The 57,671-nt window shown below is 35.5% G+C and carries 56 protein-coding genes, 2 tRNA genes and 1 pseudogene (1 of these 59 running past the window's edge); 27 read left to right on the top strand and 32 right to left on the bottom strand.

Annotation, left to right across the window (positions count from 1 at the left end; translation table 11 throughout):
* Positions 1-62: 62 nt before the first annotated feature.
* The 5 genes from MUW56_RS10500 to MUW56_RS10480 are packed head-to-tail and all read right to left on the bottom strand — an operon-like array spanning position 63 to position 4,281.
* Positions 63-599 (bottom strand): GNAT family N-acetyltransferase, encoded by a 537-nt coding sequence (locus MUW56_RS10500; protein WP_292013146.1) that lies wholly within the window; start codon positions 597-599, stop codon positions 63-65.
* Entirely contained in the window at positions 565-1,230 is a 666-nt protein-coding gene (locus MUW56_RS10495; RefSeq protein WP_292013145.1) for a hypothetical protein, read from the bottom strand. Before MUW56_RS10495 ends, MUW56_RS10500 begins: the two co-directional genes overlap by 35 nt.
* A 33-nt stretch (positions 1,231-1,263) precedes the next feature.
* Positions 1,264-2,346 carry a mannose-1-phosphate guanylyltransferase gene (locus tag MUW56_RS10490; protein WP_292013144.1) on the bottom strand — a complete coding sequence of 361 codons (1,083 nt, stop codon included), beginning with the start codon at positions 2,344-2,346 and terminating at the stop codon, positions 1,264-1,266.
* Between the two features lie 2 nt (positions 2,347-2,348).
* Positions 2,349-2,939, bottom strand: a complete 591-nt coding sequence (locus MUW56_RS10485; RefSeq protein ID WP_292013143.1) for a SprT-like domain-containing protein — start codon at positions 2,937-2,939, stop codon at positions 2,349-2,351.
* Position 2,940: 1 nt separating this feature from the next.
* Positions 2,941-4,281 carry a TolC family protein gene (locus tag MUW56_RS10480; RefSeq protein ID WP_292013142.1) on the bottom strand — a complete coding sequence of 447 codons (1,341 nt, stop codon included), beginning with the start codon at positions 4,279-4,281 and terminating at the stop codon, positions 2,941-2,943.
* Between the two features lie 100 nt (positions 4,282-4,381).
* Here MUW56_RS10480 and MUW56_RS10475 point away from each other — a divergent pair, with 100 nt between their 5' ends.
* The 10 genes from MUW56_RS10475 to dcd all read left to right on the top strand — a co-directional run bounded on the left by MUW56_RS10475 (position 4,382) and on the right by dcd (position 14,024).
* Positions 4,382-5,626, top strand: a complete 1,245-nt coding sequence (locus MUW56_RS10475) for a folylpolyglutamate synthase/dihydrofolate synthase family protein (protein ID WP_292013141.1) — start codon at positions 4,382-4,384, stop codon at positions 5,624-5,626.
* A 42-nt stretch (positions 5,627-5,668) separates the two neighbouring features.
* Positions 5,669-5,743, top strand: a tRNA-Val gene (locus tag MUW56_RS10470).
* A 33-nt stretch (positions 5,744-5,776) separates the two neighbouring features.
* Positions 5,777-5,851, top strand: a tRNA-Val gene (locus MUW56_RS10465).
* Between the two features lie 304 nt (positions 5,852-6,155).
* Positions 6,156-7,352 carry a site-specific integrase gene (locus MUW56_RS10460; protein WP_367118508.1) on the top strand — a complete coding sequence of 399 codons (1,197 nt, stop codon included), beginning with the start codon at positions 6,156-6,158 and terminating at the stop codon, positions 7,350-7,352.
* Between the two features lie 62 nt (positions 7,353-7,414).
* Positions 7,415-9,688, top strand: coding sequence for a DEAD/DEAH box helicase family protein (locus tag MUW56_RS10455; RefSeq protein ID WP_292013140.1), 2,274 nt, complete (start codon positions 7,415-7,417; stop codon positions 9,686-9,688).
* A 124-nt stretch (positions 9,689-9,812) separates the two neighbouring features.
* Positions 9,813-10,736: an AAA family ATPase gene (locus MUW56_RS10450; protein WP_292013139.1), complete on the top strand. Its 924-nt coding sequence runs from the start codon at positions 9,813-9,815 to the stop codon at positions 10,734-10,736.
* On the top strand, positions 10,720-11,997 hold the full coding sequence (locus MUW56_RS10445; RefSeq protein WP_367118507.1) for a DUF3871 family protein: 1,278 nt from the start codon (positions 10,720-10,722) through the stop codon (positions 11,995-11,997). The genes MUW56_RS10450 and MUW56_RS10445 overlap by 17 nt, the downstream gene beginning before the upstream one ends.
* Before the next feature lie 71 nt (positions 11,998-12,068).
* Positions 12,069-12,356, top strand: coding sequence for a hypothetical protein (locus tag MUW56_RS10440; protein WP_292013137.1), 288 nt, complete (start codon positions 12,069-12,071; stop codon positions 12,354-12,356).
* A 5-nt stretch (positions 12,357-12,361) separates the two neighbouring features.
* On the top strand, positions 12,362-13,165 hold the full coding sequence (locus tag MUW56_RS10435; RefSeq protein ID WP_292013136.1) for a hypothetical protein: 804 nt from the start codon (positions 12,362-12,364) through the stop codon (positions 13,163-13,165).
* A 256-nt stretch (positions 13,166-13,421) separates the two neighbouring features.
* Positions 13,422-14,024: a dCTP deaminase gene (gene dcd / locus MUW56_RS10430; RefSeq protein ID WP_292013135.1), complete on the top strand. Its 603-nt coding sequence runs from the start codon at positions 13,422-13,424 to the stop codon at positions 14,022-14,024.
* Here dcd and MUW56_RS10425 read toward each other — a convergent pair whose 3' ends face one another.
* On the bottom strand, positions 14,025-15,155 hold the full coding sequence (locus MUW56_RS10425; protein WP_292013134.1) for a DUF3800 domain-containing protein: 1,131 nt from the start codon (positions 15,153-15,155) through the stop codon (positions 14,025-14,027).
* A gap of 94 nt (positions 15,156-15,249) precedes the next feature.
* Between MUW56_RS10425 and MUW56_RS10420 the strand changes: the two genes are divergently transcribed.
* On the top strand, positions 15,250-15,483 hold the full coding sequence (locus MUW56_RS10420) for a hypothetical protein (protein ID WP_292013133.1): 234 nt from the start codon (positions 15,250-15,252) through the stop codon (positions 15,481-15,483).
* Positions 15,484-15,747: 264 nt separating this feature from the next.
* Entirely contained in the window at positions 15,748-16,128 is a 381-nt protein-coding gene (locus MUW56_RS10415) for a hypothetical protein (protein ID WP_292013132.1), read from the top strand.
* Between the two features lie 236 nt (positions 16,129-16,364).
* Here MUW56_RS10415 and MUW56_RS10410 read toward each other — a convergent pair whose 3' ends face one another.
* Positions 16,365-16,601, bottom strand: coding sequence for a helix-turn-helix transcriptional regulator (locus MUW56_RS10410; RefSeq protein ID WP_292013131.1), 237 nt, complete (start codon positions 16,599-16,601; stop codon positions 16,365-16,367).
* A gap of 622 nt (positions 16,602-17,223) precedes the next feature.
* Here MUW56_RS10410 and MUW56_RS10405 point away from each other — a divergent pair.
* The gene (locus MUW56_RS10405; protein WP_292013130.1) at positions 17,224-17,646 is read left to right on the top strand and encodes a hypothetical protein; all 423 of its coding nucleotides are present in this window, start codon (positions 17,224-17,226) and stop codon (positions 17,644-17,646) included.
* Between the two features lie 240 nt (positions 17,647-17,886).
* On the opposite strand, the gene MUW56_RS10400 is transcribed toward MUW56_RS10405, so the two are convergent.
* The 4 genes from MUW56_RS10400 to MUW56_RS10385 form a co-directional block, all read right to left on the bottom strand.
* Positions 17,887-18,795, bottom strand: a complete 909-nt coding sequence (locus tag MUW56_RS10400; protein WP_292013129.1) for a glycosyltransferase family 2 protein — start codon at positions 18,793-18,795, stop codon at positions 17,887-17,889.
* A gap of 4 nt (positions 18,796-18,799) precedes the next feature.
* A complete protein-coding gene (locus MUW56_RS10395) occupies positions 18,800-19,765 on the bottom strand; it encodes a glycosyltransferase family 9 protein (RefSeq protein WP_292013128.1) in 966 nt (321 codons plus the stop codon).
* Between the two features lie 2 nt (positions 19,766-19,767).
* Complete coding sequence (locus tag MUW56_RS10390; protein ID WP_292013127.1) at positions 19,768-20,187, bottom strand: SufE family protein; 420 nt, start codon at positions 20,185-20,187, stop codon at positions 19,768-19,770.
* Positions 20,188-20,422: 235 nt separating this feature from the next.
* On the bottom strand, positions 20,423-21,739 hold the full coding sequence (locus MUW56_RS10385; RefSeq protein ID WP_292013126.1) for a glycosyltransferase family 4 protein: 1,317 nt from the start codon (positions 21,737-21,739) through the stop codon (positions 20,423-20,425).
* Between the two features lie 151 nt (positions 21,740-21,890).
* Here MUW56_RS10385 and MUW56_RS10380 point away from each other — a divergent pair, with 151 nt between their 5' ends.
* Positions 21,891-24,428 (top strand): ATP-dependent Clp protease ATP-binding subunit, encoded by a 2,538-nt coding sequence (locus MUW56_RS10380; RefSeq protein ID WP_292013125.1) that lies wholly within the window; start codon positions 21,891-21,893, stop codon positions 24,426-24,428.
* Positions 24,429-24,496: 68 nt separating this feature from the next.
* Here the strand turns inward: MUW56_RS10380 and MUW56_RS10375 are convergent, their stop codons facing one another.
* Entirely contained in the window at positions 24,497-25,024 is a 528-nt protein-coding gene (locus MUW56_RS10375; protein ID WP_292013124.1) for a hypothetical protein, read from the bottom strand.
* A gap of 193 nt (positions 25,025-25,217) precedes the next feature.
* Here MUW56_RS10375 and mnmA point away from each other — a divergent pair, with 193 nt between their 5' ends.
* Positions 25,218-26,405: a tRNA 2-thiouridine(34) synthase MnmA gene (gene mnmA / locus MUW56_RS10370; protein WP_292013123.1), complete on the top strand. Its 1,188-nt coding sequence runs from the start codon at positions 25,218-25,220 to the stop codon at positions 26,403-26,405.
* A 114-nt stretch (positions 26,406-26,519) separates the two neighbouring features.
* A complete protein-coding gene (locus tag MUW56_RS10365) occupies positions 26,520-26,702 on the top strand; it encodes a hypothetical protein (RefSeq protein WP_292013122.1) in 183 nt (60 codons plus the stop codon).
* 454 nt (positions 26,703-27,156) lie between these two features.
* Here MUW56_RS10365 and MUW56_RS10360 read toward each other — a convergent pair whose 3' ends face one another.
* Positions 27,157-27,873 carry a hypothetical protein gene (locus MUW56_RS10360; RefSeq protein ID WP_292013121.1) on the bottom strand — a complete coding sequence of 239 codons (717 nt, stop codon included), beginning with the start codon at positions 27,871-27,873 and terminating at the stop codon, positions 27,157-27,159.
* A 124-nt stretch (positions 27,874-27,997) separates the two neighbouring features.
* Between MUW56_RS10360 and MUW56_RS10355 the strand changes: the two genes are divergently transcribed.
* Entirely contained in the window at positions 27,998-28,894 is an 897-nt protein-coding gene (locus tag MUW56_RS10355; RefSeq protein WP_292013120.1) for a hypothetical protein, read from the top strand.
* 315 nt (positions 28,895-29,209) lie between these two features.
* Positions 29,210-30,436: a DUF6051 family protein gene (locus MUW56_RS10350; protein ID WP_292013119.1), complete on the top strand. Its 1,227-nt coding sequence runs from the start codon at positions 29,210-29,212 to the stop codon at positions 30,434-30,436.
* Between the two features lie 167 nt (positions 30,437-30,603).
* On the opposite strand, the gene MUW56_RS10345 is transcribed toward MUW56_RS10350, so the two are convergent.
* From MUW56_RS10345 to MUW56_RS10300, 10 genes are all read right to left on the bottom strand, one after another.
* Positions 30,604-31,347, bottom strand: coding sequence for a LytTR family DNA-binding domain-containing protein (locus MUW56_RS10345; RefSeq protein WP_292013118.1), 744 nt, complete (start codon positions 31,345-31,347; stop codon positions 30,604-30,606).
* A gap of 60 nt (positions 31,348-31,407) precedes the next feature.
* Positions 31,408-31,683, bottom strand: a complete 276-nt coding sequence (locus tag MUW56_RS10340) for a 2TM domain-containing protein (RefSeq protein WP_292013117.1) — start codon at positions 31,681-31,683, stop codon at positions 31,408-31,410.
* A gap of 26 nt (positions 31,684-31,709) precedes the next feature.
* Entirely contained in the window at positions 31,710-32,006 is a 297-nt protein-coding gene (locus MUW56_RS10335) for a 2TM domain-containing protein (protein WP_292013116.1), read from the bottom strand.
* Between the two features lie 302 nt (positions 32,007-32,308).
* Positions 32,309-32,878: an isoprenylcysteine carboxylmethyltransferase family protein gene (locus MUW56_RS10330; RefSeq protein WP_292013115.1), complete on the bottom strand. Its 570-nt coding sequence runs from the start codon at positions 32,876-32,878 to the stop codon at positions 32,309-32,311.
* Between the two features lie 81 nt (positions 32,879-32,959).
* Positions 32,960-33,274 (bottom strand): 2TM domain-containing protein, encoded by a 315-nt coding sequence (locus MUW56_RS10325; protein WP_292013114.1) that lies wholly within the window; start codon positions 33,272-33,274, stop codon positions 32,960-32,962.
* Positions 33,261-34,592: a 2TM domain-containing protein gene (locus tag MUW56_RS10320; RefSeq protein ID WP_292013113.1), complete on the bottom strand. Its 1,332-nt coding sequence runs from the start codon at positions 34,590-34,592 to the stop codon at positions 33,261-33,263. Before MUW56_RS10320 ends, MUW56_RS10325 begins: the two co-directional genes overlap by 14 nt.
* Before the next feature lie 177 nt (positions 34,593-34,769).
* Positions 34,770-35,429: a hypothetical protein gene (locus MUW56_RS10315; protein WP_292013112.1), complete on the bottom strand. Its 660-nt coding sequence runs from the start codon at positions 35,427-35,429 to the stop codon at positions 34,770-34,772.
* A 49-nt stretch (positions 35,430-35,478) separates the two neighbouring features.
* On the bottom strand, positions 35,479-37,725 hold the full coding sequence (locus tag MUW56_RS10310; RefSeq protein WP_292013111.1) for a TonB-dependent receptor: 2,247 nt from the start codon (positions 37,723-37,725) through the stop codon (positions 35,479-35,481).
* Between the two features lie 94 nt (positions 37,726-37,819).
* Positions 37,820-37,975, bottom strand: coding sequence for a GyrI-like domain-containing protein (locus MUW56_RS10305; protein WP_292013110.1), 156 nt, complete (start codon positions 37,973-37,975; stop codon positions 37,820-37,822).
* A gap of 103 nt (positions 37,976-38,078) precedes the next feature.
* Positions 38,079-38,720: a 4'-phosphopantetheinyl transferase superfamily protein gene (locus MUW56_RS10300; protein WP_292013109.1), complete on the bottom strand. Its 642-nt coding sequence runs from the start codon at positions 38,718-38,720 to the stop codon at positions 38,079-38,081.
* A 275-nt stretch (positions 38,721-38,995) separates the two neighbouring features.
* Here MUW56_RS10300 and MUW56_RS10295 point away from each other — a divergent pair, with 275 nt between their 5' ends.
* Complete coding sequence (locus MUW56_RS10295) at positions 38,996-39,499, top strand: superoxide dismutase family protein (RefSeq protein ID WP_292013108.1); 504 nt, start codon at positions 38,996-38,998, stop codon at positions 39,497-39,499.
* A gap of 53 nt (positions 39,500-39,552) precedes the next feature.
* On the opposite strand, the gene MUW56_RS10290 is transcribed toward MUW56_RS10295, so the two are convergent.
* On the bottom strand, positions 39,553-41,682 hold the full coding sequence (locus tag MUW56_RS10290) for a carboxy terminal-processing peptidase (RefSeq protein WP_292013107.1): 2,130 nt from the start codon (positions 41,680-41,682) through the stop codon (positions 39,553-39,555).
* 348 nt (positions 41,683-42,030) lie between these two features.
* Between MUW56_RS10290 and MUW56_RS10285 the strand changes: the two genes are divergently transcribed.
* Positions 42,031-42,201: a lmo0937 family membrane protein gene (locus tag MUW56_RS10285; RefSeq protein WP_292013106.1), complete on the top strand. Its 171-nt coding sequence runs from the start codon at positions 42,031-42,033 to the stop codon at positions 42,199-42,201.
* A 358-nt stretch (positions 42,202-42,559) separates the two neighbouring features.
* Positions 42,560-43,348, top strand: coding sequence for a 5'/3'-nucleotidase SurE (gene surE / locus MUW56_RS10280; protein WP_292013105.1), 789 nt, complete (start codon positions 42,560-42,562; stop codon positions 43,346-43,348).
* 123 nt (positions 43,349-43,471) lie between these two features.
* Here surE and MUW56_RS10275 read toward each other — a convergent pair whose 3' ends face one another.
* Genes MUW56_RS10275 through MUW56_RS10265 form a run of 3 tightly spaced genes read right to left on the bottom strand, consistent with a single transcriptional unit; the run spans position 43,472 to position 45,873 of the window.
* Positions 43,472-44,878, bottom strand: coding sequence for a radical SAM protein (locus tag MUW56_RS10275; RefSeq protein ID WP_292013104.1), 1,407 nt, complete (start codon positions 44,876-44,878; stop codon positions 43,472-43,474).
* A gap of 9 nt (positions 44,879-44,887) precedes the next feature.
* Positions 44,888-45,121 carry a hypothetical protein gene (locus MUW56_RS10270; protein ID WP_292013103.1) on the bottom strand — a complete coding sequence of 78 codons (234 nt, stop codon included), beginning with the start codon at positions 45,119-45,121 and terminating at the stop codon, positions 44,888-44,890.
* Positions 45,118-45,873: a prolipoprotein diacylglyceryl transferase gene (locus MUW56_RS10265; protein WP_292013102.1), complete on the bottom strand. Its 756-nt coding sequence runs from the start codon at positions 45,871-45,873 to the stop codon at positions 45,118-45,120. Before MUW56_RS10265 ends, MUW56_RS10270 begins: the two co-directional genes overlap by 4 nt.
* Positions 45,874-45,935: 62 nt before the next feature.
* On the opposite strand from MUW56_RS10265, the gene MUW56_RS10260 reads away from it, so the two are divergent.
* Positions 45,936-46,976: a GMP reductase gene (locus tag MUW56_RS10260; protein WP_292013101.1), complete on the top strand. Its 1,041-nt coding sequence runs from the start codon at positions 45,936-45,938 to the stop codon at positions 46,974-46,976.
* Positions 46,977-47,040: 64 nt separating this feature from the next.
* Here MUW56_RS10260 and fabG read toward each other — a convergent pair whose 3' ends face one another.
* The 5 genes from fabG to MUW56_RS10235 form a co-directional block, all read right to left on the bottom strand.
* A complete protein-coding gene (fabG, locus tag MUW56_RS10255; RefSeq protein WP_292013100.1) occupies positions 47,041-47,784 on the bottom strand; it encodes a 3-oxoacyl-[acyl-carrier-protein] reductase in 744 nt (247 codons plus the stop codon).
* 171 nt (positions 47,785-47,955) lie between these two features.
* Positions 47,956-49,188 (bottom strand): WG repeat-containing protein, encoded by a 1,233-nt coding sequence (locus MUW56_RS10250; protein ID WP_292013099.1) that lies wholly within the window; start codon positions 49,186-49,188, stop codon positions 47,956-47,958.
* Positions 49,172-49,468, bottom strand: coding sequence for a hypothetical protein (locus MUW56_RS10245; RefSeq protein ID WP_292013098.1), 297 nt, complete (start codon positions 49,466-49,468; stop codon positions 49,172-49,174). The genes MUW56_RS10250 and MUW56_RS10245 overlap by 17 nt, the downstream gene beginning before the upstream one ends.
* Positions 49,469-50,143, bottom strand: coding sequence for a 16S rRNA (cytidine(1402)-2'-O)-methyltransferase (rsmI, locus tag MUW56_RS10240; RefSeq protein WP_292013097.1), 675 nt, complete (start codon positions 50,141-50,143; stop codon positions 49,469-49,471). It abuts the gene before it with no gap.
* Positions 50,144-50,145: 2 nt separating this feature from the next.
* Entirely contained in the window at positions 50,146-51,630 is a 1,485-nt protein-coding gene (locus tag MUW56_RS10235) for a hypothetical protein (protein ID WP_292013096.1), read from the bottom strand.
* Between the two features lie 61 nt (positions 51,631-51,691).
* Between MUW56_RS10235 and MUW56_RS10230 the strand changes: the two genes are divergently transcribed.
* The 5 genes and pseudogenes from MUW56_RS10230 to mnmG all read left to right on the top strand — a co-directional run.
* A complete protein-coding gene (locus MUW56_RS10230) occupies positions 51,692-52,279 on the top strand; it encodes a thymidine kinase (protein WP_292013095.1) in 588 nt (195 codons plus the stop codon).
* Positions 52,280-52,492: 213 nt separating this feature from the next.
* Positions 52,493-54,940 (top strand): bifunctional UDP-N-acetylmuramoyl-tripeptide:D-alanyl-D-alanine ligase/alanine racemase, encoded by a 2,448-nt coding sequence (locus MUW56_RS10225; protein WP_292013094.1) that lies wholly within the window; start codon positions 52,493-52,495, stop codon positions 54,938-54,940.
* A 2-nt stretch (positions 54,941-54,942) separates the two neighbouring features.
* Positions 54,943-57,098 (top strand): annotated as a pseudogene (locus MUW56_RS10220) (patatin-like phospholipase family protein).
* A 4-nt stretch (positions 57,099-57,102) separates the two neighbouring features.
* Positions 57,103-57,528 (top strand): rRNA maturation RNase YbeY, encoded by a 426-nt coding sequence (gene ybeY / locus MUW56_RS10215; protein WP_292013093.1) that lies wholly within the window; start codon positions 57,103-57,105, stop codon positions 57,526-57,528.
* Between the two features lie 140 nt (positions 57,529-57,668).
* Positions 57,669-57,671, top strand: the 5' portion of a protein-coding gene (mnmG, locus tag MUW56_RS10210; protein WP_292013092.1) for a tRNA uridine-5-carboxymethylaminomethyl(34) synthesis enzyme MnmG. The gene runs 1,860 nt beyond the window's last position; the window shows 3 of its 1,863 coding nt (coding positions 1-3); it begins with the start codon at positions 57,669-57,671; its stop codon lies beyond the right edge, outside the window.

The following is a 57,671-nucleotide window of genomic DNA, read 5'->3' as shown; positions in this document are numbered from 1 at the left end:
TTTCACAAACAGCTCAATTGATCGGGTTACTTGTGACAATAGGAGTGCTATGGGAATTTATTTTATTCGGTTTCGTAATAGTTTAATTCTTCGTCCTCTCCGGGAAGAGTCACCTGTTTTTTAAACTTTAAACCTAGTTTTTCGATTAATTTCTGGGAAGAGGCATTATCTTTTGAAATAATGGCAGATATTTTTGTGAGCCCAAACTCGTCCATCCCAATGGATTTTACCTTTTGAGCGGCTTCATAAGCATATCCTTTTCCTTCATATTCTTCCAGTAAAGAATACCCAATATCCACAATATCGAGCCCTTCCCTTTCAAAGATTCCTACTCCGCCTATTTTTTCATTCCCCTCTTTGGTAACGACAAGGTAATTTCCAAAGCCTGATCGCTCAAACTGCGGAAGAAACCTGTTTTTTATATAATTTTCTGCATCAGCAGGTGTTTTTATACCGCGATCACCAATGTATTGGATAAATTTGGGGCTGTTGTAAAGCTTAAAAATAAAATCGCTGTCCTCCAAAGATATCGGACGGATTATTAATCGCTCTGTTTCGTAAACTTTATCTCCGTGGGGCTGTTTTCTTTTTTGACTCATCTTTTGGCTCTTCTTTTTTCTCGATTTTTAAAAGACGCGGATTATTGGTACATTTTTTATTGTAAAGCTCAATATAGGTTCCATTGTCTTTTACCTGAACGATTTCTCCCGTAGACTTACTGACAGTCAGGGTATAGTGGGTTTTTCGGTAAGGGCATTCATTGGAGGTCAGTTTTCCAAGTTCTAAATAGTAATTGGCCCGGTCTTCATGATAATTTCCGGCAAGATCTTTAAATTCTTCATCTACCATATAGCCTTCTGCGGTCAATATTATTGCTGCTTCCTGGGCATTATCAATTTTCCCCACAAATTTTTTAAGCTCTTCAAGATTCGTTACATAGCTGATCTTTCCACCTGTAGAATAGGCAATATAATAAAAGCTGTCTTCATTGGGGAAAAGATTAAAACCTGAAAACTGAGGAGTATATCTTACATCTCCGCCGTACGTTTTTATTTCTTCACCTTTTCCATAACTGTTGTAAACCAGCACCCATGAGTCTACTTTAGGATCGGGATCAATCTGCTGTAAAATATTGGGAATGCTTGAAAATTTTTTCTTCTCTTGAGAATATCCTAAGGTTCCCAACAGTAAAAACAGAAGAATTGTAAATCGTGCGGCAGCTTTTATCATAATTCAGAAATCAGCAGAGAATATACTATTTTTTTACATAAACTTATCTCCTTTCTTGAAGTTCTTCAGATCAAGAACATAATCTTTGATCAGCTGATCATTATCGCGAGGGCAAATAAGAAGGGCCTTATCGGTATCCACTACGATATAATTCTCAAGACCGTCAATAATGACCGCTTTATTGTTGTTTTTTAAACGGATAATATTTCCTTTTGAATTGTAGGTCAGCAAATGTTTCAGCTTGACAGCATTTCCATTTTGGTCCTTGTCTGTATTCTCATAGACTGATGTCCAGGTACCCAGATCACTCCAGCCCAGATTGGCAGGAATCACATATACATTTTTCGCTTTTTCTAAAATCCCGTTGTCTATAGAGATCTTCTGTACTTTCGGATAAATCGTTTCAATACAGCTGTTCTCTTTTTCAGAATTGTACTCACAGGCCATAAAATGCTGCATCATCTCAGGAAGATACAGCTCAAAGGCATGATGAATACTTTTTATGTTCCAGATAAATATGCCTGCATTCCAAAGGAAATCCCCACTTTCCAGAAAGCTTTGGGCTATTTCAAGAATAGGCTTTTCAGTAAAGGTTTTCACTTTAAAATATTCCGAACCCTTTTTTTCTACAAACTGGATATAGCCATATCCTGTATCAGGTCTTGTTGGAGTAATCCCTAAAGTAACCAGATAATCGTGTTTTGAAGCCAGTTCAAAAGCAAGCTCCACTTTTTCCAAAAATACGTCTTCCTTCAGAATCAGGTGGTCTGCCGGAAGAACAATCATGGTAGCATCGGGATTAATTTCAGCAATTTTATTTGCCATATACAAATTACAGGCAGCCGTATTCTTCATCAAAGGCTCACCTACAATGTTCTCTTCAGGAATTTCAGGAAGCTGCTGATGGGAAAGCGCTACATATTCTTTATTCGTAATCACGAATATATGCTCTTTAGGAATTATTTTGCTGATCCTGTCATAAGTCTGCTGAATCATGGTGCGCCCAACTCCTAAAATATCCTGAAACTGTTTTGGAAATTTCTGTGTACTCATCGGCCAGAACCGGCTACCGATCCCTCCCGCCATTATAACACAGTATCTATCTGATTTTAACATTCTTAGCTACATTTTTCTACCCTTGCTAAAGGCTTGAAAGAATACTTTCTCCCAGTAGCCAGGTTCTTACAAAGATAGTTTTTTTTAACCAGACCTTCTAATAAATACTTTTCGTTGCGATAGATAAAGAATTCTCCTTTTTTCAGCTGTTCGATAAACAGCAGCCTATCATCTTGTTTCTCAGTATGAAAATACCTCACCAGGTCAGGGCTCGCCATGAAATTGGCTTTTGGAGATTTTGAAAATTTTATAATGATCGGTTTCAGTTCATCATCATAAATATCAAGACTTTCGATAAGCATATTTCTAAATGTTTCTTTCCATTCATTACCATGGGGAGAAATTCTATGTCCATACTTTTCAAAAGCAATTAAATGCGCCAGCTCATGGGTCAGTACAAAGAAAAAAAGCTGTGGAGTAAGCGTAGAGTTTACTGTGATTTCATGAGAGTGATCCGGAAGTTTTCTATAATCTCCCAGTTTGGAATTCCTGTTCCTTGTAACCTTTATATGAATATAGTAATCTGAAAACCATACCCTTAAATACTTAAGTGTGTCTTGGGGTAAATATTTTTCTAATGATTGAATAGCCATTTTACAAACTTAATGGAATTCCTGCATAGAAATTCAACAGTTTAAGGCTGAAAAGATAATTATATTTTGCCTGTGCCACTGACCCCTGTGCATTTGCATAATTATTTCTTGCCACATTAACGTCATAAATGGTTGTTCTTCCCGCAGCATAGCTTTTGTCCGCAAAATCAAGCGCTAATTTGGAACTTTTCTCTGCTTCCACCGCGGCCAGATAGTTTTCATAATTGGCATCAGCATCAAACTGTGCTTTCTGTACATTCTGTCTTACAGTTTGTTTCTGCTGTTCCAGTGTATTCTTGGCAATACTTTCATTGATTTTAGACTGTTCTACCTGCAATTTTGTTATTCCTTTATTGAAAATAGGAATATTGACGGAGAGGCTGGCCTGCTGTCCAAAGTTGTCTTTATATTGCTGAAAAAATCCCTTTTCCTTAATATAAATAAGCTCATTTCCTACATTATCCGTATTTAAAAGGTTATTATAGAACGTTCCTATTCCGGCACTTGCTGTTACAGTAGGCCAAAAAGCAGTTTTTGAAACCTCTGTCTGGGCTTCCGCTGAATATATTCTTTTTTCCGCAGCTTTTATCTGGGGCTGAGAATCATACGCTATGGATAAAACTTCATCCACGGATCTGAGCTCAGGAGCTAACTGATCGGGAACAGAAACCTCTTCAACATCAAAATCTTTATATTCAGATAACTGTAAAAGCTGAACCAAAGCAAACAAGCTTCGCCTTACATTCACCTCCGCTGTTTTTAAGTTTTGTTTTTCTCTTGCCAATGCTGCTTCTGCTTCTGCCAGAACGGTTTGTGCCGTAGTTCCTACATTGGTCGTTATTTTTGCTCTGTCAAATTGTTTTTGAGCATTCAATACAGCACTCTCAGAAATTTTTACAATTTCTTTATTCAGCAATGTCGTTAAATATTGCTGTGCGATTTGTAATGAAATATCATTTTTGATGGTTTCTACATCATACAGGCTGGCCTCCAGATCGTACTGGCTTTTTCTGACGGTCTTATCCAGTCTGCCGTTGTTGTACACCAAGATATCTGCTCCAAGATTAGCACTGTTGCTGAACCTGTCATTCCTTAAACTTCCGGTTCCGAAAGAGGTCTGTCCAAAGCTGACCGTATTTCCCAAACTTGCTGAAACAGAAGGCAGATACCCTTTTTTGGCAATTTTAAGATTGGCGTCCTGTGATTGCTTGTTATATTGATTTTGGATAACCTGAAGATTATGCTCCACTGCATAGCTTACGCATTCTTTTAAGGACCATTTCTTTTGGGCGTTCAAACCCAAATAGCCTAATCCAAAAACGATAATCCAAACTTTTTTCATGTTAATTAAGATTTTTCCCTATTAGACGAACTAAATATAAAAAAGTTACAGATTGAAAAAAATTGTTTCATTTTAATAAAACTTTTGAGAATTTTGTATCATGACAAATGAACAATACCAGGAAGCTATAGACTGGCTTTTTGTACAAATGCCCAACTATCAGATAGATGGCCAGAAAGCTTATAAACCGGGGCTTGATAATATTACCAGGCTGTGTGCTTTTTTTGGAAATCCTCAGGAAAAAATCAGGTGCATCCATGTGGGAGGAACCAACGGAAAGGGTTCTTCAAGCAATATGCTGGCTTCGGTACTTCAGGAAGCCGGTTATACAACAGGTTTATACAATTCACCGCACCTGATCGACTTTACAGAGCGCATCAAGGTCAACGGAAAAAACTGTAATAAGGAATTTGTCTTTGATTTTATTCAGAAGCTTAAAAAAATACCTGAAGACATCCGTCCGTCCTTCTTTGAATTTACCACCATTATGGCTTTTGAATATTTTTACCAGCAGCAGGTAGATTTTGCCATTATAGAAGTAGGCCTGGGAGGAAGGCTGGACTCCACGAACATTATACAACCGCTGGTTTCAGCGATCACCAATGTACAGCTGGACCACCAGAACATTTTAGGAAATACAATTGAAGAGATTGCAGGCGAAAAAGCAGGCATTATCAAAAGGAATACGCCTATTATTTCAGGAGATGAGAATGAAGTGGTAAAAAACATCATCAGAGAAAAAGCGGTTAAAGAACAAGCTCCCTTTATAGATGCGACAACTATTCTTACCGGCCTGACTTCCGATCTTAAAGGAAACTACCAGCAGAAGAATATCCGCGTTGTTGTAGCAATAGTTGAAGAGTTAAGAAAACTGCAGATTCCTATTTCAGATGCAGATCTGGAAAAAGGCTTATTAAACGTTCATCAGAATACAGGATTTATCGGCCGCTGGTTTGAATTTTCAAAAAGCCCGCTTACCATTTGTGATACAGGACACAATCAGGCGGGTCTGGAGTATGTTTTTTCACAGTTGAACTCTATAAACAGACATAAGCATGTCATTTTGGGGTTTGTGAATGACAAAAAAATAGATGAAGTGATGGATTTACTTCCTGAAAATTCCGAGTTTTATTTTGCAAAACCATCTATCAATAGGGGAAGACAACCGGAAGATTACGAAAACCTTCTTCAGGAGGCAAAAATTTTCTATAAAATTTTTGATTCCGTACAGGAAGCGTATCTCTCTGCAAAAGAGCAGTGTACAAACGAAGAAATGATTTTTATCGGCGGAAGCAACTTTGTTGTGGGAGAATTTTTAGAAAAAAATTTGGAGATTCACGAATAAGTTGTATATTTGCACCACTCTAAACGAGGAAACAAGTAGAGAGGGTTCTTAGCTCAGTTGGTTCAGAGCATCTGGTTTACACCCAGAGGGTCGGGGGTTCGAATCCCTCAGGACCCACAGAAAAGGAAACGAAACCTTTCAAAAAAATTCGGGTTCTTAGCTCAGTTGGTTCAGAGCATCTGGTTTACACCCAGAGGGTCGGGGGTTCGAATCCCTCAGGACCCACAGAAATCTCTCAAGAAATTGGGAGATTTTTTTTTATTTTTATCACTTCCCTCCTATTCATGGGAGTTTACAGCAATTCTTACTTAAATCCTAAGTTTTTTAAATCTCAATATTTTTCAATTTTAAGGCATATTTTCAGGTTACCATAATTTCTCTCAGGTTACCATATCAAAAATTCATCCTTATTTTTTGTGAATTATCTTATTTCATTTACTCAATATTTCATCTTAATAAGTTATTCTCAGGTTACCAATTAGGTTACCAAAAAATTCTCAGGTTACCAACTTAAACCCTCATTAACACTATGAAACTCTCAATACTATTTTTAATCAGAAGAAACAGAATTAACACAAAAGGTGTCTGTGCAATTGAATGCAGAATCACTTTAGACAGTCAAAGAAAACCTTTTTCAACAGGTGTTTTTATTAATCCTGAAAGTTGGAATGCTTCAAAGCAAAAGGCATTTCCTCCTAATAAAATAAATAATCAAATCAACACTCAACTAAGCCTGATTAAACAAGATATTAATCAGGCTTTTTTATTCCTACAAGTTCAGGAAAAGGACTTTGATGTAGATGATATTTATAGACAGTACAAAGGAGAGAATATCAAGCAGGACAAGTCCATTAATGAAATGTTTCATCTACATATCTCCAAACAAGAAAAGCTGATAGGCATTTCTACCACTAGAGTATCTGTAGCTAAATTCTATCAGACACAAGCTCATGTAAAGTCTTTCATAAAGCATCAGTACAAAAAATCTGATTACCTTCTGAAAGACATGACAATGGCATTTATTACTGAATTTGAATTTTATCTCAAGGCTGAAAAACAGTTTAAACAAAATACAGTTCATAAGACCATACAGAGATTTAAGCAGATTGTGAAATTAGCTGTAGGACTGGATTATTTAGCTAAAGACCCTTTCCTACTCTACAAGAACAGGAAACCTAAGAAGCAAGTTGTATTCTTATCTAAACAGGAGTTGGAGGCATTGGAGAAACACCAGTTTGCTTCTGAAAGATTACAACAAATAGCAGATATGTTCATTTTCTGTTGTTATACTGGATTAGCTTATACAGAGATGGCAAATCTAAGGGCAGGTGATATTCAGACAGGCTATGATAGCAATAAGTGGATTCACATTCACAGACAGAAAACTAAAAGAGATTATGATATCCCTTTGTTATCTAAAGCTGAAAGTATTTTAGATAAGTATAGAACAGAAACACAGCTTCTTCCTGTTATTACTAATCAGAAGTTCAATTCTTATCTAAAGGAGATAGCTGAGATTGTAGGTATCAATAAGACTCTTACCCACCATATAGCAAGGAAAACCTTTGCTTCCACTATCCTACTTTACAATGATGTTCCTATGGAGATAGTATCTGAGCTTTTAGGTCATTCAGAGATTGGAATTACTCAACAACATTATGCTAAGGTTGTAAAGGAAAAAGTTGGTGAACAGATGAATAGGTTAAAAGATAAGCTTAATTTATAGTGAAATCTGAATAACAGTGTTATATTTATTAATTATTTATAACACTGTTAATTTTAATATTTATGAATGTTAATGGCCATTTTAATGATTTTCCAATAGATTATTTTAATCTTGAAGTTCTTAACTTTATTGATAATGCAGGTTTTAGAAACACTGAACAAGCTAATGCACATTTGGAAAGATCTCAACAATTAATAACAAAGGAAGACCCTCTAGAGCTTAATTCTAATGGATATATTAAAGATTCTCTTTCAGAAAAGTTAAATTTAAATGTAAGGAATACCTCTGTAATAAATTGTGCTGTTGGGCAAGGAAAAACAACTGCAATTTTAGAAATAGTTAAAGAACATATACTTAGCAATGCTAACACATATATAATCATAGCAGTTCCTTTAGTGAGCTTAATTTCTCAATATAAAAAGGATTTATTAAACTTGGGATTCACAGAAGAACAAATATACTCCTATGAAAACATTAGAAATAAAGATCAAATTGATTATCTAAATCCTCTTTTTAGAATCCATTTAGTTACAGTCAATACTTTATTAGGAAATCCTGGAGACAATGCTCCTTTACAATCTGAAGCTAAGAATTCTTATTTGCAGAAACTTTCAAAGCAATTTGGAGATAATAATAAGAAAGTAATATTTATTTATGATGAAATACATGAGGCTATCAGAAATTTCAGCAAAATTGGAGAGGCTCATTTATATTATTTTTCCAAAGTTATAGCAAAAAACATTTTATTAAGTGCTACCTATAATGTACAATCTATTCCAGTAATAAAAATGTTATCAAAATTAACTGATAATAAAATTCAAATCTTGGAATCTGAAAGAAAGGTTATAAAAGAACAAAGCAGGTTATTTCTACATTTCACAAACTCATACAATACATCAACCCACACTCCTATTTCACAATTAGTCAGACAACTAATTAGAGATGATAAGAATATAGATATTTTATGTTATTCAAAAAAACTATGCAAGAAACTTCTAAACCCTAATACTGAACCTGGAAACTTACTTACTGAAAAATTTGGTACATTAAGAGATTGCACATCAAACCTAGAAGATAACCAGAGTAATACTGATGAAGATATTTCCACTAATAGATATGATAATAATTTTTGTAATATTGGAACCAACTTTAAATCTGGTGTAAGCATAAATAAAGAGAATCATGCTTTCATAATAATTCTTCCTCCTAAATCTAAAGGCCCTTATTTTTCTAACAATGGAATCTTCACAGAAGGAATAAATTCTGTTATTCAATCTATTGCAAGACAAAGAACAATTGGAGAAATACATATTATTTTACCACATCCTATTTTAATGGATTATAGTTCTTTAAGAAATATGTCTGAAAATCAAAGGAATCACTTTATACAAGCTTATAATGAAATAGCTATTGATCCTAACAGAACTAGGAATAGAAATGGAGTAACTACACCACTAGTTAGATATATCCCATTTTCAGAACATTTTGAGATTATCAGTAATAAGTATTCTGAGTTAATAACAAGATTAATGATTCCCTATTTAAGAAATTCTAACCTAGCCATTCCTGACCTTTATGATTATATCATGGAAAATGGAGAAATGATTTTAACATTAGAAGGATTTCTTGGTAAGAACTTATCCAGTTTTGTGACTTACTCTGCCTTTACTAATCAATTTTACAATGCAAGGTTAGCTGAATTTTATTATGCCCCTGAATTAGATGAAGAAGAATTTAGAGAAGTTATGAGAATAGCATATGAGGAATATAATGAGGATTCAAATAACACACATAAACATTTGTCAGTTATATATAAAGAGCTGAGAGATAAAATAATTGGCTCTATTCCATTAAGCTATGATTCAAATACTGTAGCAAAATTAAAAACAGAGATTTATAAGTATGTGACAACACAAGCTGAAATATCAGGAATACTCCCTAGAAAATTACCTTTGAAGTATCTTGCTGTTGAATATGCAAATTTTAATGACAACTCTACTCCTGAAAGGAGAAATTTCTCTGAAAGGATTAAAACTTTTATAGACAAGGTACATAACAGTATGATAGCTAGTGTAAATAATGAGCCTGCATATTTTAAAAACTATGAAGAAGCTAAAATCTTTGAAAATGAAGAAAATGAACTTTTAAACTTAATTCAAGAGATTAAAGAGAAAAATCCTGCATTAAAATTAAATGGTGCTAATTTCTTCAGAAACATAAAACTGGAAGATATTGCCCCCAAATTTTATGATTATATTATTGATTCATTTTATGAAACTGCAAGTTATAGACCCAGAGATGGAGAAACACAAAAAAATTACAAAAGAATAGTTTAATAAAATGAGTTACTTTTTGTAATCTAATATATATAAGTAATTACAAATTTTTACTCAATACATCATGAACACCCAATATTTGGGTGTTTTTTATGTCCAAATTCTAACAACTAAACTTAAACTTATGCAATTAAAACAATCACAAAGACAACAAGTAAAGCTCAGATTAGGATTATCTGGAGCTTCAGGATTTGGAAAAACTAAATCAGCCTTATTATTAGCCTATGGAATGACACAGGATTGGAGTAAAATAGCTGTTATAGATACAGAAAATTCCTCTGCTTCCTTATATTCAGACTTAGGGAATTACAATGTACTGGATTTACAGGTTCCTTATTCTCCTGAAAGATACATACAAGCCATAGAACTGTGTGAAAACTCTGGAATAGAAGTAATTATTATAGATTCTATTACCCATGAGTGGAATGGTACAGGTGGATGTCTTGATATTCATGAAAAGTTGGGAGGAAGATTCCAAGACTGGGCTAATGTCACACCAAGACATCAGGTTTTTATTAATAAGATATTACAGTCTACATGCCATGTCATAACCACTACAAGAAGAAAGATAGATTATTCTCTAGATGTAGCTAGTAATGGAAAAACCCAAGTAGTAAAGCATGGCACTAAGGAAATCACCAGAGATGGCTTTGAGTATGAATTGACTATTAATTTTGAGCTAGTGAATGAGAACCATTTAGCTAAGGCTAGTAAAGACAGGACAGGATTATTTATGAATAAACCTGAATTTCTTATTACTTCTGAAACAGGAAAGATGATTTTAGAATGGTGTAATTCAGGTATACAATCTGAAAGTAAATCTATTCATATGGAAATTCCTCCCCAAATTCAACAGAGTGTCTCTACAGAAGAAGAGGTATATAAAGCTATTCAAGGCTGTAATTCTATAGCTGAACTTTTAACTTTATATAAAGAGTTTCCCCACTATCACAAGACTTTGAAGCCAGACTTTGAAGCTAGGAAAACATTATTAATCCACACCACTAACCCTAATAATCAATTCAGTAGAAATGGATATGAAAAATAAAATTAAACCTGCTTCTTTAGAGGAAGCATTTGATGTGGAAATTTCAAAAACTACTAACATAATAGAGATAAATCATAGGAATACTCCTATCCCTCCTGATTTACAGCTTAAGAGTGTGAGTAATTTATCAGATAAGAAATCTCTAGATGACATTTTCCTTGATAATGAAGAGATTGAAGATGCAGAAATATTCTATCCAAGCAGGATGAATATTCCTGATCAGCCCAAAAGTGAATCCAGTACAATAGATAATAAGCCTGAATCTTTAAATGTAGTTCAGGCTTCTTTTATGCCCAATCCCAAGGTAGAAAGTTACTCTAGTGATATGACTGCTGGAAATAATCAGCCCAGCCCATTTATTATGGCTAATACACTGGAAGCCACATTACATCACTTACAGAATGATTGTATCATTCCTGTATTCTCTAGAGACAATGAGAAAACTATTGCACATCAGGAATTTATAGAATGTGTTATTAATGCTGTAAATAAAGCATTCCCTTACCACAGCATTACAGCCCCTGAAATCAGGGTATCTCATCAAATTAAAGGCAGAACTCCTTCAGCCATTCATAAGCCTGTAAAAGAGCTTTTAGAGCATGAAAAGACTATCTATTATGAAAGAATGGCTTTTATTATTAAAGTTCCTTCCATTACTGATATAGTGAATGGTAATGAACTTTCTCTAACTATTGGTGGAGTAAGAGCATACAATCAGGAGAATCTCTACAGTAAGAAATCCTTAGAAAAGTTCAAGTTCTTTATTGGTTTTCAAAATAAAGTTTGCTGTAACCTTTGTGTATCTACAGATGGATTCCTTGAAGATATAAGAACTTCTAATGCTAATGATTTATACAGCAAAGCAGTAGAAACTATACAGAACTATAATGCAGAGCTATATCTTATGGAGATGAAGGAACTTACACAGGATTATCTATCTGAACATCAATTTGCCCAGCTTATAGGCAAAAGTAGGCTGTATCAACATTTACCTAAAACAGAGAAACAGAATATTCCTCTACTTAATTTTAATGATAGCCATATCAATACTATGGCAAAGGATTATTATGAGGGTAAGAATTTCTGTAGAGAAGATGATGGAAGAATAAACCTCTGGGATGTGTATAATCTTTTTACACAAGCTAACAAGAGTAGTTATATAGATACTTTCCTTGACAGGAATTTGAATGCCTTTGAGTTCACCAAGGGTATTCAGAAAGTACTTAATGGTAATTCAGATTATCATTGGTTTTTGAGTTAATTTATTCCCCAAGAATTTGGGGAATACTTTTTGTATACATTTTTTTTATAAATTTGTGAAAAATAATCATTATGTATCTTACAAAACTTGACAATAATCAAACATTTACTTCTATATATAGAAGCTTATTGACTGAGATAATTGCAGGTAACAATGAAGATGTTAAAGATGAATTAGACCAAGCAATACTAGAGGCTATAGATGTAATTCTGGGTAAAAAAGAAGCTCACCTTATTGATAATAAACATTTTTATTTCACAACATTTTTAGTCAAAAATGAAGATATCTTAAAAGAAGAAAGCCCTAATAATATTACTAACAAAACATATGAAAATATTGCACTTGCTCTAAATGCTTAATAAATATGTCAATAAATTTACTTATTAATCAAATTGAAGAGCAATTTTCTAGCAGTAGGAGTAATGTATATTCTGATAAGAAAAGGGAAAACCACTTTCTAAATATTTATGAGATTTTTGATACTATCAAGGAACTAAATAAATCTGGTTCTATATTAAGTCCTGAACTCCCAATATATAAACAAATTCTACAGTATATCATATCTGATTTACAATATTTGGATAGTAGCACTTTAAATGTGATTCCCTTTGAGATTGTTTCATGTTTGGAATTAGCTCTAAAGGACTGGATAGATGATGATAATTTAATTTTATCAACTCACCTTTCTAATGATTATAATGACTTTTATTATTTACCTAATCCAAATAGAGAATATTTCAATCAAATTAATTCTTTCTTAGATACAAAGGCTATTACTAAAATTAATTATAGATTAATAAAGATCTCTCTTCCTAAACTATTAAGTAGAGATTATCTTTCAACTGTGGCACTATATCATGAGCTAGGTCATTTCATTGATTTTGAGTTTAATTTTTCTCAAAGACTCTTATTAAAGAAATATCCTAAGACTCCACTTATACCTGCACTACAACAAGAGCTTAATCATTTCCAAGAATATTTTGCTGACTTATTTGCTGCACAATATATAAGTGATGCAAGTAATCAATATTTGGAAGACAGAATGATTCATGATACAATTAGTAACACACATCCTAAAACTTCAGAAAGAATCAAAGTTGTTAATAAATTTCTTAATACAGAACATCTTGAAGTATTAAATGATTTTAATGAAATTTTATTACCTTAAAGTAAAGAATTAAAAATCAGGTTTGAAGAAAAAGACTCTGCTACATCAAATTTTTACAATTTCACTCCAGAAATATTGCAAAATGATAAGCAACTACATTATATTTATAAAACAGGATGGTCTATCTGGAAAGATACAACAAATCCAGCATATGCTGGAATTCCTGAAAGACAAAAATATCAAATGCTAAATAACTTAATTGAAAAATCAATCTCAAGCTATTTCTTATTAAAGAACTGGAATAATATTGTAAATAATGCCTAGTGGAACTTTACATAAAGAAGAAATAAAATCTTTACTTTCTAGTAAGGACTTATTTTTACACCCTATTTTAGATGAAAATCAAATAGGAGATATAAGTATTGATTTAAGAGTAGGTACAGATTTCTTATTTCAACATCAGGGCAGGTCTGCACAAATTAATACATCATCAAATGAAGTATCTACAAGATCAATTAAAAGTAACTTTACCCAAACCAGAAGGAAGATTGGAGAGAAATTTTTACTACATCCTTTTCAACCTACTTTATTTTCTACATTAGAATATATTAAATTACCTAATGATATTTATGCAGTGTTATCCCTTAGAAGCTCATATAGTAGATTGGGCCTAACTATGTCTACAATATTGCAACCAGGATATTGTGGTTGTATTTCTGTAGAAATAATAAACTCTGGAAACACTCCCATAGAAATAATTTCAGGAGTAAGATTTTTACAAGCAAGATTTATTAGAGTAGATGCTTCTAGTTTAAACTACTTTACTGATGTTAGAAAATATGCTTGCCAAGTAAGACCTATGCCTTCTAAGGCAAATGAAGATAGTGAGATACAGTTACTAAACAAATTAAATACATAATTAATTGTCAGGCTCTTTCAACACTTTCAAAAACTTACTTATTTTATTATAATTATAACTACCTAGACTCATTTCTAATGCTTCATCAGCAATATTAGCTTTTTCCAACATGGGAATTATATATGATAAATAATGTTGAAAATAAGAACTAATATCTTCTTCATTAACTGCTATTTTGTAACCACTTTTCCCTGCCTTTGAAATTATTAAAACTCCTTTATATCTCAAATCTCTTATTTGCAATCTAATATTTTCTGGGCTAAATTCAAGATTTAGTACTCTTTTAATTTCATTCTTTAACTCATAAGTTTCAACTAATCTAGTGGGAAAAACTCTCGATATATAGACTAAATGATTAACTATAACATTTTTTACCTTATCAATATTTCCTTCCTTAAACCTTTCTATTGTATCTAAAACACTTCTATATATTGATTCTGATACCCTAAAATTTTCTTCATCTTCTGTCTGATTGAGAATTGAATTATATGGAAAAACTGTTGGCTTTAAAAGCTTAGGTTCTAAGATATTAAAAAGCTCTTCCCAATTAGAAATTCTTTTTGATTCAGAATAAATTTGCAACAATGAATTAGAAATTAAATCAGCTAATTGAATTAATTCTTCTTCTTCATCACTCTTTAGATGATAACTGTTTTCTTGATTAAAAAGATTAGCTTGAAACTTGGGAATATTTGCAATTAAATATTTTTTTAGACTCTTTTGAAAATTATCACTTCCTGTAGAATCAATAAAAACTTGAAAAGATGAAACTTTTCCAGCTAAATCATTTAAAAGAATCTTTTGAAAGAACTTAATAAAAACTGATTTTATATCAAGCTCTTTACTAAAGAGGGTCTTTTTATCAATAATTAGAGAGTGTATTTTAAAATCCAAATTTTCACATAAGTATTGTAAGATTTTAATTCTTTTGGAGAAGTTTTTACTTATTCCCCTATTAGTAGCCTTGATAATATTACCATCTAGAAATTGCTTACTAATATAGTGTCTAACTTCTCTGGCTAGAACTAAATCAGACTCTTTAATTAATACACATGCATAAATAAAATGACTTATACCATCATTTTTAGAAGGAGTTCCTGACTCATCACAAAATACAAAATATTTCTCCATTTAAAATATACTTATGTTTTCTATACTGTTACTAGTTAATCAAATATACAAATAATAAAAATGTCATAAATGACAAATGTTTTATATTTGAACCATGGAAAATAAAATAATATTAGAATACATTCTTCATGGAATAGAGATTAAATTTAATGTATCTGAAAGCTTCCACCCAACAACACATATATTTGATGATATGGCTGAATTTTTAGCATTTGAACATTCTATACTTGAAGATGAAGAAGATTATTACTCTACATTAGATAAACTGGACATATTAGTAAGAAAAGCTAAATATTATTATCTAGAGTACTACAAGAAGGAATCTTAGCTCTAATTTTTTTTAATTTTAATTTTTTTTGAAGAGTTGCTTACACATAGGTTCCCCTCATATCAAGTACCCCCTTTCTAAATTTTCAAGACTCCTCCCCCCTTTGACCTATTCAGATAAATTTTCTGGGCAGGAATAAAAACATTCTGATTTATTTTGCATCTTTAGAATCACCTCATATCTTTTTACTCTAGCTCACTGCCACCCCACAACTCTTCATCATCTCTAACATATTTTGAGTATTAACTCAAAATTATATCAATTATGAAAAAACAATTTAAAGGATTTGTAGCTAAGGTTGAGCTTCTAAAATCTGAAAAAGCTAATGAGGATAAGAATGGGCTTATGCCAGTAATTTTAATAGGTATTGCAGGGGAAATCCCTAGTAAAACTGTTATTAGTGGTACTGTAGCTCAAAGAATGGGAATATATGAAGGAAGTATATATCTGTTTCAGGCTAATGAAATAGAATCAGATCCTTTATATGGAAGACAATTTAACTTCATGGCAATATCTAAAGAATTATCAGCTATAGAGACATTGCAAGCCAGTGATTTTGTAGGTAAGCTGACGATAATAAAGATAGATTCCTCAGAGGATTTTGAAGAATTTGTAGCTGATACTCTACAGCTAGAAAATGCCTAATAAAATGCCACCTTATTAATTTAGGGTGGTATTTTTCTTAGTTAGCCTAATTCTTGAGTTAAATTTTCTAATTACATTTATAAGTACAATTACAAATTTCAACTCATTTTATGGCAATCTAACAAATACAATAGTACATTTTACCCTAGAGACTCACATGTAGATTCAAAAGACAAGGAATATTGGATGGAAAATCCTTTAGATCAAAATATAAAGATATTATATAGATAGCCTTTTTAAGCTTCTGTAATTTCTATATCAAAGAATTCCTTAGGGTGAACTTCCAAAGCATTTGCAATTCTGAAAAGAGTATAAACTGTAGGATTAGTTCTTCCTTGTTCTATTCTTGAAATATTAGTTACATCAATATTACCTTCCATTTTTCCTACAAGATCAACCTGAGAAAAGCCTTTACTTTGTCTTATCTCCTTGATCTTATTTCCTACTGACTTTAAAATTTCTGATTTCTCCAACTTGCCATATATGATAAGTCAAAGTTAATTTCTATTTTTACTGTTTGTAATGTCATATATGACAATGTTTAATTTTTAAATTTAATCTTTTATTATGAAAACAATCTTATCCCTCCATTATCAACACATTTTAATACTTCTTATATTACTTGCTGTACTCTCTGCATTTGTAGTCTTTATTTATTGGATATTCAAACCAAGAAGAAAAAACAAGTGAAAGAGTCATTTAAATCTAGACTAACATTTGAGTTTTATGTATTTATTGATTCTGTTGTAAAAATATTCTCATGTATTACAAAAGATATTATTGACAGCATATTAAATATGAATAAAAAATACCATTGGCTTGTAGGTACATTTTTATACATGTTAATTAATTCAATAATTCCTTTATACTACCTATTTATAGGGGATATAAACAAGATTTTTAAAGAAGGAAGCTACAACACAGAAACAACAGATTTTGTAATATACTACACTTCATTTAGAGTCTCAGTTTATATTTTTTTAATCACATTCATAATATTTATCATCAAACAGTACATAAATATTAATATGCAACTAAGAAATAATAAAACAAAGACCACTCAATGTAGAGTGGTTTTTTAATACAGCAATCTTTATGAAACCAAAAATACCTTTTATAATAGGCTATCAATATGATAATTGGGAGTTAGATGTAATATCCCTACCTGACAGAATCCCAGAAAATGATTTATATATAAGCTATCTTTGGGTTGGAAATGAAACTAAAATGTTCTTAAATTTCCCTCCACACAGAACAGAGCTTATATTTTATTGGGACATTTTAAATACTGTAATTCTGACTTTCTTAGATAGAGACATAGAATACTACTATAAAATATTAAGTGCTCTGGAAACTAAGTTTGGGCAATCAGAAATGCACAAAAATAAAAGAGCCATTATTAATAAATACAAAGCTAAAAATATTGAATATTGGTGTATCTATAAATTAAGAACCATAACTATACAATATGGGATAAGTCAGACTATGAACAGAATATATAATACTCTATTATGTTAGTAGTTTTTATCATAAAGGCATACTTTTAGGCATACCTATGAAATGAAATCCCTATAAAAGATGATGAATAAAGAGAAAATAAGAATTATGGAGAATCCCTCAGGACCCACAGAAATCTCTCAAGAAATTGGGAGATTTTTTTTTATTTCAAAAAATACAGAAGATAAACCCGGTACACAAAAGTGTATCTGAATACGATATAAGCATCTTCCGGAATCTCAATCCTCCTGCTTGAAAATTTTAATTTCCGCTGTCTGATCTGGAGGATCTCATTTTTCTCACCAATAGACCCAGTTTATAAAAATCAAAATATTTTATATTGGGGTTCTGAGACAGCAAGTTCTTTTTTATTTTGTCTTCAAATATTCCATAGAGAAACAGAAATACAGAAACCATCTTTAATTGCTTTAATTTCACCGCCGCCTTATACACCTTAATATCTTTGATGAAAGCCCTGTTTTGACTGTTTTCTGAAAGCGTTAGTAAAGATCTCATCGCTACGGCTGTCTTTTTTAAAAAAACTTCATTACTGGTATCATCAAAATGGATGACAGGATTATTGATGGCCAGAAACTTTATCTTATTTTGTTCCAGCAGTTTTGAAAAAACAAAATCTTCATAGCCATACTCTACCAGCTCTTCATTGAATGGAAATTTTTCAAAAATATTTTTTTTGATTACAAAATTCACGGTTTTGAACAATGAAAAATTGGAGGAATGATCTCCTGAAAAGATCTCTCTTTCCAAAGAATATTTATTCCTGAGCGTTGTTGAATATTGACCGGCAATTTTAAAATTCCCGTACATCAATTCCAGATCAGGCTGCTTTTTTATTTCAGCTAAGTAATTCTGAAGAAATGCTGCATTGTCGATCTTTACATCACAATCCAGGAACAGAAGATATTTTCCACGCGAATATTTCGAAAAAAGATTACGGATCTTTGACCTTCCTATATTTTTCTCGAGGAAAATCAGGTTTTGAACCTCATTGTGAAGAGAAGTATTAATGTGTTTAAAAGAGTCATCTGAAGCATCATCAATCAGAATAATCTCAACATCCATATCATAGGCTTCGATTTCTTTTTTTAAATCAAAAACCAGTTCACGGACATCAAAATTAAATACAGGGATACAGATTGAAAGCTCCATTTCATCAGATTTTTTCAATGACTTTTTGAATATCAAATTCTTCAAGACAGGCCCAGTCTCCCCTGTAGCATTCTTTATCACCGAAAACAGAACACGGCCTGCAGGTAAGGTCTTTTACCTGAACGACATCATCTTCGCTCTGTCCAAATCCTAAAAACCCGGCATATGGATGCGTTGCTCCCCATACGGAAATACATCTTGTTCCTACAAGACTTGCCAAATGCATATTGGCAGAATCCATAGAGATCATCAATTCCAGTTTTGCAATTGTATTGAGTTCTTCTGTCAAGGTTAATTTTCCGGAAAGGCTTTTTGTATTGGGAATCTGACTTTCCCATTTTTCAAGGGTTTCCGTCTCTTTCTTTCCGCCGCCAAAGAAATATACGGTATGTTTCTGAGCTAAAATGCGGGCTAATTCGAATGATTTTTCCAAAGGAAGCATTTTTCCTTTATGCTGTGCAAAAGGTGCAAAACCAATTCCTGATTTATGCACGGAAAGAGGCCTTAGTTTTTGTGAAAGCTCTACTTTAAAACCCATTGCCCTGAAAACATCTGCATAACGCTCAACTGTTTTTTTCAACTGAACTTTATTCAGATTCCAGACATCGGTAAGATGCTCTTTTTCCTCTTTTCCTTTGTTTATTTTAAAAACTTTAAGCCCTTTTCTTACGTAAATTTTGTCCAGAACCTTAGTCCTGATCACATCATGAAGATTAGCAATATAATCAGGATTAAACTCCCGGATCAATTCATTGCTTAACCTTTTTAGCCCAAAGAAACCTTTATAATCATCCAGGTCAATCCCTTTAAATATCACATTGGGAATCCCCTCAAATAAGGCTTCAAAGTTCTTTCGGGAAACCATGACAATTTCAACATCAGGATTCTGTTCTAAAAACTCCCTGAAAACAGGTGCCGTCATGGCAACATCCCCAAATGCGGAAAAACGATATGCTAAAATTCTGGTCACAGCTATGATTTCAGTTGATAAGCCACTGCGTAAAATTTGATTTGCTTGGTCATCGCCATCAATCCGTTGGCTCTGGAAGGAGAAAGAAACTCCTGTAATCCAATTTCTGATATAAACTCGAAATCTGAGTCTAAGATTTCCTGGGTAGAATGACCGCTGTAGATGCTTACTAAAAGAGAAACAATTCCTTTGGGTAAGATCCCGTCAGAATCTGCATCAAAGAAAAGCTTTCCATCTTTAAACTCAGCATCGATCCAAACTTTGCTTTGGCAGCCTTTAATCAGGTTTTCCTCCGTCTTCTTTTCTTCAGGAAGTCCTTTCAGTTCTTTTCCAAGATCAATGATGTACTCATATTTCTGCTCCCAATCGTCAAGAAATGCAAATTCATCGATTATTTCCTGCTGTTTTTCTTTAATGGTCATTTTAATCAAATTTCTTTGTGCAAAGATAATTAATTTTAGACTTTTATTTTTTTTATTCAATTTTATTGAACCATTACAGGATATAAACGGACTTCTAGTAATAAAAATTGAGATCCCGATACAAAACCCACAGTCTGAATAAAAATTAATATCAGTACAACAAAGACTTTCAAAGCATTTTATAGTGATATTAAGATAAACATTTTATCTCAGCCATAATTCTATTGCAGGATTATTACTGACAAGCTTTTTGTATGACCTGAAGCAGTTTGACCTCTTCATTTTCCCAGCAGAGGGCTTCCGCAGCTTTTTCAAGTTCATGCTGATAACTGATTCTCCCTTTTTGTAAAACCTTTTGAATAGCAGCGGCGATATGCTCCGGATGATGATCCTCGATAATTTCTCCTATATCAAACTGATTTTTAATCTTCAGCATCTCAGGGAAACCGGATAAGATTAAGGGAACCCGCGCCTGAATGCCATCGAGAATTTTATTCGGAAGAGAATAGAAATAACTATCGCCTCCATTCTCTTCAATACTCATTCCACAGTCTGCCTTCACTGTAATATTCCTTAAATCTTCAGGAATCAATTTTCCAAGAAACTGAACCTTATGCTCCAGATTTTCTTGGGTAACAAGGTTTTCATATTCCTTTTTCTTCGGCCCGTCTCCTGCAATTTTCAAGATCACATGGTCGAGATGGTGCATCGCCAGGATCACTTTATCGATTCCACGGAACGGATTTATTGCGCCCTGATATAAAAGTATTTTGGGATTGTTTTCGGGGATTTTGACCGTAAGGTTCAGCCTTCGTGGTGCATTTTGGACCACGATAGGTTCTATTCCGTATTTTTTGTGAAACCACTGAGCATAGCTGCTGCTCGCGGTGATCATCAATCTCAGCTTAGGAATCACTGTCTTTTCTACATATCTCCAGAGCTTTTGTGACATTTTGCCCTGAACCGAAGGCATTTCTGAAAATATCTCATGACTGTCAAAAATCAACGGAATATTTAATTTTCTGGAAATAAGATAATTTGGCACTAGCGCATCCACATCATTTGCATACAGGATGGTATTCCGGTCGGCCTTTTTTTTTAAATGATGATACAGTTTCCAGTTGAATTCAAAATAAGCAGTTTTTAAATTTTTTGAAGCCAGGTGAATTCTGGAAAAAGGATAAGGACGCTCCATTTTTGCCGCCCCGCTCCAGTCATTTCCAATCAAATCAATCTGATATCCGTTTTCATACAGTGTATTGCATATCTTTTCTATACGCTGATCTGTATATAAATTACTGAAAGCGGATATAATGATTTTTTTTCCATCAGCTTTTTTTCCTAACAGTAAATGATAAATCTGAATAAAGCAAATGAGTCCGTTCGGAATGATCACCGGCCATAACGGTCCGCTAAAGAAACCATAAATGACAAAACAAATACAGCCAATCATATTGACCACTCTAATTTTTCTTACATCTTTCAATATGAAACTCAATACGATAAAAACCGAGGCAGAGTATCCAATATAGGTGGTAATTTCAGGATTCATGGGGGATTTTTAAGGATAACAAACTTAATCATTTTCAATAAGATAATAAAATTTTTTCTGCCATAAAGTCATTAATTGATTTTTGGTAAAATATTTGTAATTTAGATAATGAATAAAAAGCAATGTTGCTTTTGTTCTAATGAGATATATTATGGATTATAAGTTTTCACAAGGTTTGAGCCAAGTGTTCAAACAAAGCAAAAGCGAAGCTAAAAGGCTGAAAAGTGAATTTCTTAATACAGAACATCTACTTTTAGGTATTATAAAAACGGAAAACTCTGCAAAAGAAATCCTTCAAAACCTTAATGCGGATTTAACACAAATCAGAAGAAAAATTGAAACTCTAAATACAGTAAGTCTTAATCCTATTTCTGAGGAGGTTACCAATATTTCTTTCACCAAGATGGCAGATCATGCTATTAAACGTGCAGAGTTAGAATGCAGACAATATAAAAGCAATGAAATTAATACCGTTCACCTGCTTTTAGGCATTCTATATAAATATGAGGATCCTACTTCAAATATTCTAGGGGCTTATGACATCGATTATGAGGGTGTTTCAAGAGAGTACCAGACTATGCTTAAAAATTCCGGGCAGTCACCACAGATGAGTGCTTATGACGACGATGATGAAAGAGAGGAATTTGAGCAAATGAGAAAGCCCACAGGAAATTTAGGTTCTGCAAAAAGTAAAACGCCAACATTGGATAACTTTGGTAGAGACTTAACTTCTTTGGCGAGAGATGGAAAATTAGACCCAGTAATCGGCCGTGAAAAGGAAATTGAGAGGGTTTCTCAGATCCTGTCACGCAGAAAGAAAAATAATCCGCTTCTTATCGGGGAGCCGGGAGTAGGTAAATCTGCGATTGCTGAAGGGTTAGCTTTAAGAATTCAACAGAAAAAGGTGTCAAGGGTTCTATACGGAAAACGAGTGATCACTCTGGATCTGGCAAGTTTAGTAGCCGGGACCAAATACCGTGGTCAGTTTGAAGAAAGAATGAAGGCCATCATGACCGAGCTTGAAAAAAACAGAGATGTCATCTTGTTTATCGATGAGCTTCACACGATTGTAGGAGCAGGAAGTTCTACAGGGAGCTTAGATGCATCCAATATGTTCAAACCGGCCCTGGCAAGAGGTGAGATTCAATGCATCGGGGCAACTACGCTGGATGAATACCGTCAGTATATTGAAAAAGACGGAGCTTTAGAAAGAAGATTCCAAAAAGTAATGGTGGAACCTACTTCTATTGATGAAACCATCCTGATTTTGAACCAGATCAAAGATAAATATGAAGAACATCACAATGTAATTTATACTCCTGAAGCCATTACAGCGTGTGTCAATTTGACATCAAGGTATATTACAGACCGTTTTTTACCGGACAAAGCAATTGATGCAATGGATGAAGCCGGCTCACGTGTGTATATCAAGAACATGAAAGTTCCTACTGAGATCATTGATTTTGAAAAGAAAATTGAAGATATCAAAGAACTGAAGCAGAAAGCGGTAAAAGCTCAGGATTATCTTGAAGCAAGAAAGCTGAAAGATGAAGAGGAGCGTCTTCAGATGGAACTGAATGCTGCACAGGAAAAATGGGATAAGGATGTAAAAGAGAAAAAAGAAACCGTAACTGAGGAAAATGTAGCTGAAGTGGTTTCTATGATGAGTGGTGTTCCTGTAACGAAAGTAGGTAAAAATGAGCTTGATAAATTAGCTCAGATGGATGAAAAGCTGAACGGAAAAGTAATCGGACAAGAAGATGCTGTGAAGAAAGTCGTGAAGGCTATTCAAAGAAACAGAGCCGGTCTTAAAGATCCTAACCGCCCTATCGGTACTTTTATCTTCCTGGGTACAACCGGGGTTGGTAAAACTGAGCTTGCCAAAGTAATGGCGAGAGAGCTTTTTGAATCAGACGAATCTTTGATCCGAATTGACATGAGTGAATACATGGAAAAATTTGCTGTTTCAAGATTGGTGGGAGCGCCTCCGGGATACGTAGGATACGAAGAAGGCGGCCAGTTGACTGAAGCGGTAAGAAGAAAACCTTATGCCGTGGTTCTTTTGGATGAGATTGAAAAAGCTCACCCGGATGTATTCAACATTCTGCTTCAAATTCTGGATGAAGGACATGTAACAGACAGTTTAGGCAGAAAGATTGACTTTAGAAATACAATTATTATCCTTACATCCAACATCGGAACAAGAGATCTTAAAGATTTTGGAGATGGTGTAGGATTCGGAACTTCTGCCAAAAAAACAAGTTCAGATACCAGAGCCAGAAGCACCATTGAAAATGCACTTAAAAAAGCGTTTGCTCCTGAATTCCTAAACAGAATTGATGATATTGTGATCTTCAACTCTCTTGTTCAGGATGATATCAAGAAAATTATTGATATAGAACTGAACAAATTGTATAGCAGAATTGAAAAATTAGGATATAAAGTAGAATTGACTGAAGAAGCCAAAGACTTTATTTCTGAAAAAGGATGGGATAAGGATTTCGGTGCAAGACCATTGAAACGAGCGATCCAGAAGTACATTGAAGATTTATTGGCAGAAATGCTTGTCAATAAACAATTGAACGAAGGAGAAACCGTAGTTCTTGACCTTAATGACGCGAAGGACGGATTGGTTGGAAAAACGCAGAAAACGAAAAAGTCAGCCGCTGAAAAGTCTTCTCAGTCCTAAATCATTTAACTTTATATAAAAAAACACCGGAAAATTCCGGTGTTTTTGTTTTTCTAAACAGGTTTTGGCTAGAGCCCCACTACAAAGCCAATATTGGGGACCAGACCGCTTGAAAACACACTGGAATGTTCTTTCCAAAGCACATTATACATTACCCCGATCTGCATAAAAGAATTGTTTCCTATTCTCTGCATATACCCTCCTCCAAGATACAATGCATTTTCTTCTGTATTGTATTTATAATCGTAGTATTTATCCTTGTAGTCAACAAAATAATGTTGATAGTTGGCTCCCAAATAAAATGATCTGGCGAAATAATAATTGACAAAAGGCCCTACTCCAAACATTGTAGATTTATAATAATCCGAAGTCTGCCACGAAACACTTCCTATTACTCCACCTTCCAGATCATCAGTAAGCCTGTAACCCACTCTTGGTGAAGCAGACAGATTAAAAGAGCTGTTACTCCCAAATCCTAATCCAATGCCTCCTCCGAAAGTCCACTTGCTGTTTTCCTGTACCGGTGTGCCTATTGAAACCTGGGAAAAAACCGAGCCTGAGCCTAGCAGCATCATAGAAATAATAAACTTTTTCATATGTAGATATATTTTTGTTTTGATGATATTTGAACCATCCATCAGTTGGTATTAATATGGTAAGATGGTGATTACGATTAATATCGTTTTTATCAATGTTTAAAATTATGGTTTTTTTACGAATTTATTTAGTTGTATTTTTGCCGCATCAAACTAAGAACTCCCGTTAAGAGTTTCGTAAAATTGAAATACAATGAAAGTAGTAGTAGGCCTCTCAGGAGGTGTAGATTCTAGTGTTACAGCTTATTTGCTGCAACAGCAAGGCCATGAAGTCGTGGCATTATTCATGAGAAACTGGAATGATGCTTCCGTAACATTAGAGGATGAATGTCCGTGGATTGAGGACAGCAATGACGCGCTGATGGTTGCCCAGAAACTGGGAATTCCTTTCCAGGTTATTGATATGAGCGATCTTTATAAGGAACGTATTGTGGATTATATGTTCGCGGAATATGAAAAAGGAAGAACGCCCAATCCTGATGTTTTATGTAACAGAGAGGTAAAATTTGACGTTTTCATGAAAACCGCTATGTCCCTGGGGGCTGATAAGGTGGCTACAGGGCATTATGCAAGGGTAAATTCCACTTTTGACGAAAACGGTAAAGAAATTTTCCATCTTTTAGCAGGAAAGGATAACAATAAAGATCAGTCATATTTTCTTTGTCAGCTGAGCCAGGATCAGCTGTCAAAAGCGCTGTTCCCTATAGGAGAGCTGACAAAGCCTCAGGTAAGGGAGATTGCAAAAGAAATCGGGCTGGTAACAGCTGATAAAAAAGATTCTCAGGGATTGTGTTTTATCGGGAAGGTGAGTCTTCCTCAGTTTTTACAACAGCAATTAAAACCTAATGAAGGTGAAATTGTAGAAATTTTTAAAGATTCTCCATTATTTTCAGTGGAAAAGCCGGAATTCTCATCTAAAGAAGAGGAGCTTGAGTTTTTATCAAAAAAGATCCATTATAAAAAATCTGACGGAAAAGTAATCGGGAAACATCAGGGAGCCCAGTTTTTCACGATCGGGCAAAGTAAAGGCCTTGGAATAGGCGGCCACAAAGAAAGCTGCTTTATCGTTTCCAGAGACATGGAAAACAATATTCTTTTTGTAGGAGAAGGAAATCATTTCCCAGGGTTATACAAAAAAGCTTTGAAAATTGATAATTCCGAGCTGCACTGGGTACGTGAAGACATGAGGCTGAACAATGGCGAATCTATGGAAGTAATGGCGAGATTCAGGTACAGACAGCCTTTACAGAAAGCGGCTCTATACCAGTTTGAAAATGTATTTTATATTGAATTTGATGAAGCGCAGTCAGCCATTGCCGAAGGACAGTTTGCTTCTTGGTATATTGATGAAGAGCTTATCGGAAGTGGAGTGATTTCATAGAAGAGATACGGGTTCCGGGATTCACCTATTTTTTACAAAAAGAAATTTTTAAAAATTTTCTGTAACGTTTTTAAAGTGGTTGTACTTACTGGGTAAATAACAAAAAATATTCCTATGAAAACAACTGCGAAAAATCAGTATGCTTATGTCAACAATATCCTGATCGCTATTGTATCTGCTGTTTTTGGATATCATTTCTATCAGGCCATTGTGCATCCGGAAAATTCCAATATTGCCCTAAGTCTTATTTTAGTGGTTTTAACCTCCATTATGGTTCAAAAGTACGGTTCTGGGTAAGGAAAAACAAAAAGAGATGTAATCTCATTAACTCATATAGCCCGAAACAGTCTTGTTTCGGGTTTGTTTTTGAAAAAACTACTTCATCTTATTCTTGAGATGATATTGAATAAGTAAAACAGATCCAACACACTCCAACAGTAAAATCATTATCAAAAACCCGACCGGTTTACCTATAACCAATCCTCTTATCAGCTTTATGCTTCCCAGCACAAATAGGAGGATCATACAACTAAAGGTGGTTTTTGAAAAGGTTTCTTTGAATGATCTTAAAATAAAAACCGAAGCGTAGAATCCCAGCAGCAGAAGTAAATAAAACTTTAGAAAATCCGGTCCTTTTAAGGAAATGGGATTCAATGTATGACATTCCGCCACCATCCAAATAAAGCTTATGATAACCGGAACTGAATGAATGATAACCTTTTTCATGAGTATTCAATTGTATTATTGTTTATTAACCGCCACATCCTCCGCAGCCCCCGCAGCCCCCGCCACATCCTCCGCCTCCGCAGCTGCTTCCGCCACTGCATCCATTTCCTCCACAGCCCGTTCCTGAATCTTTGTCATTTTTATGATCATTATTCCCCAATTGAGCGAACAAACCACCAAAGAGAAAAATTCCTATTACTGAAAGAAATATCCAGGTTACGGTACTTATAATCTCTCCCAGGCAGGATGTCAGCATTAAAGGAATAAGGAATACGGCCATGAGACGCAGATTTTTCCACCAGCGATTGGTCTGACGAATTTTATCCTGCCAGATATCATGGGGTGCTTCGGACTTAAAAATCTCTTTATAGCCTTTCAAAGTGTCAGAAAACCATTGCTGATGTTTAGCTTTTTCATATTTTCCACCTTTTGAAGGGTGGTGATGGAGGTTTCTTCCTAAAATATGGGGACAGAATTCCTCCCAGTAATTTTGGGTGTAAATCAGATGCATATGCCATACTTTATCTATAGTTTTGCTCGGGGAAGCTCCACGGGGAAGAATACAGCAGAGATAGACAAACTTTTTATACTCTTCAATGGCTTTCCGGGTAAAGTCTAAACTCCAGTTTTCTTCTTTAGCCAGTTTTTTTGAAAAAGGAAAGTCGGCATCAGAAACATCCAAAGAAAATCCTTGGATCCTGCTCCAGAGAAACTCGTCATGTATGATCGTTTTTGTTTCCATTGTTCCTATTTTAATTTTTCTACTCAAATATCTGCGGATTTTAAAATGTAAAAGTCTTTCAACAGTCTCATTTAGTTCGATAAAAATCTTAAATTAGTCTTACGAAATCAAAGGAAATCATCATATGAAAAAAGAAGATATTCTCCATCTGGAAAAGCTGATGAACTTTTTAAGCCGCCAGTTTTTAAAGAAAAACCACTGGGAAGACGTTACAAAAACGGAATGGTCCTACATCTGTCTGGAGCTAAATGATCTGATAATCAGTGATCATTCAGAGAAGGGGATCAAAAAAGAGCCCGACCTGCTTGGGTCAAATTATCTTTATGAGCATCTGATTATCAACAAATTAAAAAAATACTATCGGAAGGAAGGTACTGTTTTAAGCCGTCCCAACCTTGCCAAACTGAGCCTGATTGTCAAAGTTTTGGGATATTCCAATTATATAGATTTCATTAACTCCAATACGGAGGCTTTCAATTTTAATGATCTTAGAATTGAGATGAACAATACAGCTCAAAATACGGCACTTTTAGAACGCCTGGTAGGCTGCTGGTACTCTTATAACAGAAATCTTCCGGAAAACCCTTTACAGGCGAAAGAAGACAGGATCTGGCGATCCGCTATGGAAGTCTATAAATCTGAAACGACCGGAGAGTATTTCATAGAAAGAAGCGGTGGCGACCATCACAAGTATTTCGGAAAGGTAACCGCCTATTCGGATTATGTTTTTATTATTATGAACAGCAATACATTTATCAGGCAAAGGCACTTCATTTCAAGGATCAAAGATATCAAAGAAAAGCTTAAAAATCCTGAATATAAACTTCATGAGCTTCATTTTATCAGTACGTGTATCAGCTTTAATCAGGAGCCTGTTGCCCTGTTTGAGATTTTCCAAAAATCCGACCGGAAAAACTTTATCTCAGACTCCATCAGCTTTCCGATTGATAGTGATGAAATCCCTGAATCTATTTTAAAACAGCTTGAAGACACTGACGCTAACAGAATTGATTATAGGTAGTTATTCTACGGGTATAATACAGATTGTAATTGAGAATTCCTGCTTAGATATTCACTAACTGATCAATTTTTCCTAACCTCAGCTCTGTCAGTTTAATTTCAATAAAGCTAAGATAATAGAGCCATAAAAAGAAATTCCTTAGCACCGGAATCATTACTCTATCTTACATCCGGACCGGCTTCATTTTGGTCTTCTCTGATCAATAGCTGCGGCTTTCTTGTATGCTTAGAATACATTTAATCATTAAAAATCAATATTTTACAGCACTAATTACATAATTTAAGAGTTTGATTATGAACCCTCAGTCCTTTTGTTATGGAATATTATGAATTATATGAAGTTTTGAAGAGTCATTTTGATTCCAGAAAAGAGATTACGGAAATAAAAGATTTGAATATCACGATAGAATCCCGTCCTTTCCAGTCAAAGGTTTCGGATCTGCTTCATGACTCCGCCCATCTGCAATGTGCAAAGCACTCACAGCCGCTGGAGATGAATGAAGGGGCTTATCTGGTTTATCATCAGCCTGCAGTAGACACCAAAGATTCTGATATTGAGTATAATACAAAGTTTGAGTATCATATTATTAAAAGGGCAGATATAGAAACGGCCAAAAGCTGTCTAATTTTTTTCCATGGGCTGAATGAAAAGAAATGGGACAAATATCTTCCCTGGGCTTATGAGCTGGCCCAAAGAACACATAAAGCGGTCATCCTGTTTCCTATTGCCTTTCATATGGACCGTGCAGCACCTGTCTGGAGTGACCGTAAAAAAATGACAGAGATTGTTAATTTCAGGAAAGGAAGATATCCTGAAAATACTCATTATTCTTTTGTCAATGCGGCCATCAGTTCCAGGCTTGAAGCTCATCCCCAAAGGATTTTCTGGTCCGGCCTACAGACCTATTCGGACATCATTGAGGTGGTAAAGGAGATTAAAAAGAATACAATTAAAAGTATTGCTCCAGATTCAAGCGTAGATCTATTCGGCTACTCTATCGGTTCATTTCTTTCTATGATCATTAAAATGGCGGACCCCGGAGGCTATTTTACCCATTCCAAACTTTTTTGTTTTTGCGGAGGAATGACTATTGACAGGATGTTTCCTATTTCCAAATACATCATGGATGCTCAGGCCACGATTAAAATGCAGTCCGTCTTCGCCCAGCTCTTAAGCTCTGATTTTAAAGCTGACAGCCGGCTGAAGCATTACCAGAATGAAGATTTACATCCACAAGAAAGCTGGTTTAAAAAAATGCTCAGGTATAATTATTTCCAAAAGGAAAGAGAAGACAGGATCCGGGAAATTCACGATCAGATCAAGGTGTATGTGCTGTCAAAAGATAATGTTGCCCCTCCCATTGAGGCTTTAAACACACTACAGGGAGGCTACAGAGACATTGAGGTAGAGGTTGAAATAAAAGACTACCCATATGAATATTCGCATATGGTTCCCTTCCCTCTGACCCATAAAAACAAGAAAGAAATTACAGAAGCCTTTCATCAGTTTGTACAATCGGCCAGTGATTTTTATGGCCGGTAAAATCACTTCGAAAGACCGCTTCAAATATAAAATACCTCAAGGAAAAACTTAAAAAGTAAAATAATAAGATCCATGGTAATTGTTTTAAAAAGAGTTAAAAGGGACCGAGCTACCGGATAAACACTGGACATTACTCGTTACCGCCGGATACATTCCTTTACTTCAGATCAGCTTATCAGCCAATCTTTAAAGTCCTTGACGCGATCACGGCTCACGGTGATTTCATCCTCCGGCTGGAATTCAAGATCCACTTTATAATAAGGCGAAGTATGGATATTTTTGATGTAATCAGAATTGACAATAAACTGTCTGTTCACTCTGAAAAACTTTTTATCTTCCAGAATATCCTCCAGTTCATCTAAGGTAAAATCTGAAGGATAGGTACGTTCTTCTGTCTGCAGGTAGACAATTTTATTTTCGCTGAAAAAGCAGCTTATCTCTTCTGTCTGCACAATCTTCAGGTTGTAGCCGATCTTTACCAGGATCCTGGAAAGGGTGGATTTTTCTTTTTTTATCAGCTGCTTGATATCCTGGGACCCTGTGGTGTTTTCTGCGGGTATAAATGATTTAAACTTCTCTATAGCACCTGAAAGGTCTTCTTCCAGAATAGGCTTTAAAAGATAGTCTATACTGTTTAATTTAAAGGCTTTCAGGGTATACTGGTCAAAAGCTGTCGTATAAATGATAAAGCCTCTAGTGGGTACTTTTTCAAATATATCGAAAGACAGGCCGTCTCCTAAAACAATATCTGAGAAAATCAGCTGCGGATGTTCATTTTCAGTGAACCAGGCTGCCCCTTCTTCTACAGATTCTATTTTAGCAACCACTTCAATTTCAGGAAAGTTATTGAGCATTCTCTCCAATTTTCTTGAGGCAGGTTTCTCGTCTTCGATAATGACCGTTTTAATCATTGAGCTTTAATTTTAGTTTTCAGATTTTAGGAAATAAAGGTAGATAAAAGAAGACTAATTTTAATAATCTATCGGCTGTTTATCTTTTCTAAGTTCTTTTTCAATCATTTCCTTTTCCCATTCTGAATCAAAAATAAACAGCTTTATGGCTTTTATAACAAGAATAAGTGCCCATATGCCTAATATTATATATCCGTCAAACAGTTTAATTCTGATGATTTTTTCTTCAAACTGATCGCTGGGAAAGATCAGAACGGCAATGATGGCAAAGAAAAAAATGCTTTTATAGAATTTTTTAAGGTCGTTGGCTCTGGTGTATGCTGAATTATAGTCCATGATCATATAAGTTTTTTAGTTGGTTGTTATAATGTTTTTATTTTTCCCTTTTCCGCTTCCATCAGTTCTTTTATCTTTTTCTCTTCCCAGTTTCTTCCGATTCCAAATACACTCACGGCATGAAATGCAATTCCCACTCCCCATCCAAGCGCAGGCCATAAAAACCATAAATATCCCGGGGCTGTCAGAAGATTTAAAGCAGCTAAGAAAGGAATGACCAGACAGTAAGAGGTAAGGTTACCATAGAATTCTTTTAATTCTTTTACTCTTTTTGAAGCTTTTTTGTAAGCTATTGATTCTTTATTGGATGATAAAATTTCCATAATGATTGGTTGTAAAGGTTAATAAGTTATTTTCTTGAGTCAAATGTAGGAAGGAAAACGGTTCCGGATCAACTTTATATGACCGAGTCGTAGAATATGATAACCGAATGGTAAAAACACAGGATTAATGGAAATATTCTTTGAAAGCGCAAAGACGCGAATTATTTTGTATGCTGTATGCTGTTAAAGTGCAAAGATTCATAAAATTGATCCCCCGTATTTTTCCTGAAATGTATGATTCCATACCCTGTACGGAATATTAGGGTTTACAATTCCTGCGGTTTTGTATCCGGCGCTGTAGATCAGTAGATGAATGGGATCAGCTTTTTAGTTTTCTTTCTGTACGCGATATATTCATCTCCAAACTGCTCTACCAATGCCTGTTCTTCAATTTTAATTCTATAGGTAAAGGCTAAAAACGGAGGAACAAAAGCAAAAACCAGTGACAGCCAGTTGTTCAGATAAAGACCAAGCCCTAATGAAGTCAGCAGGGAAAACGCATATGACGGATGTCTTACATAGTTATAAAAGCCTTCTTTTTTGATCTTGTGATCCCGTCTGATGGTCACATCTACCGTAAAATATTTTCCAAGAGATCTGATGATCGCAAACCTAAAAACAATTCCGGTTATAATGAGCATCTCCCCACCATACAAAATCCAGTTTCCAGTCACCATTGGAAGTTTCGTATTATACGAAATCATGACTGATGTAAAAATCGAAAAAGGAATGGCCAGCCACAAAATATTCAGGGTAGACCTGTCCTTGTCTTTTCTGTCATTGTTATTGGATTTCAGTATATTTTTGTATAAAAATTCACTCAGAAACCATGCAACCATGGAAATCGTGAACAGGATGTGCAGAAAATTCATGCTGTGAAATTTTAATGATAAAATGTTTTTTTGGCTTAAAAACCGGTCATTCAATTCCTGTATTATGGCAATCCCGGCAGGCTAAAGATGGTCTTTCCTTTTTTGCTTTTCCATCAGTTCTCTGATCTTCTGGTTTTCCCATTTCCTGATAAAATTGACCTTCGAAAAAAAAACCGCTGCTGCATGAGCCAGGATCCCTATCCCCCAGAATATTGCGGTAAAGAAATTTTTGAACTGAAAATAACTTTCGCCGGGCTTTAAGTTTGTATAATTAAAATACACAATGATAAGATTGACTCCTACATAAATAAACAAATGGGAATAAAAGCCTCTTAACCGTTCTACCTGCTTTTTAGCCTGCTGGTATTGAATATCATTTTCGTTAAATGTCTCCATTATTTCTGTTTTTTTGTTGGTTCATAATCTCTCTGATCTTCTTCTCCTGCCAGGATTCTCCGATACCAAAGACCTGGAACGCGTGTGAGGCCAAACCAATCCCCCAACCTAATACTGGGAACCAAAACCAATGGTTTTTGCTATGGGTATAGAGATTGATAAAAATTAAAAAGGGGATAATAATGCAATAGGAAATCAGATTGCTATAAAATCCTTTGATTTCTTTTACCCGTTTCTGTGCTTTTTTATAGGCCGCATATTCATCATCCGGTTTTACATTGACAACATTAGGCTTAGCAGATAACATGGGAAGCTTTACTTTAAAATAATCATCAGATTTTTCAATGAAAACATTCCTCTTGGTAAGAAGGGAATAGCGTTGAACAATATTGGCAAGGCCTATTCCTGAACTCTCTTTAATCTGTTCTCTTACCTGAAGATTATTTTCAATACAGAGCATATCACCATCTGAAAATACTCTGATGACCAAGGGTTTTGATGACGTAGCAAAATTATGTTTGATACAGTTTTCCAATAACAACTGAAGGGAAAGGGGCACTACATATTCACGATAGTCTTCCTTTTTTACATCAAAGGTAAAATCTACACTGTCTTCAAACCTTGTCTTTAAAAGATCACAATAGGTTTTGGCAAATTCTATCTCATCTTCTACTGTCACAAGCTCCTTATCTTTCTGTTCAAGGACATACCGGTAAATCTTTGACATTGAAGCTGTAAACTTTTGGGCCTGTTGTGGATTTTCATCAATCAAAGAGCTGAGAACATTCAGAGAATTGAAAAGAAAATGAGGATCAAGCTGGTTTTTTAAACTTTCAAACTGTGCATTGGCAGACTTGGCGATCAGCTTCTGCTCAACGACTTCTTTCCGGGAAGTTTTTTTCAGCTCTTCCATGAATCCTTTGGCATGGAGAAAAGCGGAGATAAGCAGGGCTACATTAATGGTAAACCAATTGATAAAATTATATTTTTCTGAGAAGAACTCTTCTGTGGAGACGGCTTTCTGAATCAGGACAAAGTTGATATAATTACAAAAATAAACCAGTACAAAGTTTACAATAATAATGGATACAATACTTAAAATTGCTCTTTTAGTTGTTGCTTCTGACCAGGGAACTCTTTTATTCAGAAAGCTATTGAGCATCCCATTTCCACCACCCAATACAAAAGAATAGATAAAAGAGATGAGTAAGGTATACAGAAAGTTCTCCAAATTCTTTTCTGCTGTAAAGACAAAAAAGAAAAACATTGAGACTGCCAGAGAGACCCACACTAATGTTATAAAGTTCTTACGCTTCATGATTCGTTTTATTAGCCTAAAATTAGTTTTTAATAAAGGTATCAAAAATTATTTCTTACCGAAGGGCCGATTTTCATCCCTGAATGGTATAAAAAAAACCTTCATTGAAGAAGGTTTTATCAGGCGAAAAGGAAATGAACAATCATGCATTCATTTTAGTTCAAATCCTGCCTGAGCCTATTTTGTTTTTTCTGTCGGAAGGCTGATAAAGTATTCAGCTTCTGCTTTCCCCCAGTTTGGATCTAAGGCCGACTTTGGTTTGTAAGCATTAAATTTGGCAAGTGCTTCTTTAAACATTTCCACACCTTTGGTTTTACTTCCCCCATATTGTTCAGGTGTAAAATAAGTATCTTCTGCTTTGATCAGGGCTATCCTTGGGTTCCCGGCATCCAGTTTTTCTGCGATTCCCATTTCTTCTGCAGCTCTTGCCCCATCGGTCATGAAACGCTGTTGAGGATTCACCATCATTCTTAAAGAAAAAGCCATTTTTCTCAGCAAATGAATCTCTGCATTATCTGCTCCGGCAAGATTTTGAGCCAATCCCAGGTATTTTTCTGCCTGGGCTGCCACGCCGTCAAGATCCTGTGTGTTCCCGTTTCTCATCATCACCCTTCCTTTTTGGATCTGGGCAAAGGCAGCGTAATACGGCGGAAGCCACTGACTGCTTTCCTTACTTCCTATTCTCTGAAAATCATTAGCCAGGGCCTGGAAGTCTTCCGGGGTTTTGCAGGTTTCTATTTTAGCAATTTTTTCCGTCATTATTTTTTCATAATCAGTCTGTGCAAAAGAAGTTAAGCTTATAAAAGCTAAAGCAAAACTTAAAAGGTATTTTTTCATACTCTTAATTTTTAATGTTTATTGTATTGGTTTGTCGAAGTTATGTTTTTTATAAATTATTATTGATGGCATCATCTGTTTTATCTACCCCAAAGCTGATAAATGCTCCTATAAAAACAAAGGTATTTACTGGCGGAACAACAGCAGAGCTTCTGGATCCATCTACAGAAAAGTTATATCCGTAGACATTTTTTGATCCTAGAATATTGGTAATACTCAATACAAATACAGGAAAAGCTTTAGCATCTTTCTTCCCTATATTGGGCAGATAATTAATACTGAAATTCAAAGCATTATAATCCTGAAGTTTACCTTCATTTCTGGTATAATTCATTACTTTTCCATCTTCAAGTTGGGTAGCAATATCATAATAAGGTCTTCCTTTAGCATACGTATAGGATAAATTAGCTCCCAGCTTCCATTCCGGAATAAACCTTTTTACCACTGCTGAAAGCGTATGATCTGCTGCAAAACCTGGTTTTAGGCTGACAGGATAGTTTAAGAAGTCTCTTTTTGAATCAAGGAACGAGTAGCTTATCCAGTAATCAATATTTTTAAATGTTTTTTTATTGTCTCTCCAAAACAGCTCCATTCCTTTTGCATAGCCATATCCATCATTATTCAAAGCCGTTTGAACCTGTTGGTTCTGTTCTTTACCCGGTGTGACATTAAATGTTTTGATCAGCTGGTCATATTTTTTATAAAAGGCTTCGAAGCGTAAAGTCCTTCCTTCAGAGGCTCTCTGGACCTGGAAAATATAATGCTGAGATTTCTGAAATCCCAAATCTGCAGGGGCATTGATATACTTGCTTTCAGGATTTTGATAGAAGAGACCGTAAGCCAGAGAAGTTGTCCAGTCTTTAGCAAGACGGTATGCCAATGCAAAACGGGGTGCAATATTACTTTTATCTAAAAAAGATGAATGCTCTGCCCTCACTCCTATTTTTGCTGATAATGCATTGCTGAATCCGAGGTCTGTTTCGGCAAAAACAGAAGAAATCAAATCCTTATAGTGTTTTTGTACTTCTTCAAAATTTAGTTTTTCATCGGTATTATTCAATTCAAAACCTGCTCTTACTGCACTTATTCTGTTTATTTTTCTTTCGAGAACCGCTTTAAAATTAATATAATTTCCATCTGTAAGAAGCCGGTTTCTGGCTGATTCCGCCCCGTTTGTTTCTGTAGAGAAGTGCAGATCAGATCTGTTATATGAATAAGAGCCTCCCACATTCAGAAGGTATTTTCCGAATTTCTGTTTAAAAGAAAGGTTATGATAGGTATTTTGACCGTTCAGCCTTACCAGACTAAAGTTATATCCGGGTTCAAGGCTTTCTGATCTCACTCCCATTTTATTAGAATTATACATTCCGTAATATTTTAAAAAGCCTCCTGATTTTGTTTTAATTCTAAAGTTCAGGTCACCGTTTACTCCTTGCGGAGCATCAATAAAATCTGTATTAAAATTAAATATTTTCTGCATCAGGCTCAAAATGGAATACCCTGCTGAAGCTCCGTAGGAATAGTTTTTATTATTTCCTAACTTTTGAAATCCGGCATTTAAAAAGATAGGCGAGATTCCGAAGTTATAAGAAGTCTGATCCGGAAGATCCACACTTTCAAGCATCAGTGCTCCGGAGAGAGCCTGCCCGTAAAGAGCAGAATAGCCCCCGCTTGAAAATATATTCCCTTTAAAAAGAGAAGTATTAAACTGATCTCTTCCTGCAATTCCCGGGACAGAATTTGAAAAATAATTATTGATAAGACTTCCGTCCATAAAAATTTTGGATTCCGTTCCCGTACCTCCCCTTACGAATAACCCTTCAGTTCCGCCAACTTTCTGTACCCCGGGAAGATAGGTTAATGCTGAGGAAATCTGCCCGTCTGCACCCGCTGTGGTATAAATGTCAATAGGAGTTAATAATGCGGTTGCTCTTTTTCGGTCACTTGCCTCAATAGAGCCTGCAGAAACAACAACAGCATCAATTTCACTGATCTGCTCTCTAAGGTCTGCATTTACTGAAACATCCTGGTTTTCAATCGTTACATTCTTTTCTACGTTTTCATATTTAGGATGTGTAAAAGTCAGGATATGGCTTCCTTTTTCAGAGGTTTCAAAAGAAAAATTTCCCCGGGCATCCGTAGTCGCTCCATCATAGGTATCTTTGAGTGTAACGTTTACTTCGCTTATTCCTTTGTTTTTAAAAGTTACTTTCCCTGAAACTCTTATCTGGGCATATCCCATCATAAAAGCTAAAAATGAAAACAGGAACAGTAATTTTTGGGCTTGCATTTTCATGGTTGTCAATTTTCTGAATCAAAAATAGTACAGAAAATATCCTTCTGTAAAAAAATTATTACTGAAAGGCATTCTTTTGTTACCGAATGGAAAATTAGTAAACCGGAATACAAAAATCCACGATCATCTTTCCTTCCGGATGTTCTTTACAATTGGAATGATAAATTTCAAAAGGGAAATTTTTCCTCATAGAATAGTGGTGCTCATTCATCCATAAAAATAAGGATACCCAGGACTGCTCAAAGTCCAAGGGTTACTTCACCGGTATCAATCCGGAGAATATCAGATTTGTCTTTTATTGCGGTTTTAGAAAAATATTCTTAAACCATTGTTAATAAATCAGATATGGAACATCAGTCTACATTAAAAGGCTCAAAAATAATCTCCCTGTGCTGAATTTCCCTATTTTCGGATGCTACGCTGATATGATACCTTTTATCCAAAAAAAGATCTTTTGTAAAGAATTTCTTTCCTTCAACAATACATTCATTATTGATCACTTCAAAAGAATCCAACGGGATCATCATCCCGCCTCCGTGTGCTTTTATGACAGCTTCTTTATGGGTCCAATAGGTAAAAAAGCTTCTTATTTTGTCTTCAGAATGATCAATTTCTATACACTCATCTGCTGTCATTTGAAACTGAAAATCCATATAGTTTACAGTTTCATCAGAAAATTCCACATCAATCCCGATGGGGAAATCAGCGATCGCACAGACTACCAGGTTTTTGGAATGGGAAATATTAAAATGAGCAGGATCTCCTTTTAAAAAGGGCTTATGATTCGGTAAACGGCCCATACTTATTTCATCGATATGATAGTAAGAGCTTAATCCCTTTTTCAGGAGTATTCTTCCCAACAGGGAAAGCTGGGCATCCTGCCATCTTTTAAATTTCAAAATCTGCGCTTTAAAGTCACCAGAAAAAACATCCAGATACCTGTCCAGCAGATCCTGATGTCTTCCTTCGTCAATGTAGGCATATAAAACGACCATCCGCTATTTTAAATTACTTTAGAGATATACAGTCTTACTGCTTTGTATATGCATTCACCATTTGTGCTTGCAAACGCTGGCTTCTTGCAAAAAACAAACAAGATAGACTACATTTTGTCTGTTTTTTTAAGGTATTTCTTCTCTTTAAAGATAGTCAATCTGCTTAAATTTCCTGAGATCTTTTTACTGTCTCCCAGAAAAAAAGACTGGAATCATAAAGGCCTTTGGAAAATCTTTTTTAAATTTATCATAAAATCACTTTAAATCATTTAAAAATGAAAGTACAAACATTAACACTATTGGCAGGCTGTGCACTTTTTGCAGCTTCGTGCAGCACAACAAAAACCTACGCAGTAATGGCCAAAAGCGGAACAGAAACCGGTGGAGAGGCAAAGTTTACCCAACAGGGAAATGAGGTCATTATGAAGCTGAACGTATCTCACCTTACCCCTGGGATCCATGCAGTACACATTCATGAAAAAGGAGACTGCTCTGCTGCAGACGGAACTTCTACAGGAGGACACTGGAATCCTGCTAAAGACGACCATGGAAAATGGGGCGCTGAACATTTCCATATGGGAGATATCGGGAATCTGGTGGCAGACCAGAGCGGAAATGCAACCCTTACTTTCAAGACAGACAAATGGTGTCTTGGCTGTACGGATGAATCTAAAAACATCATCGGAAAGGGGCTTATCGTGCATGCTGCGGCCGATGATTTCCATACTCAGCCTACCGGAAACGCAGGAGGAAGAGTGGGATGTGTAGAGATCAAGTAACCCTCTTTTTTACATAAAAAAACCGCTAATTTTCATTAGCGGTTTTTTTATTTTTATGATTTCGATCCCATATCTGCTACAATATTCATTGCTTCCTGCAGGTAAAGGTCTTTTTTAAGATTCTTAACCCACATTTCAGATTTTTTCCTGAATGCTTCATCTTTTTTAGCTCTTTCAACTTCACTTGGGTACATCATGAACTGAAGACCATTCTCAAATTTAGTTAAAACTTTAAACTTCTCAATCTGAGATTTTCTATGCTTCATCACGTCATTGAATTTATCGATATTCAACGTAATGCTTTCTTCTTTATCCAGTTTTTCTCTCCACTGAGCAGATTCTAATAACAGCTGGTAATTGTTATTTTTAGCCATTCTGTCAGCACTTGCTTTCTCAAGGGCCTGGATATTGAAATAGTTCAGTTTTTGGAATTTTGTAGGCGGAATTTTATCCCAGGCCAATGCAAAATCATCATAACGCTCTCCTACTTCTGCATAAGTAAAGAAATCTTTCATCTGAATATCAGAAACCACTCCTTTTCTTTGAGTTGATTCTCCGGTAATTCTGTAGAATTTCTGTATCGTCAGTTTTAAAGATCCGAAATCATCTTCAGTATTCAAAAATCTGTTCAAATCCACGAAAGCCTGAACGGTTCCTTTTCCAAAAGACTGTGGTGATCCAACGATCATTGCTCTTCCATTATCCTGCATCACCCCTGTTAAGATTTCTGAGGCAGAAGCTGAAAGTTCGTTTTGCATGATCACAAGAGGACCTGTCCATATCGGAGCTTCATATTTGTTCTTTAAAGTCTGAATTTTTCCGTTTCCGTCTTTTACCTGAACGTATGGGCCGGCATCCATGAAGAGTCCCATAATATCTCCCACCTCTGTTAAAGATCCGCCGCCGTTATTTCTCAGGTCAAGAATAATTCCTTCAATATTCTGAGCCTTAAGCTTGATAATCTCATTTTTAATGTCATCAGAAGCATTTCTTCCTTTAGCATTTTCGAAGTCAGCATTGAATCCGGGAAGGTTGATAAACCCGTATTTCTTACCGTTAGGAGCATTCACCACAATACCTCTTGCAAAAGTATCTTCAATTGCTACTTCCTCACGGATCATCGTTACATCCTTAATGGAACCGTCTTTTTTCTGAACCGTTAAGGTCACCGGAGTTCCTTTTTCACCTCTAATTAATCTTACTGCTTCGTCAGAAAGCATTCCCACCACGTTTACGGCGTCATCTTTCGGTTTAGACTTTACTTTTAGGATTTTATCGCCTTCTGAAAGCTGCTTAGACTTCCATGCCGGTGCTCCGATGGTAAGAGCTCCCAGGTAAAGGTTTCCTTTTTTCTCCTGGATCATTGCTCCGATACCGATTACCTTTCCGGTAAACTGGCTGTCAAAGTCTTCTTTATCTTTTGGCGAATAATAATTGGTGTGCGGATCAAATACCTCTGTGTAGGCATTCATATACACCGTAAACCAATCCATTTTCTTTCTCTTTTTGAATCTGGTAAAGGTATCTTTCACAAGATCTTTCACTTCATCTGTCGCTTTTTTGATCTTCTCATCCTGAGTAAGAATTTTTAGGTTGATCGTATCTTTCAGCTTATATTTCTGAACTGAGTCTTTTTTCTCTTTCTGAGCTTCCTCTCTGCTGTTCATTGATTCAATCTCCTGAAGAATGTTATATTTAATGAACTTTTTCCACTCATTATACTGCTCCTGCTTATTGGTAGGGATCTTCTTCAGCTTTGGCTCAAGGGTAAGCGTTTCATCTTCCTGAAGATTGATCGGCTTACTGAATATATCCTGTGTAATCTTATCAATTTCATCCACTCTCTGGTACAGTCTGTCAATGGTAAGCTTATAGAAGGTCAGATCACCCTGGGTGATATAATCATCGAGTTTAGTTTCGTGCTTACCAAATTCATCCATATCGGACTGCAGGAAATATCTTTTTGCAGGATCTACCAATTCGAAATAATGTTTATAAACATCCTTCGAATAGGCATCATTGATAGGTTTTGGGCTATAATGCAGATAAGAAAGTGTATTTTTTACGCTCACCATTATTGTTTGCATCTTTTCATCGTCATTTTTTGGCGAGTTGAAACAAAACATTAGACTGGTTAATGGAATTAGTAGTAAAAATTTATTCAGTTTGAAATTTTTCCACATAAACTGTCTTGTATTTATTAATTTTTTTTTAAATAGTATTGTAATGAGTAGCACTATTATTGGTCATGTTACAAACGATCAAATTTAATACCTTATTTACAAATATCGTACAGTTTTGGCCATTTTTATCAAAAGTGATCTGCAAATAATAATACAGGTTCTTTATAATTCCCATGATAAGGAGCTTTGCTTTGGTCACAAAATGAGTGAATATTGCATTTTATCTGATACTTAAGCACTTGTTTTTTAACATAAATTAAAAAAACAGATACCACAAAAAGATGATTTTACCTGTAAAGGCATAAAATATGCAGGTAGTTAATTATATAACTTTAAAATTTTATAGTCATGAGAAGTTTATTATGGTTAGTTGCAGCCATCTGTATCGTTGTATGGCTGCTGGGAATGTTAGGAGTCGTACCGGGAATCAGCACGGGTTATTTACTGCATGTTCTTCTGGTAATCGCTATTATTGTTATTCTTTATAACATCATCACGGGCCGGAAACCTCTTGATTAAGTTTATTCATGCATTACAATCTATTATCAGACTTTAACAGATGCCTAATGGAATGATACCGGTAATGTTAAAAGATGGCATTTCCGGAAATTCTATCTGAAAAAGCATCTGTGAAGTTCTGATATTTTTATGTCTTACGAAAATTTAACTTCGTAAAAAAATGGTATTTTCCTCCCTATTTTATGGCTTTTTACCCATAAATAATATTTTTTCTTACAATTCTGTTCCATTTAGAAGTGACCGGATATTTTATAACAGGTTATTTTTAACTACATTTGATGTGTTGAAAAATTCTTTTGTCCCATTCAACCGACGGACAAATCGCACTATACTGTTATTAAAAAAATTAAAATAATTTATGGAAAGACCGCTTATTCTGGTTACTAATGATGATGGAATTACAGCTCCCGGTATCAGAAATCTTGTAAATTTTATGAATGAAATCGGAGAAGTAGTTGTCGTAGCCCCGAATTCTCCTCAGAGTGGAAAAGGACATGCTATTACCATTAATTCTACCTTAAGCTACGAAGAAGTCACCCTTGAGGGCCCGCAGAAGGATTTTTCCTGCAGCGGAACTCCTGTAGACTGTGTAAAAATGGCTCTTGACAAAATTTTAACAAGAAGGCCTGATATTGTCGTTTCGGGAATTAACCATGGGGCCAATTCTTCGATTAATGTGATCTACTCAGGAACCATGTCTGCTGCTGTGGAAGCCGGGGTGGAAGGAATTCCTGCCATTGGTTTTTCATTATTGGATTTCAGCTGGGAAGCAGATTTTATACAGGCTAAAGAATATATTCAGAATATCGTCAGAAGAACTCTTGAAAGACCAATGCCTAAAGGAGTTGTTCTGAACGTTAATATTCCTAAACTTCCTGCGGAAGAAATAAAAGGAGTAAAAGTCTGCAAACAGGCCCACGCAAAATGGGAAGAGAGCTTTGATGAAAGAATCAATCCTCATGGAAAAAAATATTACTGGCTGACAGGGTATTTTAACAATATGGATGATTCTGAAGATGCTGACGAAACAGCTTTGGCTAACGGATATATCTCCATTGTACCGGTAAAGTTTGACCTTACTGCGTATGAATATATGAAAACACTGGAAGAAGTAATGACTTTTGACCCTGTGCCGGAAGTAAAATAATCTGTTTAAAAAATTCCTCTATTTCACTTTCAGAGATGAACGGCAGAAATTATACAGAAAATAAAAAAGAGATGTGGATCATTGATTTCACATCTCTTTCTATTATATTATTCTTATTGCTAGTTAAAATAATAATACGTTGTCCTCCTTTCTAAGTTCTTCCAGGTAGCTCTTTTTATCATCTCTGTAGAAAAGGTTCATCGTCTCAAAAGGAATTAATTTCAGGTCTTTGTTGACAATATGAACACATGATTTTTTCACAGCCCTAACATCAAAGTCATGAGCATCCATAAAGTTCATAATAATAATTCTAAAGAGATTATCATAATCCAGATCAGGGGCACATACCTCTGGAAGACAGCATAATAACTGATTAACTTTAGGTTTTACCTTATCTACTGAAATGCCGGTGCTGAATATATCCAGAAGCTGCATATGAAGGCCCTGATCCTGTTCGTAAACAATGGTATTTCTGGATTCATTATTCAGAAGATCTGCAGGATTGATATACCGGGTTAAAGGAATAATTTCACCTTCAAGTTTTAAAATGTATCCCATGGCTAAAGCATCGGGATTACATGGAACCGGGATAATATCGTCGGAATTTAAAAGGGGAAACTGATTTAGAATTTCCTGTCTCACCTCTGTTAATGTAATTTTTTCATAGGCAGAATCATCCCTATTCCTTCCTGCAATTTCTACAGGCTGGAAAGTAATTCCTCTTACACATTTCTGCTTCAGTGCAAATTCAATGATCTTCCCGATTTCATCTATATTCTTATCTTTTTGGAGAACAATGACCAATGTTGTAGAAAGATTAAGCTCATTCAGCTTTTCCAATGCTTTCATCCGAACTGCGGTAAGGTCTTTTCCTCTGAAATCTTCCAATACCTCAGGTTTAAAGGAATCAAACTGAAGGTATACTTCAAATTCAGGAGCATAGGTAGCCAGTTTTTCAGCAAATCCCGGATCATTGGCAATTCTTATTCCATTGGTATTGAGCATAAGGTGCTTAATAGGTTTCGATTTGGCAATATCCATGATTTTAAAAAATTCAGGATGAATGGTAGGTTCTCCCCCACTGATCTGAACGACATCCGGTTCTCCCTCATTCCTGACAATGACATCGAACATTGCTTCTATTTCCTCCAAACTTCTGTGGCTTCCATAATGAGGAGACGACATTGCATAGCAGGTAGGACAGGTCAGGTTACAGCGGTCTGTAACTTCTACAATAGAAAGGCAGCTGTGCTGCTCATGATCTACACAAAGCCCGCAGTCATAAGGACATCCATATTCTACATCGGTTCCAAAATGAAGTGGCATTTCTGACGCTTTATTATAGTCTCTTATGTTTTTGTAATACTGTACATCAGAAGCTATTTTGGTCTTAAAGAAGCCATGATCAGGACATCTTTTGGTCATAAAAACCGTTTCATCCTCGATAATGACCTTCGCACCAACCCTTTTAAGGCATTCAGGGCAAAGACTGATTGTATAATCGTAATAAGTATAATTTCTAACCGGCATAATTAAATTTTAAGCACCTCCACAGATATATCCGCTGATCAAACCACAAATCAAAAGGCATATCAGCATCGTCTGTATAAATTGTTTTTTACTGAATTTCCTGTCCCCTTTCCATTCATAAATTATTTTGGCCACAAGGGTGACTATTAAAGAAACAAAAAGAGCTCCCAAAATGATCATCCCTATGATCATGATGACCACACCGGCCAGGTTGCCCGCTTCTAAAATGGTTAAAGTTTTCATCTTGAATATTTTAAATCTAAAGATTGGGTATTTTTAATACGATAAATGTAGTAAATAATTACACAAATACAGATAAGCTGTATCGTTCCCAGATTTCCTGCGATCTCTACTCTCGGTTTAATGAAATCCAGGAGAAATCTAAAGGTAAAATAGCCCAGCATAAATAACTGAAATATAAATCCAGACTGGTATTTTGCCCTGTTTTGAATATATTTCAGGAAGATCCATAGACCCAATAAAAATCCGATTTCATAAAGAGCAACAGGATGTCTCAGGTACTGATCTCCCAAATGCATTCCAAACACAGAGTCTGTAGGGATACCGTAAGTCTCTTCGTGAATCCCGGTCAGAAAACAGCCTATTCTCCCAATGATGATAGCAAGGAGTAAAGGAAAAACAATTAGATCTCCGGTACTTTCTTTATGCCTGACTATTTTTTTGGCCAGCTCCACGCCTATTAATCCAAAAGCCAATCCTCCGACGATGGTATTGTTTGACCAGAATCTCTGAATGCTGAAATTTTCAAACAGTGTATAGGGATTTTCCAGATTCCCGATCAGTTTTGAACCGAATAAGGCGCCGGCTGTGGCTCCAATTAAAACTGCAGCAGAGGTATTAAAGGAAAGTTTCTCTTCAGACTTTCGTTTAAGATAAAAATAATACCGCATTCCCAAAAACATTCCCAGCGCTTCAAAAAGAGGATGCGCGAGAACTGTTTTACCGAAAATATGAAATGTTACAGGAAAATCCATCGCTTCAAAAATAATCCATTTTCAGATTATTTACTACCTTTATTCTGACAAATAATTACAAAATGCGTATAGAAAATGACATAAAACTGGGGTTTAAGGATGTAATGTTCCGTCCCAAACGGTCTACCTTAAAATCCAGGTCGGAAGTTAACCTGGAAAGAGAATTTACCTTCAGACACACCAAAAAGAAATGGAAAGGAGTTCCTGTTATAGCAGCAAATATGGATACAGTCGGCACTTTTGAGATGGCTGTAGAGCTGGCCAAAGATAAGATTATCACGGCCATCCACAAACATTATACTCCTGAAGAATGGGATCAGTTTCTGCAAAGCCAGCCTGAAAGCATTCATCAGTATATTGCATTAAGTACCGGGACGGGAAAGGCAGATGAAGAGAAAATCAGGCAGATCCTCGGGAAGCATCCAAAAATCGAATTTCTCTGTATTGATGTAGCCAATGGCTATTCCGAACATTTCGTGGAATTTGTGAAGAAAGCAAGGGCAAATTTTCCGGATAAAATTATTATCGCTGGAAATGTGGTGACCGGAGAAATGGTGGAAGAGCTTCTGTTGGTTGGTGCAGACATCATAAAGGTAGGAATAGGTCCCGGTTCAGTTTGTACGACCAGAGTGAAGACAGGAGTGGGATATCCTCAGCTTTCCGCCATTATTGAATGTGCTGACGCTGCTCACGGGCTAGGAGGCCATATCATTGCAGACGGTGGCTGTAAAGTTCCGGGTGATGTTGCCAAAGCCTTCGGCGGGGGAGCAGATTTTGTGATGCTGGGAGGAATGTTTGCCGGGCATGATGAAAGCGGAGGAGAAATGATTGAGGAAAACGGGAAAAAATACCGTTTATTCTACGGAATGAGCTCAAAAACAGCAATGGATAAACATTCCGGAGGAGTAGCCGAATACCGTGCTTCGGAAGGGAAAACAGTGAAGGCGGCTTACAAAGGCGCAGTTTCAGACACTGTGAAAGATATTTTAGGGGGCGTACGTTCTACCTGTACCTATGTGGGCGCTTCCCAGCTTAAAGAACTTTCAAAAAGGACTACTTTTATCAGAGTTCAGGAACAGGAAAATCAGATTTTTAAAGATTAAAAGGCCGGAAATTCCAAAAAAGCAATACAACAGAGGCTGCACAGATGTACAGCCTCTTTATATTTTAAGTTAACATTCCTCCGTCAACATTCAATGTCTGCCCTGTAATATAAGAAGCCATTTCACTTCCTAAGAATACGCAGGCATTGGCAACATCTACAGGATGTCCTCCTTTTTTCATCGGAATCCCCTCTCTCCATTCCTGAACGATCTTCTCATCCAGAACAGCAGTCATTTCTGTTTCAATGAATCCTGGAGCAATAGCGTTACATCTGATGTTTCTTGACCCTAATTCTAAGGCAACAGATTTTGTAAATCCAATGACACCGGCTTTAGAAGCTGCATAGTTGGCCTGCCCGGCATGTCCCTGGATACCAACTACTGAAGTCATATTAATGATTGATCCTGATCTTGCCTTCATCATCGGCTTAATAACCGCTTTTGTAAGGTTGAAAACTGAATCTAAGTTTACTCTCAATACCTGATCCCAATCTTCTTTGGACATTCTCAATAAAAGATTGTCTTTTGTAATCCCTGCATTGTTTATTAAAATATCAATCTGCCCAAACTCTGCCATTACTTCTTCCACTAATTTCTGAGCGGCATCATAATCTGATGCATCAGACTGATATCCTTTAATTTGGGTTACAGAACTCAAAGCTGCTTCTAATTCTTTAGCTTTATCTACAGAGCCGGCATAAGTAAATGCGATTTTTGCCCCCTGTTGTGCAAATACTTCAGCAATCCCTTTTCCGATTCCTCTCGTAGCTCCGGTAATTAGTGCTACCTTTCCTTCTAATAGTTTCATATCTTTTGACAATTATTTTTCTTTATAACTCATTCAGCTAGTGAATGCTGACTCATTTGATTTATATAATTCTATTCCAGAATTAAACGGTTTGCAAAGATATTATAAATTGTCATGCAATGCATTCAAATCATTAAATTCCTGGAAATTTTATGCTTTTTTAATAGATCACTACAGTTGGATAACAGTATTTTTAAATCTCGTGAAGTAAACGAAGTCAGACTTTTTGTTTTTCTCCAATCTCAATACTTCCTTCTGCCAAAAATACTTATCATAGACAATTTCTTTCAGGGGTTCATTCTGAAAATTCATGACTCCATATCTTCCGTCTTTCTTCACTACAATTTCATTTTCAGAATTTTCAAAGACAATGATATCTTCATAGAGGAAGGGAATAATTTCTTTTCCTTTCCCATCCAAAATACCATACAGATTATCTGAATTTCTACAGACAACCGGTTTTGAATACTGATTAAGAGGATTAAAATAACCAGTGTCCTGATTTTTGATAAGGGTAATATTGTTCAATTCTGCCGCAGATCTATCCGTTACTGAAAACTGATAATACTTATCCTGTTTCCTGATCAGGAGACTGTTAGGATAAAAACCAAGTACATAAGTCCCTTCACTCAAAATATTTTTAAGATCCTTATCCAGTAATTGCTCCTCCCCTCCTTTTTTAAGATAGATAAAATCATGTCCTGAAATAACAAAGCATTTTATAAAATCATATTCCTCAGGAACAGCCCTGTTTCCATGTATATCAACAATACCATATTTTTTTGACTTATCATTATAAACATTGAAAAAATGATCAGATAAAGGAGTTAAATAAGAAAAACTGCTGGGGTATAGTTTCCGGTCTTTTTTATTAAAGACCGACATCTTGTTCTTTTTTTTCAGGTAGATGTATTCCTTTTTTCCAAAATATTCAGGGGTGATATCATCAAAGATCTCGTCTGCCAAAATATTTTCTTCCGTATCTGTCAAACCGTACTTTCCGGTACTTTTGTTCCTGGTAATAAGATAAGGATAAGCATTTATATCGACCACCTGTTTTGAAAATGTGTGTAAGGGTTGCCCATCCATTCCCATGATTTCGCTATGATTATCCTCATTAACGATCAGTGCTTTACCATTTTCAAAGTTATAATCTTCCTTAAATTCCCTGTCACTGAGCTGTCTTCCGTTAAAGTCATACAGAAACCATTTTTTATCTTTCAAAACAAAAAACCGGTTCTTTCCCGAGAACCTGATTTTATCCGAATAAGGAATAACCTGCTTCCCGTTATAATCATAAACCGCTTCCAGATTCTGTCTGGAAGAAATAATTCTCTCTTTACTGAGCCATGGGGTATTAAAATCCTGAGCTTCTAAAGAAACTAACTCATTTCCCTTTTTCATCGATAATCGCTGATCTTGCCTGATCACCTTCTTCAGACTTTAAAACAAATCTGTTTTTGAATATGTGATAGATACTGCCTCTGTAAGAAGATGTAAAGGTGACCGTTCCCAATGAATCGACAATTCCCTGCTTTTTGGTCACAGGGTCATACACCGTTCCATATCCTTCCGTATATGAACTGACCTCTTTGCCTATTTTTTTTGATAAAAGAACTTTGGTATACTGATGAGTCTGTGCTGCACAAAGAGTGGAGCACAATACAAAGACGAGTGTTTTCAATTAAATGGAATTATTGACAATAAGGACGATTTCCCCTTTTAAAGTTTTAGTCTTGGAAAACTCAATTAATTCATTGATTGTCCCCCGTTTAGTTTCTTCAAACTTTTTAGAAATTTCACGGCTTAAACTTACTTTGGTTTCTTCTCCGAAGAACTCTTTAATCTGTTCCAGAGTAGTATTGATTTTGTGCGGACTTTCATAAAGAACAATGGTTTTCTTTTCTTCAGCCAGCTGCTTCAATTTGGTTTGTCTGCCTTTTTTCTGCGGCAGAAAGCCGGCAAATAGAAATTCATTGTTGGGAAGTCCAGAAACCACCAAAGCCGGGATCAGGGCTGTAGCTCCGGGAAGGCAGATCATTTCAATATGATGATCTGCACCTGCTTTTGCCAGCAGATAGCCGGGATCTGAAATCCCAGGGGTTCCCGCATCCGTAATAATGGCAATGTTCTGGCCGTTTTGAAGATCAGCAATCACTTTTTCTGTTACCTGATGCTCATTATGCAAATGATAAGATTTTAAAGGTTTTGAGATCTCAAAATGCTTTAAAAGTATTCCGGAAGTTCTGGTATCTTCACATAAAATATAATCAACTTCTTTAAGGACGTGTACTGCCCTGAAAGTCATATCTTCCAAATTTCCTACAGGGGTAGGAACAAAATATAGGATTCCGCTCAAAATTATAAGAATTTATTTTCCACCAATATCCAAAGTCTCTGAGCATATTCATCCACCTTATTCCATTTTCTTTCGTAATAAAGATCACTCAGGTATTCTTTTGCCTCTTCAATAGTCCTAAACCGGTTCAGGACCGCTACTGTATCGTTCAGATCAGACTGGCTTCCTTCAAACAGCATCTTTGAAAAAGCAATTCTATCATTCAAATCCAGTTTGAATTCAGGTTTTTGTTTATCCGCCTCCATAAAATTGGTCGGAATATTAGATTTCAGAATACTGCCTGTATCCTCTTTTACCACCGGAGCCGGATTTTCTTTCGGAATTTCTCTTTCCAAAGGATCATCGTCAAAAAGAGTCTGAACGGCTTTCAATCCCTTGATATTGGCTAATTTTATTTTTTTCTCCTGATGATATTCGTCTAAATCTTCAAAACTTTCATCAGAAGGATGTTTTTCTGTTTCTTCAGGAACAGGTCTGTCGATATCAATAATCTTTCTTCTGTCATAGACTTCGGCAAGGACATTTTCCTCCTTTTTTTCTTCAGAATGATCATTTTTGATCTCACTCAGAATATTTTCCACATTAGAAGTATCTGTCGCGAACTCTCCCTGCTCGATGGCAATATTTGATGAAACAAATTGCTCTTCATTTTCTTCAATCAGCATTTCATCTTCCAGCATTTCCGGATCAAATATACTTGGAATTTTTTCTGCGACCTTCTGCATTTCATTCACAAAAGCTTCATCATTCCCATTTTTTTCTTGGGGTTCAGAGATCTCATCATCAAAACCGTTGATTTCATTCAGCTGATTATTGAATAGGGCTTCTTCTTCTGTGATGTCCTCATTAAACATGTTTTCGTGGATATCTTCATCAGAATCAGGTTGAGAATCCGCAAGTATTTTTTCTTCATCGATAAAGTCAAAAATACTTTCATGAGCTGCTGAAGTTTCGTTTTCATCCATTTCGTTCAGTTGATGGGTAAAAACAGCTTCTTCTTCGGTCAATCCATCCTGCGGAGTTTCAATGGGTTTCTCTCCGCCCATTTTATGAGAATAGCTTTCTTCCACATAGTTTATAATATTCTCATGGAATTCATTTTCCAGGATTTCATTCAGCTGATTGTTGAAAGCGGCTTCCTCTTCTATTCCGGTGGCAAAGCTTTCATTTTCGTACTCATCAATCTCATTCAGCTCATTATTAAAGATCGCTTCTTCTTCCGTCACTTCGTTGCCGGATTCATGAGATTCCGGATCTTTTGAAGCGAAAGAAACAGGATGATTTTCAAAATGCTGAACAGGATCTTCAGCCACGAAATATTCTATATTTTTTTCCAGCAGTTTCAAAAAAGAAATTCTGTTAGCAAGCTCATCTACAAGATCTTGCTTGGAAAGTAATTCGTCTACGTTATTTATTTTATCCAGATTATCGATGATATTCTTGGACTCAAAAAAAATCTTTTCCTTTAAATCTTGGATATTCTGCATAATAAGATTCTTATTAAAATTGCTTACTTTTGATGTTAAAAATATACGGCTAATTTAACAAATGTTTTTAGAAAATACAATTAATCATTCCAAACAAAGCGGTTGGATGGAAGTTATCTGTGGCTCTATGTTTTCGGGCAAAACCGAGGAGTTAATCCGAAGATTGAGAAGAGCAGAAATGGCGGGGCAGAATGTGGAAATTTTTAAACCGAAACTGGATATCCGGTATTCTGAAGAGGATGTGGTTTCCCATAATCAGAATAAAATACGCAGCACCGCCGTGGAAAACCCTAATGAAATTCTCCTGCTCGCCTCCAATTGCGATGTAGTGGGAATTGATGAAGCTCAGTTTTTTGATGAAAGCATTGTTGATATTGCCAATCAGCTTGCCAATAGCGGTATAAGAGTAGTGATCGCAGGGCTGGATATGGACTTTCTCGGGCGTCCTTTCGGGCCTATGCCAAATTTGATGGCAACTGCGGAATATGTCACAAAAGTGCATGCTATTTGCAAGAGAACCGGTAATCTTGCCAACTATTCCATGAGAACTTCCCAGGGAGACAATCTGGTAGAATTGGGAGAAACCAAAAGCTACGAAGCAGTAAGCCGACGTGTTTTTATTGATGAAGTACTCTCAAAGAGAAAATAAAGTAGCAAAAAAGGTAAAATGGCGAAACTGCAAAAAAGCAATATACAATACGCTCAAAAATGTTTTCGCAATGGAACCGACACAAAATATAATATAAATGAAAAAGCAATATTGTAAAATCTAAAAAATAGGACCAGCTCAAATGAGCTTTTTCATTTTTTTGCGGATTTCTCTTTTGCATTTTTCACCTTAAAATAAAGCAGAAAGGTACCAATGAACTATACAGTACAACACATTGCAGATATCACCAATGCACAGGTTATTGGAGAAGGAGATTTAATGATCAAAAATATCGCCTTTGACAGCAGGATTATTTATTCCATAAAGAATACAGCCTTCATCGCGATCAATACCCATAAAAACTCCGGTGAAAAGTTTATTGAATCTGCAATTGACAGAGGTATTAATGTCATTATTTCTGAACACCACCATCCGCAGTTTGAGAATATCACCTGGATCATTGTTGAGAATTCCGTAGATTTTCTTCAAAAATTAGCAAAGTATCATTTCGAACATGCTCATTTACAATCTATAGGAATCACAGGAAGTAACGGCAAAACCATTTTAAAGGAATGGCTGTACCAATGCCTGTGGAATGAATTTTCGACGGTAAAAAGTCCTAAAAGTTTTAATTCCCAGATTGGCCTTCCCCTTTCTCTGCTTCAAATCAACAAATCCCATCAGCTTGGAATTTTTGAAGTAGGCATCTCCAAACCTGATGAAATGGAAAAACTCGAAAATATTTTCCATCCTCAAATCGGGCTGCTGACTCATATCGGAACAGCCCATGCCGCCAACTTCTCCTCTGAAGAAGAACTGATCAATGAAAAGATCAAACTTTTTAAAGATTCCAAAGTGATTATCTACAACGGGGATAATTCATGGGTTGAACAAAAAATAAAAAATGTATATTCAGATAAAAAATTAATCTCGTACGGATTAAAAAAAGAAAACCAGGTCTTCATTAAAAATAATATTTCAAAGGGTGAAAATATCATCGTGGATTATTTTGGAGAAGAAATCAGCTTTCCGGCCCATCAAAGAGACGAAGCCACATTAACCAATGCTGTGGCACTTATCACCGTCCTTAAGGAGTTACATATCGAAAATCAAAAGATCGTCGAAAAAATCAACAGTTTAAAGGCCGTTGAAATGAGGCTTGAAGCCATTGAAGGAATTAAAGGCAATATTATCATTAATGATTCTTTTAATCTGGATCTGGATTCACTGAAGACTGCCCTGCAGTTTTTAAATGAATATAATAAATCTAAGAAGTCCCTGGTATTAACTGATATTGTAGGAGTCAATACCAATTCAAAAGAACTCTATGAAGAAGTTTCAGAACTGGTAAACGACCAGCATTTCGATTCTGTGTTCTTAATCGGCAACAATATATCTAAATTCAGTGAATTATTTAAATCTAAAACATATACTTTCATTGACACTAAAGAACTTATTGAAAGTAAACATCTTAGCGAAATAGAAAACCAGATCATTCTTCTGAAGGGGGCCCGAAAATTTGAAATTGAAAAGCTTAAAGATATCCTTGAACTTCGCAAACATGACACAGTCCTCGAAATCAATCTGAATGCCATTCTGCATAACATCAATTATCATAAATCTCTGCTGAAACCCAGTACCAAGATGATGGCTATGGTAAAAGCAAATGCCTACGGCCTGGGAAGCTATGAGATCTCAGAATTTTTACAGCATCATCACATTGATTATCTTGGGGTAGCTTTTGCTGATGAAGGAGCAGAACTCCGCAAAAAAGGAATTACAACTCCAATTGTTGTGATGAATCCGGAACAGCACAGTTATCAGACCATCATAGATTATAACCTGGAACCTGAAATTTACAGCTTCAGGGTACTGGAACTGTTTTATGAAGCTGTTCAAAAATCCGGCTTTGACCAGAAATATCCTATTCATATCAAACTGGAAACGGGAATGCACCGTCTTGGATTTAAAGATTTTGAATTGGATCAGTTAAGTGAAACTTTAAGTGATAAGAATCTGAGAGTACAAAGTATGTTCAGCCACCTTTCTTCATCTGATATACCTGAAGAAAAAGAATTTACTTTGCAACAACTGGAGGTATTTGAAAAAAATTCATCATATTTAATAAAGAAACTGGGATATGCTCCTATCCGACATATTTTAAATTCTTCCGGAATAACAAGTTATACGGACTATCAGTATGATATGGTAAGAATAGGGATCGGGATGCTGGGAGAATCACCAAGTAGTGAAATACAGAATCAGTTACGCTCTGTTGTAAGTTTTAAAACGGTAATATCGCAAATTTCCATGGTAGAAGACGGTGAATCTGTAGGCTACAGCAGAAAATATAAAACAGACCATCAGACCAAAATAGCAACTATTCCTGTAGGTTATGCTGATGGTATTCCAAGACTGATTGGAAATCAGGTTGGAAATGTAGGAGTCAATAAAGCGCTTGCTCCTATTGTAGGCAATATATGTATGGATATGATGATGATCAATGTAGATAATATTCCACACGTAAAGGAAGGTGATATGGTAACTGTTTTTAATGCTCACCCCAGTTTGAAAGAATTCGCAGGCTACTGCAAAACGATAACCTATGAAGTATTAACTTCCATTTCACCCCGGGTGAAACGGATCTATATTAAAGATTAACTATGAGAAAGCTCCTGATCATTCTCTTCGTACTCCAATTACTTTTCATCCAGTCACAGGTAAAAAAGAATTTAGTCATTCCGAAAAATCCCAAAATAGGACTATCGCTTGCCGGTGGTGGTGCCAAAGGTTTTTCACATGTAGGAGTACTTAAAGTATTAGATTCATTAGGGGTAAAAGTAGATTATATCGCCGGCACAAGTATGGGGGCCATTGTTGGCGGACTCTATGCTTCGGGCTACTCCGGTAAGGAAATAGAAAAAATTGTCATGGACACCGATTTCTATTCCCTGATCATGGATCCCAAATCCAGACTCGAATCCACATTTTTCAATAAATCCGTAGATAAATACCTTTTATCGATTCCCTTGAAAAATGGAAAAATTACGCTTCCCTCTTCTATCAGTACCGGACAGAGAAATGTGTACCTTCTTAAGGAACTCTTTAAAAATGTATCCAACATTGAAGATTTTTCCAAGCTTCCTATTCCCTTTTTATGTGTTGCCACCAATCTGGAAAGCGGAAATATGCAAATTTTTGAAAAAGGAGACCTTGTACAGTCCATTATGGCAAGCTCTGCATTTCCATCATTAATGGATCCAGTGAAAATTGGTGACAGTATTTATATTGACGGGGCAATGACGGTCAATTATCCTTCAAAGCCGTTAAAGGACAAAGGAATCGATATCGTTATCGGAGTGGACCTGAACCAGGATCTTTCAAAAAGAGAGGATTTAAACAACATCATATCCATTCTTAACCAGGTCATCGACTTCGGAATAAAAAGGGATACCAGAAAACAGTATAAATACACCGATATAAACATCAAGCCCGACCTAAAGGGAATGACCGCTACCAGCTATGATGACAAGAAAAAAATTCTTGACAGCGGCTATGTGGAAGGAATGAAATATGCCAACATCCTGGATCAACTGCCCAAACGTTCTTTTGACCGCCTCAGACAGCGCGTAAATCCAATATATTCCAATGTTTATAAGATAGACAGCATTGCCGTAGAAGGAGGCAAAATATACGGTAAAAACTACGTTTTAGGAAAATGGGTCTTCGTCTGCCTTCTTTACAGACTTATGGCAATATCAACCGGATGATCGATAAATTGGTGGCCACCAACAATTACAGGTTTATCAATTATGACATTGTTCAGGAGAATGATGCCAACTATTTAAAGCTTTATGTTACCGAAGATGATGCACGCCATTTTTTAAAATTCGGGCTGCATTATGATGAAGTTTTCAAAACGGGACTTCTTTTAAATTACTCGGCAAAGAGGCTTTTATTTAAAAACTCTAATCTTTCCGTAGATGTCATCGTGGGTGACCGTCTCAGGTATTATCTCAATTATTTTATTGATAACGGTTATATCCCAGGATTTGGAATTTATTCTTCCGGAATGAGTTTTGATCTTAAAAACATTGACAATAACGTCATTGATAAATGGGAATGGAGCAGAAATGAGGCCTATATACAGTCTGTTTGGAAGGATAAATTCGCGATTGGAGGAGGTATAAGCCATGACTACTTTAAAGCTGAGCTTAATGGTGATAACTTACGCTACAGCCGCTTTTTAAATCCTTATATATTTTTAAAAAGTGATACCCAGGATGATAAGGAGTTCCCTACAAAAGGCTTTTATTTCGCTGCAGAAGGAAAGGTAATTGATCTTTTAAAATCTGAAGTGGATAAAAGGATTGTTCAGATCAAAGCTGATCTTAGGGTAAATATTCCATTAGGTAAACAGTTTACTTACCGTCTTAATTTATTTGGAGGTGTTACCCTTGGAGAAAACCTTCCTCAATATTATCAATACAGATTAGGTGGAATTTTTGAACAGAATATCATTAATTTCAAAAGTTTCGGGGGCTTTTATTTTGCCCAGCTGCATACCAATAACGTAATACTAGCCTCCAACGACATTCAGTTTAAATTCAACAAAAACTACTTCATCAGTGGAAACTTTAGCTTTGCCAATCTTTCAAATGACATCAAGTTCGAAGATGCAGTTAAAGTAAATTATAGCTCGCTGGGAATTACAGCCGGCTACAGATCTCCTTTCGGACAGATCAAAGTAAATTTTAGCCACTCACTTAAAAACAATCAAAAAGGCATATTCAGTGTTATTTTAGGACACTGGTTTTAAAACAATGATACAATTCTTTTACGAAAGCTTACCGGAAACTGTAAGTACAGATTACAAAAAATGGCTGGAAGATATTATTCTTTCAGAAGGAAAAAAACAGGGAGAAATCAATTATATTTTCTGTGATGATGACTATCTTCTTAAGATCAATCAGGACTATTTACAGCATGATTATTATACTGATATTATCACTTTTGATTATGTAAAAGGTAAAACAATAAGCGGAGAGATTTTCGTATCTTTGCAGCGCATTTCTGATAACGCCTCTACCCTGTCCCGAGATTATGAAGAAGAACTAAGAAGGGTTCTCGCCCATGGTATTCTTCACCTTGCAGGATACAAAGATAAGACAGAAGAGGAAGAAAAAGAGATGCGGAGAATGGAAGATTTTTACTTATCCAGATATCACGATTTAAAGATTGAAAATTAAAGAATCACTTAAACTCCGATATCTAAAGTACTCTATTCTAGTGATAATATAAGTTTACCTAGAGTGCATTCTCCAAAAATGTTTCACGTGAAACATTGGTAATAAAGATAAAGTTTAAAGCTTAAAACAAGCGAGATAAAATG

Source organism: Chryseobacterium sp. (genome assembly GCF_022869225.1).
GTDB lineage: Bacteria > Bacteroidota > Bacteroidia > Flavobacteriales > Weeksellaceae > Chryseobacterium.
The sequence above is the reverse complement of the archived record's forward strand: the minus strand, read 5'-3'. Positions and strand labels throughout refer to the sequence as shown.

Excerpts from the sequence above, each read along its gene's own strand:
- MUW56_RS10500 (WP_292013146.1), bottom strand. The coding sequence starts at position 599 with ATGAGTCAAAAAAGAAAACAGCCCCACGGAGATAAAGTTTACGAAACA.
- MUW56_RS10495 (WP_292013145.1), bottom strand. The coding sequence starts at position 1,230 with ATGATAAAAGCTGCCGCACGATTTACAATTCTTCTGTTTTTACTGTTG.
- MUW56_RS10490 (WP_292013144.1), bottom strand. The coding sequence starts at position 2,346 with ATGTTAAAATCAGATAGATACTGTGTTATAATGGCGGGAGGGATCGGT.
- MUW56_RS10485 (WP_292013143.1), bottom strand. The coding sequence starts at position 2,939 with ATGGCTATTCAATCATTAGAAAAATATTTACCCCAAGACACACTTAAG.
- MUW56_RS10480 (WP_292013142.1), bottom strand. The coding sequence starts at position 4,281 with ATGAAAAAAGTTTGGATTATCGTTTTTGGATTAGGCTATTTGGGTTTG.
- MUW56_RS10475 (WP_292013141.1), top strand. The coding sequence starts at position 4,382 with ATGACAAATGAACAATACCAGGAAGCTATAGACTGGCTTTTTGTACAA.
- MUW56_RS10460 (WP_367118508.1), top strand. The coding sequence starts at position 6,156 with ATGAAACTCTCAATACTATTTTTAATCAGAAGAAACAGAATTAACACA.
- MUW56_RS10455 (WP_292013140.1), top strand. The coding sequence starts at position 7,415 with ATGAATGTTAATGGCCATTTTAATGATTTTCCAATAGATTATTTTAAT.
- MUW56_RS10450 (WP_292013139.1), top strand. The coding sequence starts at position 9,813 with ATGCAATTAAAACAATCACAAAGACAACAAGTAAAGCTCAGATTAGGA.
- MUW56_RS10445 (WP_367118507.1), top strand. The coding sequence starts at position 10,720 with ATGGATATGAAAAATAAAATTAAACCTGCTTCTTTAGAGGAAGCATTT.
- MUW56_RS10440 (WP_292013137.1), top strand. The coding sequence starts at position 12,069 with ATGTATCTTACAAAACTTGACAATAATCAAACATTTACTTCTATATAT.
- MUW56_RS10435 (WP_292013136.1), top strand. The coding sequence starts at position 12,362 with ATGTCAATAAATTTACTTATTAATCAAATTGAAGAGCAATTTTCTAGC.
- dcd (WP_292013135.1), top strand. The coding sequence starts at position 13,422 with ATGCCTAGTGGAACTTTACATAAAGAAGAAATAAAATCTTTACTTTCT.
- MUW56_RS10425 (WP_292013134.1), bottom strand. The coding sequence starts at position 15,155 with ATGGAGAAATATTTTGTATTTTGTGATGAGTCAGGAACTCCTTCTAAA.
- MUW56_RS10420 (WP_292013133.1), top strand. The coding sequence starts at position 15,250 with ATGGAAAATAAAATAATATTAGAATACATTCTTCATGGAATAGAGATT.
- MUW56_RS10415 (WP_292013132.1), top strand. The coding sequence starts at position 15,748 with ATGAAAAAACAATTTAAAGGATTTGTAGCTAAGGTTGAGCTTCTAAAA.
- MUW56_RS10405 (WP_292013130.1), top strand. The coding sequence starts at position 17,224 with ATGAAACCAAAAATACCTTTTATAATAGGCTATCAATATGATAATTGG.
- MUW56_RS10400 (WP_292013129.1), bottom strand. The coding sequence starts at position 18,795 with ATGGAGCTTTCAATCTGTATCCCTGTATTTAATTTTGATGTCCGTGAA.
- MUW56_RS10390 (WP_292013127.1), bottom strand. The coding sequence starts at position 20,187 with ATGACCATTAAAGAAAAACAGCAGGAAATAATCGATGAATTTGCATTT.
- MUW56_RS10385 (WP_292013126.1), bottom strand. The coding sequence starts at position 21,739 with ATGAATCCTGAAATTACCACCTATATTGGATACTCTGCCTCGGTTTTT.
- MUW56_RS10380 (WP_292013125.1), top strand. The coding sequence starts at position 21,891 with ATGGATTATAAGTTTTCACAAGGTTTGAGCCAAGTGTTCAAACAAAGC.
- MUW56_RS10375 (WP_292013124.1), bottom strand. The coding sequence starts at position 25,024 with ATGAAAAAGTTTATTATTTCTATGATGCTGCTAGGCTCAGGCTCGGTT.
- mnmA (WP_292013123.1), top strand. The coding sequence starts at position 25,218 with ATGAAAGTAGTAGTAGGCCTCTCAGGAGGTGTAGATTCTAGTGTTACA.
- MUW56_RS10365 (WP_292013122.1), top strand. The coding sequence starts at position 26,520 with ATGAAAACAACTGCGAAAAATCAGTATGCTTATGTCAACAATATCCTG.
- MUW56_RS10360 (WP_292013121.1), bottom strand. The coding sequence starts at position 27,873 with ATGGAAACAAAAACGATCATACATGACGAGTTTCTCTGGAGCAGGATC.
- MUW56_RS10355 (WP_292013120.1), top strand. The coding sequence starts at position 27,998 with ATGAAAAAAGAAGATATTCTCCATCTGGAAAAGCTGATGAACTTTTTA.
- MUW56_RS10350 (WP_292013119.1), top strand. The coding sequence starts at position 29,210 with ATGGAATATTATGAATTATATGAAGTTTTGAAGAGTCATTTTGATTCC.
- MUW56_RS10345 (WP_292013118.1), bottom strand. The coding sequence starts at position 31,347 with ATGATTAAAACGGTCATTATCGAAGACGAGAAACCTGCCTCAAGAAAA.
- MUW56_RS10340 (WP_292013117.1), bottom strand. The coding sequence starts at position 31,683 with ATGGACTATAATTCAGCATACACCAGAGCCAACGACCTTAAAAAATTC.
- MUW56_RS10335 (WP_292013116.1), bottom strand. The coding sequence starts at position 32,006 with ATGGAAATTTTATCATCCAATAAAGAATCAATAGCTTACAAAAAAGCT.
- MUW56_RS10330 (WP_292013115.1), bottom strand. The coding sequence starts at position 32,878 with ATGAATTTTCTGCACATCCTGTTCACGATTTCCATGGTTGCATGGTTT.
- MUW56_RS10325 (WP_292013114.1), bottom strand. The coding sequence starts at position 33,274 with ATGGAGACATTTAACGAAAATGATATTCAATACCAGCAGGCTAAAAAG.
- MUW56_RS10320 (WP_292013113.1), bottom strand. The coding sequence starts at position 34,592 with ATGAAGCGTAAGAACTTTATAACATTAGTGTGGGTCTCTCTGGCAGTC.
- MUW56_RS10315 (WP_292013112.1), bottom strand. The coding sequence starts at position 35,429 with ATGAAAAAATACCTTTTAAGTTTTGCTTTAGCTTTTATAAGCTTAACT.
- MUW56_RS10310 (WP_292013111.1), bottom strand. The coding sequence starts at position 37,725 with ATGAAAATGCAAGCCCAAAAATTACTGTTCCTGTTTTCATTTTTAGCT.
- MUW56_RS10300 (WP_292013109.1), bottom strand. The coding sequence starts at position 38,720 with ATGGTCGTTTTATATGCCTACATTGACGAAGGAAGACATCAGGATCTG.
- MUW56_RS10295 (WP_292013108.1), top strand. The coding sequence starts at position 38,996 with ATGAAAGTACAAACATTAACACTATTGGCAGGCTGTGCACTTTTTGCA.
- MUW56_RS10290 (WP_292013107.1), bottom strand. The coding sequence starts at position 41,682 with ATGTGGAAAAATTTCAAACTGAATAAATTTTTACTACTAATTCCATTA.
- MUW56_RS10285 (WP_292013106.1), top strand. The coding sequence starts at position 42,031 with ATGAGAAGTTTATTATGGTTAGTTGCAGCCATCTGTATCGTTGTATGG.
- surE (WP_292013105.1), top strand. The coding sequence starts at position 42,560 with ATGGAAAGACCGCTTATTCTGGTTACTAATGATGATGGAATTACAGCT.
- MUW56_RS10275 (WP_292013104.1), bottom strand. The coding sequence starts at position 44,878 with ATGCCGGTTAGAAATTATACTTATTACGATTATACAATCAGTCTTTGC.
- MUW56_RS10270 (WP_292013103.1), bottom strand. The coding sequence starts at position 45,121 with ATGAAAACTTTAACCATTTTAGAAGCGGGCAACCTGGCCGGTGTGGTC.
- MUW56_RS10265 (WP_292013102.1), bottom strand. The coding sequence starts at position 45,873 with ATGGATTTTCCTGTAACATTTCATATTTTCGGTAAAACAGTTCTCGCG.
- MUW56_RS10260 (WP_292013101.1), top strand. The coding sequence starts at position 45,936 with ATGCGTATAGAAAATGACATAAAACTGGGGTTTAAGGATGTAATGTTC.
- fabG (WP_292013100.1), bottom strand. The coding sequence starts at position 47,784 with ATGAAACTATTAGAAGGAAAGGTAGCACTAATTACCGGAGCTACGAGA.
- MUW56_RS10250 (WP_292013099.1), bottom strand. The coding sequence starts at position 49,188 with ATGAAAAAGGGAAATGAGTTAGTTTCTTTAGAAGCTCAGGATTTTAAT.
- MUW56_RS10235 (WP_292013096.1), bottom strand. The coding sequence starts at position 51,630 with ATGCAGAATATCCAAGATTTAAAGGAAAAGATTTTTTTTGAGTCCAAG.
- MUW56_RS10230 (WP_292013095.1), top strand. The coding sequence starts at position 51,692 with ATGTTTTTAGAAAATACAATTAATCATTCCAAACAAAGCGGTTGGATG.
- MUW56_RS10225 (WP_292013094.1), top strand. The coding sequence starts at position 52,493 with ATGAACTATACAGTACAACACATTGCAGATATCACCAATGCACAGGTT.
- ybeY (WP_292013093.1), top strand. The coding sequence starts at position 57,103 with ATGATACAATTCTTTTACGAAAGCTTACCGGAAACTGTAAGTACAGAT.